Origin of the sequence: Streptomyces sp. NPDC002896, from assembly GCF_040295225.1 — a bacterium.
Classification (GTDB): Bacteria; Actinomycetota; Actinomycetes; order Streptomycetales; family Streptomycetaceae; genus Streptomyces.
Genome location: NZ_JBEOVA010000008.1, coordinates 287015 through 344542, shown reverse-complemented (window position 1 = coordinate 344542; position 57528 = coordinate 287015). Strand labels below are relative to the sequence as shown.

At 70.1% G+C, this 57528-nt stretch carries 54 protein-coding genes (2 of these 54 only partly in view); 14 read left to right on the top strand and 40 right to left on the bottom strand.

Annotated elements, in window-relative coordinates; genetic code table 11:
* On the bottom strand, positions 1–162 hold the start of the coding sequence (locus ABT009_RS17455; RefSeq protein ID WP_351294775.1) for a gamma-aminobutyraldehyde dehydrogenase. The gene continues 1374 nt to the left of window position 1, outside the view; the window shows 162 of its 1536 coding nt (coding positions 1–162); its start codon is at positions 160–162; its stop codon lies off the left edge, out of view.
* A gap of 207 nt (positions 163–369) precedes the next feature.
* Between ABT009_RS17455 and ybiA the strand changes: the two genes are divergently transcribed.
* Positions 370–924: a riboflavin biosynthesis intermediates N-glycosidase gene (gene ybiA, locus ABT009_RS17450; protein ID WP_351294772.1), complete on the top strand. Its 555-nt coding sequence runs from the start codon at positions 370–372 to the stop codon at positions 922–924.
* Positions 925–981: 57 nt separating this feature from the next.
* Here the strand turns inward: ybiA and ABT009_RS17445 are convergent, their stop codons facing one another.
* Positions 982–1485: a DUF4190 domain-containing protein gene (locus ABT009_RS17445; protein WP_351294769.1), complete on the bottom strand. Its 504-nt coding sequence runs from the start codon at positions 1483–1485 to the stop codon at positions 982–984.
* A gap of 63 nt (positions 1486–1548) precedes the next feature.
* Positions 1549–2307 carry a DUF4190 domain-containing protein gene (locus ABT009_RS17440; RefSeq protein WP_351294766.1) on the bottom strand — a complete coding sequence of 253 codons (759 nt, stop codon included), beginning with the start codon at positions 2305–2307 and terminating at the stop codon, positions 1549–1551.
* 151 nt (positions 2308–2458) lie between these two features.
* Here ABT009_RS17440 and ABT009_RS17435 point away from each other — a divergent pair, with 151 nt between their 5' ends.
* Both ABT009_RS17435 and ABT009_RS17430 read left to right on the top strand, forming a co-directional pair.
* Entirely contained in the window at positions 2459–3517 is a 1059-nt protein-coding gene (locus ABT009_RS17435) for an adenosine deaminase (RefSeq protein ID WP_351294763.1), read from the top strand.
* Positions 3518–3606: 89 nt separating this feature from the next.
* Complete coding sequence (locus ABT009_RS17430; protein WP_351295049.1) at positions 3607–4323, top strand: glycerophosphodiester phosphodiesterase; 717 nt, start codon at positions 3607–3609, stop codon at positions 4321–4323.
* Between the two features lie 19 nt (positions 4324–4342).
* On the opposite strand, the gene ABT009_RS17425 is transcribed toward ABT009_RS17430, so the two are convergent.
* A complete protein-coding gene (locus ABT009_RS17425; protein ID WP_351294760.1) occupies positions 4343–6019 on the bottom strand; it encodes a sigma-70 family RNA polymerase sigma factor in 1677 nt (558 codons plus the stop codon).
* A gap of 439 nt (positions 6020–6458) precedes the next feature.
* On the opposite strand from ABT009_RS17425, the gene ABT009_RS17420 reads away from it, so the two are divergent.
* Positions 6459–7646 (top strand): serine hydrolase domain-containing protein, encoded by a 1188-nt coding sequence (locus ABT009_RS17420; protein ID WP_351294757.1) that lies wholly within the window; start codon positions 6459–6461, stop codon positions 7644–7646.
* Here the strand turns inward: ABT009_RS17420 and ABT009_RS17415 are convergent.
* Both ABT009_RS17415 and ABT009_RS17410 read right to left on the bottom strand, forming a co-directional pair.
* The gene (locus ABT009_RS17415; protein ID WP_351294754.1) at positions 7636–8163 is read right to left on the bottom strand and encodes a hypothetical protein; all 528 of its coding nucleotides are present in this window, start codon (positions 8161–8163) and stop codon (positions 7636–7638) included. The two genes, ABT009_RS17420 and ABT009_RS17415, sit on opposite strands and share 11 nt — an antisense overlap.
* A gap of 126 nt (positions 8164–8289) precedes the next feature.
* Entirely contained in the window at positions 8290–9729 is a 1440-nt protein-coding gene (locus ABT009_RS17410; RefSeq protein WP_351294751.1) for a gamma-aminobutyraldehyde dehydrogenase, read from the bottom strand.
* Between the two features lie 163 nt (positions 9730–9892).
* Here ABT009_RS17410 and ABT009_RS17405 point away from each other — a divergent pair, with 163 nt between their 5' ends.
* The 5 genes from ABT009_RS17405 (at position 9893) to ABT009_RS17385 (ending at position 14427) form a co-directional block, all read left to right on the top strand.
* A complete protein-coding gene (locus tag ABT009_RS17405; RefSeq protein ID WP_502989893.1) occupies positions 9893–10477 on the top strand; it encodes an Lrp/AsnC family transcriptional regulator in 585 nt (194 codons plus the stop codon).
* Positions 10462–11841: an aspartate aminotransferase family protein gene (locus tag ABT009_RS17400; RefSeq protein WP_351294748.1), complete on the top strand. Its 1380-nt coding sequence runs from the start codon at positions 10462–10464 to the stop codon at positions 11839–11841. The genes ABT009_RS17405 and ABT009_RS17400 overlap by 16 nt, the downstream gene beginning before the upstream one ends.
* Before the next feature lie 183 nt (positions 11842–12024).
* Positions 12025–12762 carry an ABC transporter ATP-binding protein gene (locus ABT009_RS17395; protein ID WP_351294745.1) on the top strand — a complete coding sequence of 246 codons (738 nt, stop codon included), beginning with the start codon at positions 12025–12027 and terminating at the stop codon, positions 12760–12762.
* On the top strand, positions 12744–13910 hold the full coding sequence (locus ABT009_RS17390) for a hypothetical protein (protein WP_351294743.1): 1167 nt from the start codon (positions 12744–12746) through the stop codon (positions 13908–13910). Before ABT009_RS17395 ends, ABT009_RS17390 begins: the two co-directional genes overlap by 19 nt.
* Positions 13911–14019: 109 nt before the next feature.
* On the top strand, positions 14020–14427 hold the full coding sequence (locus ABT009_RS17385) for a VOC family protein (protein WP_351294740.1): 408 nt from the start codon (positions 14020–14022) through the stop codon (positions 14425–14427).
* Between the two features lie 9 nt (positions 14428–14436).
* Here the strand turns inward: ABT009_RS17385 and ABT009_RS17380 are convergent, their stop codons facing one another.
* From ABT009_RS17380 to rpsB, 9 genes are all read right to left on the bottom strand, one after another.
* Positions 14437–15474, bottom strand: coding sequence for an ABC transporter ATP-binding protein (locus ABT009_RS17380; protein ID WP_351295044.1), 1038 nt, complete (start codon positions 15472–15474; stop codon positions 14437–14439).
* A 35-nt stretch (positions 15475–15509) separates the two neighbouring features.
* The gene (locus tag ABT009_RS17375; RefSeq protein ID WP_351295041.1) at positions 15510–17117 is read right to left on the bottom strand and encodes an ABC transporter permease; all 1608 of its coding nucleotides are present in this window, start codon (positions 17115–17117) and stop codon (positions 15510–15512) included.
* A 125-nt stretch (positions 17118–17242) separates the two neighbouring features.
* Positions 17243–18364, bottom strand: coding sequence for a thiamine ABC transporter substrate-binding protein (locus ABT009_RS17370; RefSeq protein WP_502989892.1), 1122 nt, complete (start codon positions 18362–18364; stop codon positions 17243–17245).
* 264 nt (positions 18365–18628) lie between these two features.
* Positions 18629–19735: a dual-specificity RNA methyltransferase RlmN gene (gene rlmN, locus ABT009_RS17365; RefSeq protein ID WP_351294737.1), complete on the bottom strand. Its 1107-nt coding sequence runs from the start codon at positions 19733–19735 to the stop codon at positions 18629–18631.
* Positions 19736–19854: 119 nt separating this feature from the next.
* Complete coding sequence (locus tag ABT009_RS17360) at positions 19855–21012, bottom strand: phosphatidate cytidylyltransferase (protein ID WP_351294735.1); 1158 nt, start codon at positions 21010–21012, stop codon at positions 19855–19857.
* Positions 21012–21569 carry a ribosome recycling factor gene (gene frr, locus ABT009_RS17355; RefSeq protein ID WP_351294732.1) on the bottom strand — a complete coding sequence of 186 codons (558 nt, stop codon included), beginning with the start codon at positions 21567–21569 and terminating at the stop codon, positions 21012–21014. The genes ABT009_RS17360 and frr overlap by 1 nt, the downstream gene beginning before the upstream one ends.
* A 151-nt stretch (positions 21570–21720) precedes the next feature.
* Positions 21721–22488 carry a UMP kinase gene (pyrH, locus tag ABT009_RS17350; protein ID WP_351294729.1) on the bottom strand — a complete coding sequence of 256 codons (768 nt, stop codon included), beginning with the start codon at positions 22486–22488 and terminating at the stop codon, positions 21721–21723.
* A gap of 177 nt (positions 22489–22665) precedes the next feature.
* Positions 22666–23502: a translation elongation factor Ts gene (tsf, locus tag ABT009_RS17345; protein ID WP_351294726.1), complete on the bottom strand. Its 837-nt coding sequence runs from the start codon at positions 23500–23502 to the stop codon at positions 22666–22668.
* A gap of 175 nt (positions 23503–23677) precedes the next feature.
* Positions 23678–24598, bottom strand: a complete 921-nt coding sequence (gene rpsB, locus ABT009_RS17340; protein ID WP_351294723.1) for a 30S ribosomal protein S2 — start codon at positions 24596–24598, stop codon at positions 23678–23680.
* A 292-nt stretch (positions 24599–24890) separates the two neighbouring features.
* Between rpsB and ABT009_RS17335 the strand changes: the two genes are divergently transcribed.
* Positions 24891–25556, top strand: coding sequence for a M23 family metallopeptidase (locus tag ABT009_RS17335; protein ID WP_351294720.1), 666 nt, complete (start codon positions 24891–24893; stop codon positions 25554–25556).
* 99 nt (positions 25557–25655) lie between these two features.
* Here the strand turns inward: ABT009_RS17335 and ABT009_RS17330 are convergent, their stop codons facing one another.
* The 17 genes from ABT009_RS17330 to ABT009_RS17250 form a co-directional block, all read right to left on the bottom strand.
* Entirely contained in the window at positions 25656–26225 is a 570-nt protein-coding gene (locus ABT009_RS17330) for a TetR/AcrR family transcriptional regulator (RefSeq protein ID WP_351295035.1), read from the bottom strand.
* Positions 26226–26349: 124 nt separating this feature from the next.
* Positions 26350–27186, bottom strand: a complete 837-nt coding sequence (gene whiG, locus ABT009_RS17325) for an RNA polymerase sigma factor WhiG (protein WP_351294717.1) — start codon at positions 27184–27186, stop codon at positions 26350–26352.
* 280 nt (positions 27187–27466) lie between these two features.
* A complete protein-coding gene (gene dprA, locus ABT009_RS17320) occupies positions 27467–28633 on the bottom strand; it encodes a DNA-processing protein DprA (RefSeq protein WP_351294714.1) in 1167 nt (388 codons plus the stop codon).
* Positions 28630–30255: a YifB family Mg chelatase-like AAA ATPase gene (locus ABT009_RS17315; RefSeq protein WP_351294711.1), complete on the bottom strand. Its 1626-nt coding sequence runs from the start codon at positions 30253–30255 to the stop codon at positions 28630–28632. Before ABT009_RS17315 ends, dprA begins: the two co-directional genes overlap by 4 nt.
* Positions 30255–30617, bottom strand: a complete 363-nt coding sequence (locus ABT009_RS17310; protein WP_067274506.1) for a YraN family protein — start codon at positions 30615–30617, stop codon at positions 30255–30257. The genes ABT009_RS17315 and ABT009_RS17310 overlap by 1 nt, the downstream gene beginning before the upstream one ends.
* Positions 30618–30747: 130 nt before the next feature.
* Complete coding sequence (locus tag ABT009_RS17305; protein WP_003965949.1) at positions 30748–31056, bottom strand: DUF2469 domain-containing protein; 309 nt, start codon at positions 31054–31056, stop codon at positions 30748–30750.
* 55 nt (positions 31057–31111) lie between these two features.
* Positions 31112–31630, bottom strand: a complete 519-nt coding sequence (locus tag ABT009_RS17300; protein ID WP_351295032.1) for an NUDIX hydrolase — start codon at positions 31628–31630, stop codon at positions 31112–31114.
* A 70-nt stretch (positions 31631–31700) separates the two neighbouring features.
* Positions 31701–32456 (bottom strand): signal peptidase I, encoded by a 756-nt coding sequence (lepB, locus tag ABT009_RS17295; protein WP_351294708.1) that lies wholly within the window; start codon positions 32454–32456, stop codon positions 31701–31703.
* 81 nt (positions 32457–32537) lie between these two features.
* Positions 32538–33533 (bottom strand): signal peptidase I, encoded by a 996-nt coding sequence (lepB, locus tag ABT009_RS17290; protein WP_351294705.1) that lies wholly within the window; start codon positions 33531–33533, stop codon positions 32538–32540.
* Positions 33424–34500, bottom strand: a complete 1077-nt coding sequence (gene lepB, locus ABT009_RS17285; protein WP_351294702.1) for a signal peptidase I — start codon at positions 34498–34500, stop codon at positions 33424–33426. The genes lepB (ABT009_RS17290) and lepB (ABT009_RS17285) overlap by 110 nt, the downstream gene beginning before the upstream one ends.
* Positions 34493–35236: a signal peptidase I gene (gene lepB / locus ABT009_RS17280; RefSeq protein ID WP_351294699.1), complete on the bottom strand. Its 744-nt coding sequence runs from the start codon at positions 35234–35236 to the stop codon at positions 34493–34495. The genes lepB (ABT009_RS17285) and lepB (ABT009_RS17280) overlap by 8 nt, the downstream gene beginning before the upstream one ends.
* Before the next feature lie 59 nt (positions 35237–35295).
* On the bottom strand, positions 35296–35646 hold the full coding sequence (rplS, locus tag ABT009_RS17275; protein ID WP_069778487.1) for a 50S ribosomal protein L19: 351 nt from the start codon (positions 35644–35646) through the stop codon (positions 35296–35298).
* Positions 35647–35783: 137 nt separating this feature from the next.
* Positions 35784–36617, bottom strand: a complete 834-nt coding sequence (gene trmD, locus ABT009_RS17270; protein ID WP_351294696.1) for a tRNA (guanosine(37)-N1)-methyltransferase TrmD — start codon at positions 36615–36617, stop codon at positions 35784–35786.
* On the bottom strand, positions 36617–37159 hold the full coding sequence (gene rimM / locus ABT009_RS17265; protein WP_351294693.1) for a ribosome maturation factor RimM: 543 nt from the start codon (positions 37157–37159) through the stop codon (positions 36617–36619). The genes trmD and rimM overlap by 1 nt, the downstream gene beginning before the upstream one ends.
* 109 nt (positions 37160–37268) lie before the next feature.
* Positions 37269–37508 (bottom strand): RNA-binding protein, encoded by a 240-nt coding sequence (locus ABT009_RS17260; protein ID WP_029385578.1) that lies wholly within the window; start codon positions 37506–37508, stop codon positions 37269–37271.
* A gap of 2 nt (positions 37509–37510) precedes the next feature.
* Positions 37511–37930, bottom strand: coding sequence for a 30S ribosomal protein S16 (rpsP, locus tag ABT009_RS17255; RefSeq protein WP_351294689.1), 420 nt, complete (start codon positions 37928–37930; stop codon positions 37511–37513).
* Between the two features lie 236 nt (positions 37931–38166).
* Positions 38167–38763 (bottom strand): hypothetical protein, encoded by a 597-nt coding sequence (locus ABT009_RS17250; RefSeq protein ID WP_351294687.1) that lies wholly within the window; start codon positions 38761–38763, stop codon positions 38167–38169.
* A 695-nt stretch (positions 38764–39458) separates the two neighbouring features.
* Between ABT009_RS17250 and ABT009_RS17245 the strand changes: the two genes are divergently transcribed.
* Entirely contained in the window at positions 39459–40319 is an 861-nt protein-coding gene (locus ABT009_RS17245; protein ID WP_351294685.1) for an SAM-dependent methyltransferase, read from the top strand.
* 129 nt (positions 40320–40448) lie between these two features.
* Here ABT009_RS17245 and ffh read toward each other — a convergent pair whose 3' ends face one another.
* The 5 genes from ffh to nsdA form a co-directional block, all read right to left on the bottom strand.
* Positions 40449–42005 carry a signal recognition particle protein gene (gene ffh, locus ABT009_RS17240; RefSeq protein ID WP_351294682.1) on the bottom strand — a complete coding sequence of 519 codons (1557 nt, stop codon included), beginning with the start codon at positions 42003–42005 and terminating at the stop codon, positions 40449–40451.
* Positions 42006–42222: 217 nt separating this feature from the next.
* Positions 42223–44709: a [protein-PII] uridylyltransferase gene (locus tag ABT009_RS17235; protein ID WP_351294679.1), complete on the bottom strand. Its 2487-nt coding sequence runs from the start codon at positions 44707–44709 to the stop codon at positions 42223–42225.
* Between the two features lie 27 nt (positions 44710–44736).
* Positions 44737–45075 carry a P-II family nitrogen regulator gene (locus ABT009_RS17230; protein ID WP_030231663.1) on the bottom strand — a complete coding sequence of 113 codons (339 nt, stop codon included), beginning with the start codon at positions 45073–45075 and terminating at the stop codon, positions 44737–44739.
* The gene (locus ABT009_RS17225; RefSeq protein WP_351294676.1) at positions 45072–46418 is read right to left on the bottom strand and encodes an ammonium transporter; all 1347 of its coding nucleotides are present in this window, start codon (positions 46416–46418) and stop codon (positions 45072–45074) included. The genes ABT009_RS17230 and ABT009_RS17225 overlap by 4 nt, the downstream gene beginning before the upstream one ends.
* 470 nt (positions 46419–46888) lie before the next feature.
* Complete coding sequence (nsdA, locus tag ABT009_RS17220; RefSeq protein ID WP_351294673.1) at positions 46889–48364, bottom strand: transcriptional repressor NsdA; 1476 nt, start codon at positions 48362–48364, stop codon at positions 46889–46891.
* A 440-nt stretch (positions 48365–48804) separates the two neighbouring features.
* On the opposite strand from nsdA, the gene ABT009_RS17215 reads away from it, so the two are divergent.
* Positions 48805–49467 (top strand): bifunctional DNA primase/polymerase, encoded by a 663-nt coding sequence (locus tag ABT009_RS17215; protein WP_351294670.1) that lies wholly within the window; start codon positions 48805–48807, stop codon positions 49465–49467.
* An 88-nt stretch (positions 49468–49555) separates the two neighbouring features.
* On the opposite strand, the gene ftsY is transcribed toward ABT009_RS17215, so the two are convergent.
* The gene (ftsY, locus tag ABT009_RS17210) at positions 49556–50767 is read right to left on the bottom strand and encodes a signal recognition particle-docking protein FtsY (protein WP_351294667.1); all 1212 of its coding nucleotides are present in this window, start codon (positions 50765–50767) and stop codon (positions 49556–49558) included.
* A 158-nt stretch (positions 50768–50925) separates the two neighbouring features.
* Between ftsY and ABT009_RS17205 the strand changes: the two genes are divergently transcribed.
* Both ABT009_RS17205 and ABT009_RS17200 read left to right on the top strand, forming a co-directional pair.
* Positions 50926–52368, top strand: coding sequence for a cytosine permease (locus ABT009_RS17205; RefSeq protein ID WP_351294664.1), 1443 nt, complete (start codon positions 50926–50928; stop codon positions 52366–52368).
* A 90-nt stretch (positions 52369–52458) separates the two neighbouring features.
* On the top strand, positions 52459–53430 hold the full coding sequence (locus ABT009_RS17200) for an LLM class flavin-dependent oxidoreductase (RefSeq protein ID WP_351294661.1): 972 nt from the start codon (positions 52459–52461) through the stop codon (positions 53428–53430).
* 84 nt (positions 53431–53514) lie between these two features.
* On the opposite strand, the gene ABT009_RS17195 is transcribed toward ABT009_RS17200, so the two are convergent.
* Together ABT009_RS17195 and ABT009_RS17190 are read right to left on the bottom strand one after the other, a co-directional pair.
* Positions 53515–54933: a sugar porter family MFS transporter gene (locus ABT009_RS17195; RefSeq protein ID WP_351294658.1), complete on the bottom strand. Its 1419-nt coding sequence runs from the start codon at positions 54931–54933 to the stop codon at positions 53515–53517.
* 257 nt (positions 54934–55190) lie between these two features.
* A protein-coding gene (locus ABT009_RS17190; RefSeq protein WP_351294655.1) for a chromosome segregation SMC family protein crosses the window boundary here: on the bottom strand, positions 55191–57528 show its 3' portion. It continues 1496 nt past the right edge of the window; only the last 2338 of its 3834 coding nucleotides appear in the window; its start codon lies beyond the right edge, outside the window; its stop codon occupies positions 55191–55193.

The following is a 57528-nucleotide window of genomic DNA, read 5'->3' as shown; positions in this document are numbered from 1 at the left end:
GAGTTCGTACGTGTACACCTCGTCGCCCGTGGCCGGGTCGACCACCGCGTGGGTGCGGCCCGCGGTGCCCTTGGTCAGCCGGCCCGCGACGTACTGCGCGCCGTCAGCGAAGCGGTCGTGCGCAGACCAGCGGTCGCGGTTTCCGTGCCCCGGGTTCTGCATGTCGCTCTCCTCCGCCGACCTCCCCTTTTGCGTGAGGGCAGGCGTGGCTCCAGCTCGATTTGAGTGCCGATCCTGACAGAGCCATACTCCCCCAACAAGTGATTCCGTTGTTTCCTTTTGGTTACGCGACGGAATCTGTCGACGCGCAGGCCGAAAGGCGCGGAAAACCGGAGCATTGTGTCAGTGGCGGCTGCGAGACTCGGGGCCATGGTGACGATCAATTCGCGGGAGTCCCTGACCAGGGAGATCCGCACGGGGGCGAGGGTCAAGTACCTGCACTTCTGGGGGCACAGGCCGCGGCCCGACGGGACCGTGGGCGCGAGCTGCCTCAGCCAGTGGTGGCCGGCTCCGTTCACGGTCGGCGGCGTCGAGTACGCGACGGCCGAGCACTGGATGATGGCCGGTAAGGCGCGGCTGTTCGGCGACGCGGAGGCCGAAGAGCGTGTGCTGGCCGCCTCCTCGCCGGCCGCCGCGAAGAAGGCGGGGCGGCTGGTGCGCGGCTTCGACGAGGCGATATGGGCGCGCGAGCGGTTCGCGATCGTGGTGGAGGGCAGCGTCCACAAGTTCTCGGCGCACGCGGATCTGCGGGAGTTCCTGCTCGCCACGCGGGGCCGAGTGCTCGTGGAGGCCAGTCCCATGGACCGGATATGGGGAATCGGCCTGGCCGCGGACGACGAGCGGGCCGGGGATCCGGAGCGCTGGCGCGGGCTGAACCTGCTGGGGTTCGCGTTGATGGAGGCACGCGAGCGGCTCGCCGCGTAACTCCCTGACCGGCCCTGGCGGCCCGGGACACCCGGACCGCCAGGGCGGGAGCGTGCGTCAGGCCATCCCCATGACGCTGGCGAACAGCAGTACGCCGAGCAGGGGCAGCAGCACGGTGGCCACGATGCCGCAGACGAGACCGGCGGTCGCGGCACCCTTGTTCGTGGCCTCGCCGCGGTTGGCCTTGCCCCGGCCGACCGCACCGAAGATGATCGCGAGGATGCCGAGGATGACCCCGAAGATCCACAGGAAGAACGTCAGGCTGCAGACGACGCCGATGATGCCCAGGACTAGACCGGTGGTGCCCATACCGTTGCTCGGCTGCAGCGGCACCACATAGCCCGGTGCTCCGTACGGCACGGCCGGCGGCGCGGCCGGCGGGGTCGCAGGACCCGGGTAGCCGTATCCCGGAGTGGGCGGAGTGGCCGGCGGTGTCGCCGGACCCGGGTAGCCGTACCCGGGAGCCGGCGGAGTGGGCGGCTGCTGCGGCGCCCCGTACGGGTTGTTTCCGTAGTCGCCGGGTGGTCCGTAACCACCGGGCTGTGCATTGGGATCGGACACGAGACGATCTCCCCTCCGTTAATGAGTCGAGCCATCGTATGGCCATGTGCACGACCAAAGGGCTCAGCTGTCGGAGCCCACGATCAGAGAGGTGGAGTAGGGGTCGTTGTCCCCCGTGTCCTCGTACTCCGACAGACTGCTGAATCCCCAGATCATCAGGCCCACGACCACTATTCCCAGCACGATGCCGACAATGCCCGTGATGATCCCCGTGATGGCCATCCCGGAGTTGGTCGCCTCACCGCGCCGCACCAGTTTGCGGCCCAACACGCCGAAGATGATGGCGAGGATGCCGAGGACGATGCTGACCACGCCGTACAGGCAGAACAGACAGACCGAGAGGATGCCGAGGACCATGGCCGCGATGCCCATGCCGTTGCGCGGCTGCACCGGCATACCGGGCCACCCGTATCCGGGGTAGCCGTAGCCGCTGTATCCGTGCCCCGCCGCGCCCGAGGTCTCGGGGTAGGGCGGCAGGCCCCCGTAACCCAGGGCCGGGCCGTCGGGGGCGGGCGGCACCGGGGGCACCGCGTCGCCCGGACCCGGAAGCGGACCCGGGACCGGCCCCGGTCCTGAAACGGGGCCCGGACCCGCGCCGATGCCCCCGTCCAGCGGCGCGAAGGAACCGCCCACCCGCCCGTCGATGAGCGTCTCCTGCTCGTGCACCGGCGCGGCCTGTCCCTGCGCGGCCTGTCCTTGCTGCGGCGGCACCGGCGCCTGCTGCGGCTTGCCCAGCGCGACCTTGGGAGCGGACTCATCTGGCGGTGCCCACGGGTCCCGGGGTGCGGGATCGCCCGGTATGTACTGGTCGTTGTCGGTCATCCGGGCGAGCCCCCCTGGTCGTCTGCGTGCTGGTCATGTTAGGGCCCCCGCCGGCTCGGCGCTGGCGCCGCCTACCCTGATCCCTGACCCACCGATCAGCCGATCACCCGCGCCCCCGCACACCGGCAGGCGCCGTTCCCGGGAGGGACCCTTGACCGACCGCCGCGACAGCGACCGCGTCCGCGATCTGCACACCTTCATCGCCGGACTGCCCAAGGCCGAACTGCACGTGCACCACGTCGGCTCCGCCTCTCCCCGGATCGTCTCGGAACTCGCCGCCCGCCACCCGGACTCCAAGGTGCCGACCGACCCCGAAGCGCTGGCCGACTACTTCACGTTCACGGACTTCGCGCACTTCATCGAGGTGTACCTGTCCGTCGTCGACCTGATCCGCACCCCCGAGGACGTGCGGCTGCTGACGTACGAGGTGGCCCGCGACATGGCCCGGCAGAGCGTGCGCTACGCCGAGCTCACCATCACCCCGTACTCGTCGACCCGCCGCGGCATCGACGAGCGGGCCTTCATGGACGCCATCGAGGACGCCCGCAAGGCGGCCGAGGCCGAGCTCGGTGTCGTACTGCGGTGGTGCTTCGACATCCCGGGCGAGGCGGGGCTCGTGTCGGCCGAGGAGACCGCACGGCTCGCCACCACCGACGGGCTGCGCCCGGAGGGCCTGGTGTCGTTCGGGCTCGGCGGGCCGGAGATCGGCGTGCCGCGGCCCCAGTTCAAGCCGTACTTCGACCGGGCGATCGCCGCGGGTCTGCACTCCGTGCCGCACGCGGGCGAGACCACGGGCCCGGGGACGATATGGGACGCCCTGACCGACCTGCGCGCCGAGCGCATCGGGCACGGCACGAGCGCCACGAAGGACCCGAAGCTGCTCGCCCATCTCGCCGAGCGGCGCATTCCGCTGGAGGTGTGCCCGACCTCCAACATCGCCACGCGGGCCGTACTCACCCTGGACGAGCACCCGATCAAGGAGATGGTGTCGGCCGGGGTCCTGGTCACGATCAACTCCGACGACCCGCCGATGTTCGGCACGGACCTCAACAACGAGTACGCGGTCGCGGCCCGCCTCCTCGGACTCGACGAGCAGGGGCTCGCCGCCCTCGCGAAGAACGCCGTGGAGGCGTCCTTCCTCGACGCCCCCGGCAAGGCCCGTATCTCCGGCGAGATCGACGCCTACACGGCGGAGTGGCTCGCGGGATGAGCCGTCCCCGTAACGGCCTCGGCGACGACGGCAGCACCCTCGCGGGTGCCGCCACCGTCGCGGCGGCCAGGCACGCCGACAATGGGCCCATGCGCGCCGTGACAGCCGTGGCCCACCGGGGAGATCCGTACCGCTTCCGTGAGAACACCCTCCCGTCGCTGCGCTCCGGGCTCGCCCGGGGCGCGGACGCCGTCGAGTTCGACGTCCGCCTGACGCGCGACGGCGTCCCGGTGCTGCTGCACGACAGGACGCTGAAGCGGCTGTGGGGGCACGACCGCCCGGTGTCGGGGCTGTCGGCAGCCGAGGTGCGGGAGATCACCGGCAACGGCGTACCCACCCTGGTGGAGGCGCTCGCGGTGCTGACCGCTCCCACCAGCGGCGAAAGCGGCAACGGCAGCCAGGGCCGGATCATGATCGATCTGCCGGACGCCACCCCGGAGGCGGTACGCACGGTCGTGGGCGTCGTCCGCGACTGCGGGGCCGCCGACCGGGCGTACTACTGCGCGGGCGCGACGGCGATGCTCGCCGTCCGCGCGGCCGACCCGGGCGCCGAGATCGCCCTGACCTGGACGACGCTGGCGCCGCCGCGCCCAGCGCTGCTCGACGTGATCCGGCCGCGGTGGCTCAACTACCGCTTCGGACTGATCAGCCGGGAGCTGGCCACCAGGGTGCACCGCGACGGGTACCTGCTGTCCGTCTGGACCCCGGACACCCGCCGCTCCATGCTCCGGCTCCTCGATCTGGGGGTCGACTCGATCACGACGAACCGCATCGACGCGTTGTGCGCGGTACGCCGGGGCAGTTGAGGCAGCGGGATCGGTCGCCCTACACGAGCGACCGCTGAGGAACCGTCGCCGGATCGTCCGGAGTCGCGCGCGTGACGTACTGCGGCACCGGAGCAGTGTCCTTGCCGTTGTCGCGTACGAGGCCGTAGCGGATCGCCCCCTGGTCGGGCCCGGTCATGATGTCCTCGGTCACGTCGTCCCAGCTCGACGGGAAGACGATCACGCCGTAATCGGCGCCGCGTTCGTTCTGGGTGAGTGTGACGGTGCCGTCGAGGTAGAAGTACTCGTTCTGCCACATCTGCTGGGTGCCGGGCGGCAGTACGGCATAGCCGATGCTCGGGCCGCCCATGCCGGTGGCGTAGCCGTCGGGGCTGCCGGCGAGTGGGTCGTCCATCCGTCGGCCCCCGCCAGACGCCACGTGGAAGAGCTTGCCCCTCAGGCCGGTCCAGGACGGCATGACCACCTGTCCCGGCCGGTACTTCGGCGAGATCTGCCAGCGTACGAGGACATAGCCCTGGCCCTTGAGCTTCACGCTCTCTCCGCGGTGCTGCATCACGGCCTTCGGGCCCCAGCTGCTGGTGATCCCGGACTCGGGCCGGTGCGGGAGGGCCGCGGGCCGAGCGTCCGGGTCCGGGGCCCGGTCGACGGCGTCGACGACCGTGCCATAGAGGTCGACCTGCTTCGTCGGAGGCGGTGAGGGCGAGGGCGATCTGGATGGCGTGGGTGACGGGGCGCGCGACGGGGGACGGGCCGTGCTCGCCGCCGTGGGCACGACGACCTGCGGCGGCGGGTCGTCCGGCTGCTCCTGGACCACAACGAAGGCGCCGCCCACGGCGAGCGTCGCCCCGGCCGTCACCGCCACCGCGGGCTTGGTGAGCACGCCGAGCACCTTGGCCGACCAGGCCACGGGGACGGCGGCCGCGGCGGCGGTCTTGCCGCCGAGTGCGAGGGAGAACGCGAACCCGGCGGGCACCGGCACCAGGGCGAGCCCGACCAGCAGCCGTTCGGCGGGCACAAGTCCCTCGCTCGGGCCTCCGCACCGCCCGCAGCCCCTGATATGCCTGGCGAAACGTTTACGCCAGACGGAGTCGGTGCGCCCGTCCCAGCGCACGGTCAGCTTCCGCAAGTCCGTGCACGGCGACTCCAGGGCGCGCACTATCCCGCGCGCCGCTTCCAGCCGTCCCTTCATGCGCTGGACGCGTACAGCGGCGTGCTGCCTGCTGATACCGACGGCCGCCGCGAGTTCGCGCCTGGTCAGCTCGCCCGCGACCTCCAGCCACCACAGCGAAAGGAGCTGCCGGTCGTCGTCGTCAAGCCAGCGCACCGCCTCCGCGACCTCGCGGCGCTGCCCCTCCAACTGGAGCCGCAACACGGTGAGCTCGGCGAAGTCGGCGGCGGAGTCGGCGCCTTCGGCCAGCTCTCGCGTGCCCGAGTTGCGGCGTGCCCGCTCGCGCACCTGGCGCATGGCGATGGCGACCAGCCAGGAGCGGAAACTGTCCGGGTCGCGCAGCGAACCGAGGCCGTGGACGGCGCGCAGCATGGTCTCCTGCACGACGTCGTCCACATCAGCGTGACCGTTGAGCGCCCGGCCGACGATGTTGTAGACCAGCGGCAGCCACCCGGCGACGAGCTCGTCCAGCGCCTGCCGGTCACCTGCCTGCGCGGCCGTGATCGTGCCGCGCCACTGCCGCCCGTCCACGTACGCCCCCTCCAGCATGCCGTTCACCGTGCGTGCCGAGGCTACTTGGCGTACATGAGCGTCCCGAAGCCGAGTGTCGTGCGATGCCTGGTGTGCTGTGCCATTCCTCATTGCTCCCGTGCGGGTTGTCGCTCCGTATGGTCAGGACCGCGGCGGACCGCTCGTACGCCGCGGTCCTGACCCCGCGCAGGAGACGGGCGCGCGGGACGCGCGATAACACTTTTTCGGCTCCGCATTTCCGTCTCCGCTTCGGCCCCTCTCGCCTTCTGCCGTTCGTCCCCCTAGGGACCTGCCCCGACCAACACACCTCACCTCAAGGGGAGTTCACCCATGAGGAAGACAGGGAAAGGCCCCTCCCCGGCGACGATCCCCACCGCTCCGAAGATCCCGAGGATGAGACCCGTCCACTCGCCCCTGCAGCCCGCACATCGCGGGCAGCCGACATCGGGAGTCGTCCATGAAGCCACTCAGCCGCCGCACGAGCGGGGGAGCCCCCGTCGCCCCCGTCGCCCTCGCCGCCGTCTCCGCGGTCCTCGCGATGGGCCTGGCGGCCGGCCCGCTGGCGGCGCCCGCGCTCGCCGCCTCCCCCACCGCCCCCGCCGCGGCCGCCGCACCCTCCCAGGTCGAACACCCCAGCGCCGACGCGTTGCGTGCGGCCCTCGCCGGCCTTCCCGATGCCGACGCGACCGCCGCGCTGATCCGCGTCGGGGGTACGGACGGCACCTGGCGGGGCAGCGCAGGGGTGGCCGACGTACGGACCGGCCGCAAGGCCCTGGAGAACGGCCGCTTCCGGGCCGGATCCACCACGAAGGTGGTCACGGCGGCCGTGGTGCTGCAGCTCGCCGCCGAGGGCCGGATCGACCTGGACGCGCCCGTCCAGCGATACCTTCCGGGCCTGCTGACCGCGGACTTCAAGCCCATCTCCGTACGGCAGTTGCTCAACTTCACCAGCGGCCTGCAGCCGGGTGCGTCACTGGGCGAGTCCGTCGAGGAGGGATATCCGCACCGCTTCGAGACGCTGACGCCCGAGGAGGTGGTGGCCTCAGCCGTCGCCAAGGGCCCGGCGGCCGATCCGGGAAGCACGCAGGAATACGGGAACATCCACTACACGGTGCTCGGCATGCTCATCGAGAAGGTCACGGGCGACACGTACGAGCACCAGGCGGCCATCCGGATCTTCCGGCCGCTCGGTATGCGGCACACGTCCTTCCCCGCCGGTCCCGACCCCCGTATCCACGGGCCGCACAACCTCGGCTACGAGGAGATGGACGGAAAGCTGGTGGACGTCACCGAGTGGAACATGTCGGACCGCTGGGCGGCGGGCGACATGATCTCCACGACCGCGGATCTGGAGCGGTTCCTCGTCGCCCTGTTCCGCGGACAGGTGGTGCCGCAGCCGCAGTTGGAGGAGATGTTCACCGTTCCGGACGTGCCCGGGGCGACCATGGGCGCTGCACTGGAGCGGTTCGTGATCGACGGCCGGGAGGTATGGGGCAAGAGCGGGGCCCGCCCCGGCTACAACACCGGCATCGCCGCGACCCGCGACCTCTCCACGACGCTGGTCTACTCGGTGAACGGCACCCACGCCAAGGAGGCGGGCCTGGCGATCGCCAAACGCTTCGCGTTCCCCGTGTTCACGCGGTGACGGCCGCGGCGGCTGGAGGCGCCTCGGTGAGCGCCTCCAGCCGCTTGATCTTCTGCCGTACGACGTAGAGCGGGATCACTCCGAAGACCCCGAACGACATGTCGATGACGGTCCACCAGAAGGGGATCCCGCGGATCGGCCCGCAGATCAGCGCGAGCGGGATGATCCCGGCGCAGGCGATCATGCCGAACTCGATGACCCAGATGTTACGGACCGGGTCCCGGTAGGGACCGTAGAAGGCGACCGCGATGACGAGATGTGCGAAGGCCAGCCAGTCCGTGCCGTACAGCACGAACGGGTACTTCTCGTCCGTGGCGTCGAGGCCTTCGCGGACACGCTCGATCCAGTCCATCAGGGCGGGAAGGTGCTCGGGCACGGACAGGGACCTCAACAGCTCCTCGGTCCACCGCAGTTCGTGCACCAGCGGGAAGGCCGTCGCCCCGCTCAGGACGAGGCACACGACGAACGCGATCAGCCACACACGTATCCCCCGCAAGAGGGCTCTTCGCTCGCTCATGTCCGCAGCGTACGCCCGGCTTTACCGCTCCTTTACGCAGGGTCGGGCCCAGCGTCCGGCGCCTGGCGCACCGCGGCCCCGGACGGGTCGATTCCCGTCCGGGGCCGCACTGTTGCCACGGAAACGTCAGCCGTCCAGCGACGTCATCACGTGCTTGATCCGCGTGTAGTCCTCGAACCCGTACGCCGACAGGTCCTTGCCGTAGCCGGACTGCTTGAAGCCGCCGTGCGGCATCTCGGCGACCAGCGGGATGTGCGTGTTGATCCAGACGCAGCCGAAGTCCAGGGCCTTGGACATGCGCATCGCGCGCGCGTGGTCCTTCGTCCAGACCGAGGACGCGAGGGCGTACTCGACGTCGTTCGCGTACTCGACGGCCTGGGACTCCTCCGTGAAGGACTGGACGGTGATGACCGGGCCGAAGACCTCCTTCTGGACGATCTCGTCGTCCTGCTTCAGACCCGAGACAACGGTCGGAGCGTAGAAGTAGCCCTTGTCGCCGACGCGGTGGCCGCCCGCCTCGACCTTGGCGTGCGCGGGGAGCCGGTCGATGAAGCCGGAGACCTGCGCGAGCTGGTTGGGGTTGTTCAGGGGGCCGAAGAGCACGTCCTCGTCGTCCGGCTGGCCGGTCTTCGTCTCGGAGGCCGCCTTGGCCAGCGCGGCCACGAACTCGTCGTGGATCGACTCGTGGACGAGGACGCGGGTCGCGGCCGTACAGTCCTGGCCGGCGTTGAAGAAGCCCGCGACCGAGATGTCCTCGACGGCCTTGGCGATGTCGGTGTCCGCGAAGACCACGACCGGCGCCTTGCCGCCCAGCTCCAGGTGGACGCGCTTGACGTCCTTGGAGGCGGACTCGGCGACCTGGATGCCCGCCCGCACGGAACCGGTGATGGAGGCCATCGCCGGCACCGGGTGCTCGACCATCGCGCGGCCGGTCTCACGGTCGCCGCAGATGACGTTGAAGACGCCCTTGGGCACGACCGAGCCGATGATCTCGGCGATCAGGACCGTGGACGCCGGGGTGGTGTCCGACGGCTTCAGGACGACCGTGTTGCCCGCGGCGAGCGCCGGGGCGAACTTCCACACGGCCATCATCATCGGGTAGTTCCACGGCGCGACCTGCGCGCAGACGCCGACCGGCTCACGGCGGATGATCGACGTCATGCCCTCCATGTACTCGCCGGCCGAGCGGCCCTCGAGCATCCGGGCCGCGCCCGCGAAGAAGCGGATCTGGTCGACCATGGGCGGGATCTCTTCGGTGCGGGTGAGGCCGACCGGCTTGCCGGTGTTCTCGACCTCGGCGGCGATGAGCTCCTCGGCCCGCTCCTCGAACGCGTCCGCGATCTTGAGAAGGGCCTTCTGGCGCTCGGCCGGCGTGGTGTCGCGCCAGGCCGGGAACGCTGCCGCGGCCGCGGCCATGGCGGCGTCGACGTCCGCTTGCCCCGACAGCGGCGCCGTGGCGTACGCCTCGCCCGTCGCGGGATTGACCACCTCGGTGGTCCGTCCGTCGGCCGCGTCCCTGAACTCTCCGTCGATGTAGTTGCGCAGACGACGCAGTTCGGTGGTCACTGCCGGGCCCTCCTGTCAGATGTCCAATGGGTGAGACACCCACCCTAGTCCGTTCTTCGACGTTTTCAACATACCCGGCCCGGGTCAAGTACGGATTCCGTTAGTCACGGGCTCGTAAACAACGGATTTCATTGGTTCGGCCTTGCGGAAGTGACGAGTCCTCGTGCACAGTGAGCTCGTGGCCAGTCGTAGTGCAGACCCCAGTGACCCCAGGACCGCCAAGGAGCTCAGGACCGCCAAGGACTCCGTGAGCTCGAGGAACTCCGGCGGCTCCAGGGACTCCCGGAGCGGAAACGGATCTCCTCAGCTCGACGCCGTCTCCCTCGCCATCATCGAGCAGCTCCAGGAGGACGGCCGCCGGCCGTACGCCGCCATCGGCAAGGCCGTCGGTCTCTCGGAGGCCGCCGTCCGCCAGCGGGTGCAGAAGCTACTCGACCAGGGTGTGATGCAGATCGTCGCCGTGACGGATCCGCTCACCGTGGGCTTCCGCCGGCAGGCAATGGTCGGGATCAACGTCGAGGGCGACCTCGACCCGGTGGCGGACGCACTGACGGCCATGTCGGAAGTCGAGTACGTGGTGATGACGGCGGGCTCGTTCGACCTCCTCGTGGAGATCGTCTGCGAGGACGACGACCACCTCCTGGACGTCATCAACAAACGCATCCGGGCCCTTCCCGGAGTGCGCTCCACCGAGAGCTTCGTCTACCTCAAGCTCAAGAAGCAGACCTATATGTGGGGAACCCGATAGCCGTGAGCAAGGACCTCAGCAAAGCCGCGTACGACCACCTGTGGATGCACTTCACCCGCATGTCCTCGTACGAGAACGCGCCCGTGCCGACCATCGTGCGGGGCGAGGGAACCTACATCTACGACGACAAGGGCAAGCGCTACCTCGACGGCCTGGCCGGCCTGTTCGTGGTCCAGGCGGGCCACGGCCGCACCGAGCTCGCCGAGACCGCCTTCAAGCAGGCGCAGGAGCTGGCCTTCTTCCCCGTCTGGTCGTACGCCCACCCCAAGGCGATCGAGCTCGCCGAGCGCCTCGCGGGCCACGCACCCGGTGACCTCAACAAGGTCTTCTTCACCACCGGCGGCGGCGAGGCGGTCGAGACCGCCTGGAAGCTCGCCAAGCAGTACTTCAAGCTCCAGGGCAAGCCGACCAAGTACAAGGTCATCTCGCGGGCCGTCGCCTACCACGGCACCCCGCAGGGCGCCCTGTCCATCACCGGCCTGCCCGGTCTGAAGGCCCCCTTCGAGCCGCTCGTCCCGGGCGCGCACAAGGTGCCGAACACCAACATCTACCGCGCCCCGATCTTCGGCGACGACCCCGAGGCCTTCGGCCGCTGGGCCGCCGACCAGATCGAGCAGCAGATCCTCTTCGAGGGCCCGGAGACGGTCGCCGCGGTCTTCCTGGAGCCCGTGCAGAACGCCGGCGGCTGCTTCCCGCCGCCGCCCGGCTACTTCCAGCGCGTACGCGAGATCTGCGACCAGTACGACGTGCTGCTCGTGTCGGACGAGGTCATCTGCGCCTTCGGCCGGCTCGGCACGATGTTCGCGTGCGACAAGTTCGGCTACGTCCCGGACATGATCACCTGCGCCAAGGGCATGACGTCCGGCTACTCCCCCATCGGCGCGTGCATCGTCTCCGACCGCCTCGCCGAGCCGTTCTACAAGGGCGACAACACGTTCCTGCACGGCTACACGTTCGGCGGCCATCCGGTCTCCGCCGCCGTGGCACTCACCAACCTCGACATCTTCGAGCGCGAGAACCTCAACCAGCACGTCCTGGACAACGAGGACGCCTTCCGGACGACCCTCGAGAAGCTGCACGACCTGCCGATCGTCGGCGACGTCCGCGGCAACGGCTTCTTCTACGGCATCGAGCTCGTCAAGGACAAGGCCACCAAGGAGACGTTCACGGACGAGGAGTCGGAGCGCATCCTCTACGGCTTCGTGTCCAAGAAGCTCTACGAGTACGGCCTGTACTGCCGCGCCGACGACCGCGGTGACCCGGTCATCCAGCTGTCGCCGCCGCTCACCGCGGACCAGTCGACGTTCGACGAGATCGAGTCGATCGTCCGCCGGGTCCTCACGGAGGCATGGACGAAGATCTGATCCTGGTCCATCCGCGTACGGCTCACGGCCCGGGTGCCCCTTTTCGAGTGAGAAGGGCGCACCCGGGCCGTGTGCTTCCCAGGACCCCAGGCTCCGAATCCCTACGGTGCAGTAACCGATCGGTCCCGCCTTCGTTCCCCCGTGCGGGGGACGCGACAACCGACCTGAACCGAGGTGTTCGCCATGGTGGCCCCGCCGGACAACGACGTGATCTTGGCACGCTCCCTGCACTTCTCCCACAACGGTTCCCCCGCGCTGGCCGGTGTCTCGGTCGGCGTCCGCGAGCGCGAGATCCTCGCCGTCGTAGGGCCCCGCGGCAGCGGAAAGACGACGCTGCTGCGGTGTCTGTCCGGCCAGTCGCTGCCCGAGCAGGGCGAGGTGTGGTTCAACGGCGCGCCCGTGCACACCATGAGCCCGGTCGTACGGGAGCAGCTGCGGCGCGAACGCTTCGGCTGGATCGACCCCGTCCCCCATCTCGTACCGGAGCTGAAGGCCTGGGAGAACGCGGCGCTGCCTCTGATGCTGCGCGGCATCTCGCGCCGTATCTCCCGGGCCGCCGCCCTGGAATGGCTGGAGCGCCTGGACATCGACACGTGCGCCCCGAAACGGCCGCACTCCCTCCTGCAGGCCGAACGGCAGCGCGTCGCGATCGCCCGCGCCCTGATCACCACGCCGACCGTGCTCTTCGCCGACGAGCCCACCGCGCCGCTGCACCGCGCCGACCGCGCCCAGGTCCTGCACACGCTGACGGCCGCCGCCCGTTCGCACGGCATCACGGTCGTCCTGGCCACCCATGACCCGGGGATCGCCGCCGCCGCGGACCGCACGGTGTCGCTGCTCGACGGACGGCGCGTGAACACGGTCAACCTGCCCACTGACGCCGACGCGGAAGGCTCTGCCGCGTGCTCGCTCTCCGTCTAGCCCGCGGCGCCCAACCGCTCGTCCAGCTCCGCAGACTGCTGGTCTCCGTCGCCTCCGCCGGCACCGCTTTCCTGCTGCTGTGCGCGCTGGGGTACGCGATGGGGCATCCGGACGCGCCCGCGGAGTCAGCCGCCCGCCTCGCCTGGTGCCTGGTGCCGCTCGCCGCGACCGTGTACCTTGCCGTCTCCGTGGCCCGCTGCGACCCGGGCACCCGCCCGCGCACCGGGCTCTCGGCGATCGGGCTCGGCCCGGTCCGGCTGATGGTGCTGGCCGTGACGTCCACCGCGCTGGCCTGCACCCTCGGATCACTGCTGGCCCTGCTGTTCTTCCTGCACCTGCGCGGCGATCTGACGGGCCTGCCGTTCGACGGTGCCGCGGCCGGACTCCTCGCCGCCGGGCAGCCCTTGCCGGTGCCCGCGCTGGTCACCCTGCTCGCCCTGGTCCCGCTCACCGCATCGACCGCGGCCGTCTTCGTGCTGCGCCCGGCTGCCCACAAGGCCGCGGAGACACCCGAACCGGCCAAGCCCCGTACGCCGGTGCCCTCGCCGGCCGGGCTGCCCTGGGGGATGGCCCTCCTCGCCATCGGCCTCGCATCGGAGACGTACGCCGGGCGGGGCACCGGTGCGGCCGCTCTGCCGGGGGCCGGAGTCGCTGTCGGCGGCAGTTCCGCAGGAGTGCTCGCCGGCTGGTGCCTCACCGCACTCGGCCTGGCGCTCGCCGGGCCCGGCCTGACCCATCTGTGCGGCCGGATGCTGCAGGCTGCGCGTCCCGGCGCGCTGCGGATGCTCGCGGGTCGGGTGCTGCAGACGGAGGCTCAGCGCATCGGACGGCCGCTCGGCCTGCTGTGCGCGGTGGCCTCGGGGATGTACGCCGCGGGCCGGCTGTACGGCGGGGACCATCTGGAACTCGGCCCGCTCACCCTGCTGGGAACGGTGGTGGTCGCGGGCTGCGCCATCGCTGCGCTGCTGACGGCCGCGGCCGAGTCCCGGCAGTTCCACGCGGACACGACGGCGGCGCTGGTGCAGATGGGTGCGCCCGCCAAGATGCTGCGCGGGGCGGCCGCACTGCGAGCGGCGACGCTGTTCATCGTGTTCGGGCCGCTGACCTTGGTGGTTGCGGAGCTGGCGGCGGTGCCGCTGGTCTCCTGAGCGCGGCCGCTGGATTTTTTTGAACAAGAGAGGCCCGGCACCGATGAGTTCTGTGCCGGGCCTCGGTCTATCCCTCCGTACAGCACCTCACACAACGGGAGAGACCTCCATGTACCAGCAGATGATCTTCGTGAACCTGCCTGTGAACGACGTCGACGCCTCGAAGAAGTTCTTCACGGAGCTCGGCTACACGATCAACCCGCAGTTCACCACGGACGACTGCGCCTGCGTCGTCATCAGCGACACGATCATCGCGATGCTCCTGAGCAGGAAGCGCTACCAGGACTTCACGAAGAAGGAGATCGCCGACTCGACGAAGACGAGTGAGGTGCTGCTGTGTCTGAGCGCCGAGAGCCGCGAGAAGGTCGACGAACTGGTCGACAACGCGCTGGCGGCCGGCGGCACGGTGTCGGGCGAGACGCAGGACTACGGCACCATGTACGGCCGGGCGTTCGACGACCTCGACGGTCACACGTGGGAGGTCATGTGGATGGACCCGTCGCAGGTCCAGGGCTGAGGGCCAGGATCACGGCAGCAGCACGATCTCCTGCACGTCGAACGCGACGCCGACCTCGGCTCCGGGCTCTGGCGCGTCGCGCAGCGCGCACGCCGCCTCCAGCCGCGGCGCGTCCCGCGGCTGCAGATGTACGGCGACATGGGTGCCGCGGAAGGTGCGTGCGGTCACCGTGCACACGAGCCCTTCGCGCGCGGGCACCAGCCGGACCCCCGCGGGGCGTACGAGCAGTCTGCAGTCGCCCTGCGGGGTCCCCTCGGGCACCGGCACCTTGCCCCACGAGGTGTCCGCGGACCCGGTACCGACCGTCGCCTCCACCACGTTGTCGAAGCCGAGGAAGCGCGCGACGAACTCGTCCACCGGGTGCTGCCACACCTCAAGGGGCGTGCCCGACTGGGCGATCCGCCCGTCGCGCATCACCACGACCCGGTCGGCGAGCGCGAAGGCCTCGCCCTGGTCGTGGGTGACGGCCAGCACGGTCGTGCCCAGCTCCGTGAAGAGCTCCCGCAGTTCGACGACGAGGCGTTCGCGCAGCGAGCGGTCGAGCTGGCCGAGCGGCTCGTCCAGCATCAGCAGTCGGGGGCGCGGCGCCAGCGCGCGGGCCAGCGCGACGCGCTGCTGCTCGCCTCCGGACAACGCGGCGACGGTGCGCCGGGCAGCCCCGGGAAGGCCCACCAGCTCCAGCAACTCCTTGACGCGTATGTCCTGTTCGGCCCGCGAAGCCCCGTGCATCCGGGGCCCGAAGGCGACATTGCCGCTGACGTCCCGCTGGGGGAACAGCTGGTGGTCCTGGAACATCAGTCCCACGCCCCGCCGGTGTGCGGCCACCCCCGACTGGTCGCGGCCGTCCAGGAACACCCGGCCCGAGTGCAGCTCCTGCAGCCCCGCGACCACCCGCAGGAGCGTCGACTTGCCGCTGCCGCTCGGCCCGAGCACGCACACGATCTCGTGCTCGGCGACGTCGAGGGCGACGGAGTCGAGCGCGGCGCGGGCGCCGAACCGCACGGTCGCCCCCTCCAGCCGCAGTAGGGCCTGAGCGGCGCCGGACACGGCAGTGGTGTCAGTGGTTTTGGACACCGGCGGCATCAGAACTCCCCCGTGGAATCAGTCCGGACACGTTCGAGGAGCAGCAGCGACACCGCGCACACCACCATCAGGATCGTCGAAAGGGCCATCGCCTGGCCGTAGTTGAGCTCACCCGCGCGCCCCAGGAGCCGGGCCACGGCGACCGGCAGCGTCGGGTTGTCGGGCCGCGCGATGAAGACCGTCGCGCCGAACTCGCCCAGGGACACGGCGAACGCGAAGCCGGCCGCGACGAGCAGCGCCCGCCGCACCATCGGCAGATCGACCTCGCGCCACACCCGCCAGGGCGAGGCCCCGAGCACGGCCGCCGCCTCCCGCAGCCGTTCGTCCACGGCCCGCAGCACGGGCAGCATGGTGCGTACGACGAAGGGGACGCCGACCAGCGCCTGGGCGAGCGGCACCAGGATCCAGGTGGCGCGCAGATCCAGCGGCGGCTCGTCCAGCGCGATGAGGAAGCCGAAGCCGACGGTGACGGCGGAGACGCCGAGCGGCAGCATCAGCAACGCGTCGAAGCCCCGTACGAAACGGCCCGCGCGCCGGGTGAGGGCGGCCGCGGCCAGACCGCCGATCAGCACGGCGATGGCGGTCGCCGCCAGCGCGTACTGCAGCGAGTTCCCGACCGCGTCGATCGGCGGCACAAGGAAGGCACCGCCGTCCGCCGAGGTCAGGGCCCGGAAGTACGTGAAGCCGTAGCCGCCGGGGCCCTTGAACGACCGCTGGACCAGCACTCCGAGTGGCAGCAGGATCAGCACGGCGATGGTGAGGAAAACCCCTCCGAGGAGTGCCCACTGTCCGGCGCCGCGCGGCCTGCGCGCGGTGCCCGCCGCGTCCACCAGCCGCAGAGCGGTCTCCCTGCGCCGCACCGTCCAGGCGTGGATCGCGAGGATCGCGCCCACAGCGGCGAACTGCACGAGCGTCAGTACCGCTGCCGTGGAGAGGTCGAAGATCTGCGACGTCTGCCGGTAGATCTCCACCTCCAGCGTCGAGTAGGCCGGGCCGCCCAGGATCTGGACGATGCCGAAGGAGGTGAAGGTGAAGAGGAAGACCATCAGCGCGGCCGCGGCGACGGCGGGCGCGAGCGCGGGCAGCGTCACCTTCCGCCAAGCCGCGAACCGCGAGGCGCCGAGGACCCGCGCGGCCTCCTCCTGGCGCGGATCCAGTTGGCTCCACAGCCCGCCAACGGTGCGGACGACCACCGCGTAGTTGAAGAACACGTGCGCGAGGAGAATCGCCCAGACCGTCGTGTCCAGGCGTACCCCCCACATCTCGTCGAGCAGCCCGCCTCGCCCCAGCAGCGCCAGGAACGCCGTGCCGGCCACGACGGTGGGCAGCACGAACGGCACCGTGACGACCGCCCGCAGCACCTGCTTGCCGGGGAAGTCGAACCGCGCGAAGACATACGCCGCCGGAAGGGCGATCAGCAGCGTGAGCGCGGTCGACGCGAGGGCCTGCCAGGTGGTGAACCACAGCACGTGCCGGATGTCCGGCTGCCCCACGACCTCCGCGATCCGGCCGAACTGCCAGGCCCCGTCGACCTTGAGGCCGCGCGCCACGATCGCCGCCACCGGGTAGGCGAAGAAGGCCGCGAAGAACACGACGGGCAGGGCCATGAGGCCGAGCCGGGCGAGGCTGCCGCGGGCCGGGCGGAAACCGCCGGCCCGGGCCTGCTCCGGGCCTGGGCCCTCGCGCAGCCCGCCCGGCCCGGCCTTGGGCGGGACCTCGGGCGCCCGGGACCTCACTTCAGTACGAGCGACGTCCACGACTTGACCCACTGGTCACGGTTGTCGGCGATCTTGTCGGGTGCCATCGTCTCCGGATCGTCGACCTTGACGGCGTACTTGACGAAGTCCGCAGGCGCCTCTGCGTCCTCCCGAACGGGGTCCACGAACATGTTGAGCGGCATGTCCTCCTGGAACCTCTTGCTGATCAGGAAGTCCAGCAGGGCCTTGCCGCCCTTCTCGTTGCCCGCGTTGCTGAGCAGCCCCGCGAACTCGATCTGCCGGAAGCACGTGCCGGTAGCGACACCGGTCGGCGCAGTCTTCGGCTGCGGGTCGGAGTAGATCGCCTCCGCGGGCGGCGACGAGGCGTAGGAGACGACCAGCGGCCGGTCGCCCCCCGCCTGCTTGCCGCCGGCCGAGCCGGAGAACTCCTCGTTGTACGCCTGCTCCCAGCCGTCGACGACCTTGACGCCGTTGGCCTTCAGCTTCTTCCAGTAGTCCTGCCAGCCGTCGTCGCCGTAGTGCGCGGCGGTGCCGAGCAGGAACCCGAGACCGGGCGAGGACGTCGAGGCGTTCTCGGTGACCAGCAGGTTCTTGTACGCGGGCTTGGCCAGGTCGTCGAAGGACCCCGGCGGGTCCAGCTTGTGGTCGGCGAAGTACTTCTTGTCGTAGTTGACGCAGATCTCGCCCGAGTCGATCGGCGTGACGCGGTGCTTGTCCCTGTCGAGCTGCACGTCCTCGGCGACGGACGCGAGCCCCTTCGCCTCGTACGGCTGGAACAGCCCGTTGTCGAGCGCGCGGGACAGCAGCGTGTTGTCGACGCCGAAGAACACGTCGCCCTGCGGGTTGTCCTTGGTCAGGATCGCTTTGTTGACGGCCTGCCCGGCGTCGCCGTCCTTCAGCACCTTGACCTTGTACCCGGACTGCTTCTCGAACTCCTTCAGTACGTCCTTGGACGCGGCGAACGAGTCGTGGCTGACGAGCGTCACGGTCTTCGACTCCGCCTTGGCGGAGTCACCGTCGGACCCGCCGCACGCCGAGAGCGTGAGGAGGCCGAGTCCTGTGGCCAGGCCGACGGCCGTGATCTTCTTGCCGGTGCCCTTGGTGGTGCTCACCTTGCTGGTGCTCACTGAGCTCACTGAGTTTTTCCTCCTGGGATGACCAGGAAGAGACGCGGCCCTGCCCTCGTCCCCTCAGGGTTCGCGGGCAGGGCGCAACAGCTTGAGTAAAGACCGAACTTCCTACCCGGAATGACCCGGGCGAGGTTCAGAGGGTCTGCAGTCCACCGGTTGCCCGGCTGCCGCACTCTCAGCGCTGTGGCGCTCCCCTGTCGGAATATGAAGATGTCGATGTGGAGACATCGGCATGGACCGCATGCGGATGTCGGAGCCCAGAGTACCGGTCTAGCGTTCGGACGCAGCCAGCTGTCCGCAGGCTCCGTCGATCTCCTGACCGCGGGTGTCCCGGATGGTGACCGGCACACCGTGCGCCTCGATGGCCGCAACGAACGCCTTCTCGTCCTCGGGCCGCGATGCCGTCCACTTCGACCCGGGCGTCGGGTTCAGCGGGATCAGGTTCACGTGCACGCGCTTGCCCTTGAGCAGCCGACCGAGCAGATCACCGCGCCACGCCTGGTCGTTGATGTCCCGGATCAGCGCGTACTCGATGGAGATACGGCGGCCCGACTTCGCCGCGTACTCCCACGCGGAGTCCAGGACCTCGCGCACCTTCCAGCGCGTGTTGACCGGTACGAGCGTGTCGCGCAGCTCGTCGTCCGGCGCGTGCAGCGACACGGCGAGGCGGCACTTGAAGCCCTCGTCGGCGAAGCGATGGATCGCCGGGACGAGGCCGACCGTCGAAACCGTGATGCCGCGCTGGGAGAGGCCCAGGCCGTCGGGCTCGGGGTCGGTGAGCCGCCGGATGGCCCCGACAACGCGGTTGTAGTTGGCGAGGGGCTCGCCCATGCCCATGAAGACGATGTTGGACAGCCGCGCCGGACCGCCCGGTATCTCACCGTCCCGCAGTGCCCGCATGCCGTCCACGATCTGGTGCACGATCTCGGCCGTCGACAGGTTCCGGTCGAGGCCGGCCTGTCCGGTGGCGCAGAACGGGCAGTTCATACCGCACCCGGCTTGCGACGAGATGCACATGGTCACGCGGTCCGGATAGCGCATCAGCACCGACTCGACGAGCGTGCCGTCGAACAGGCGCCACAGCGTCTTGCGCGTCGTGTCGTCGTCACAGCTGATGTGTCGCACCACCGACATCAGCTCGGGCAGCAGCGCATCCTGCAGCTTGCCGCGCGAACCGGCGGGGATGTCGGTCCACTCCGCCGGGTCGTGCGCGTACCGCGCGAAGTAATGCTGCGACAGCTGCTTGGCGCGGAACGGCTTCTCGCCGATCGCGGCGACGGCCTCCTTGCGCTCGACGGGCGTGAGGTCGGCGAGGTGCCGCGGGGGCTTCTTGGCTCCGCGGGGCGCGACGAAAGTGAGTTCTCCGGGCTTGGGCATGGTTGTTCCAGTGTCGCAGACATACGACGAGGGGCTCGCCACCCTGTGGACAACGAGCCCCCGCACCGCACGAAACGCAGAAAAGCCCCTGGTCAGCCCACTCGTACGCGGTGCGAGGGTCAGCCCGCCCCGACGAAGACGACCAACAACAGCCACACCACGGGCGCCGTCGGCAGCAGCGAGTCCAGCCGGTCCATGATGCCCCCGTGCCCGGGGAGGAGCGTGCCCATGTCCTTGATGCCGAGGTCCCGCTTGATCATCGACTCGCCGAGGTCGCCGAGCGTGGCGCTCGCCGCGACCGCCAGTCCGAGCAGCAGCCCCTGCCACCAGGTGCCGCCGTCGATCAGGAACTCCATGCACAGCGCGCCGGCCGCCATCGCGAACGTCACCGCGCCGACCAGGCCCTCGCGGGTCTTGCCGGGGCTGATGCGCGGCGCGAGCTTGTGCCTGCCGAAGCGCCACCCGATCGCGTACGCCCCGGTGTCGCTGACCACGGTCAGCAGCAGGAACGTCAGCACGCGCCACGGCCCGTCGTCCGCGGTGAGCATCAGCGAGACGAAGGTGGCAAGGAACGGCACGTAGAAGGCGGCGAAGGCGCCCGCCGTGACATCCCGGAGATAGCCGTCGGGCGGCTCGGTCATCCGCCATACGAGGATGGCGAGCGCGGTGAGCGCCATAGCTACCCAGGCGCCCTCGGCGCCCCGGAGGTACCCGGCAACGACCATGGCCGCGCCGCCGACCGCGAGCGGAACCAGCGGCGCCTTGATGCCCTTGCGCTCCTCGAGCCGCTTGGTGAGCTCCCAGAGGCCGACGACGACGGCGATCGCTATGACGCCGACGAAGACGGCCTTGACGATGAACAGCGACGCGAGGATCACCACGCCGAGACCGACACCGACGCCTATGGCCGCACCCAGATCGCGACCCGCGCTCTTCTTCTGCGGTGCGGGGACGGGCTGGGGGGCGCTGGGCATGGGCTCCTGCGGCTTCTGCGACTGCTGCGGCTCGTGCTGCGGCGGGTTCGTCTGCGGTGTCCGCGACGGCACCTCGTCGCGGAACAGGGGGCCGCTCAGCCGCGCGGCCCCCCGGTCGTCATCCTGCTCCCCGCCACTCGCGGGTACGTCGGGCACGATGGGCATGGGCTGAGTTTCCAGCGGCTGGTGGACGCCATACGCATCGTACGCGGGACCCGCCGGAGCGGCCCCCGGGACAGGCCCCTGGTCGGGAGGCCCCCAGTACCCGGCTTGTGGCGGCGCTCCCCAGGAAGAGTCGTTCATCAGACCTCGAGCAGCTCTGATTCCTTGTGCTTGAGCAGCTCGTCCACCTGAGCGACGTACTTCGCGGTGGTGTCGTCGAGCTCCTTCTCCGCACGGCGGCCCTCGTCCTCGCCGACCTCGCCGTCCTTGATCAGCTTGTCGATGGCGTCCTTGGCCTTGCGGCGGACCGAGCGGATCGACACCTTGGCGTCCTCGCCCTTGGTCTTGGCGACCTTGATGAACTCCTTGCGGCGCTCCTGGGTGAGCTCCGGGAAGACCACACGGATGATGCTGCCGTCGTTGCTCGGGTTGACGCCCAGGTCGGAGTCGCGGATGGCCTGCTCGATGTTACGCAGGGCGCTCTTGTCGAACGGGGTCACCACGGCCATCCGCGGCTCGGGCACAGAGAACGAGGCCAGCTGGTTGATCGGCGTCAGCGCGCCGTAGTAGTCGGCCACGATCTTGTTGAACATCGCCGGGTGCGCACGGCCCGTGCGGATCGCGGCGAAGTCCTCCTTGGCGACCACGACGGCCTTCTCCATCTTCTCCTCGGCCTCGAGGAGGGTCTCTTCGATCACCACTTGCTCCTGCGTGTCTTGAGTGGGCCCGGCATCCAGTGGGCGGCCGGCTGCGTCGCGTCTCTTTCCTGCACGGTGTCCCACCGGCAGTTCTTTGTCCATCCCCTCACGGGGTCGTCCCGGGATCAAGGCCCGGGCGCGTCCCGGGGGGTCAGGCCCGGGCGCCCTGGTCGCCCACGAGCGTGCCGATCTTCTCACCCTTGACGGCCCTCGCGATATTGCCCTCCGTGAGGAGTTCGAAGACGAGGATGGGCAGCTTGTTGTCCCGGCACAGGGTGATCGCGGTGGCATCGGCCACCTTCAGGTCGCGGGTGATGACCTCGCCGTAGCCGAGGGCATCGAACTTCACCGCGTCCGGATTGGTCTTGGGGTCCGAGTCGTAGACCCCGTCCACACCGTTCTTACCCATCAGCAGCGCCTCCGCGTCGATCTCGAGGGCACGCTGGGCGGCGGTGGTGTCGGTGGAGAAGTACGGCATGCCCATACCGGCACCGAAGATGACCACGCGGCCCTTCTCCAGGTGGCGCACGGCGCGCAGCGGGATGTACGGCTCCGCGACCTGGCCCATGGTGATGGCCGTCTGCACGCGGGACTGGATGCCTTCCTTCTCCAGGAAGTCCTGCAGAGCGAGGCAGTTCATGACCGTGCCGAGCATGCCCATGTAGTCCGAGCGGGCCCGGTCCATGCCGCGCAGCTGCAGCTCGGCGCCGCGGAAGAAGTTGCCGCCGCCGATGACGACGGCGATCTGGGCGCCGTCGCGGACCACGGCCGCGATCTCCCGGGCGATCTTGTGCACCACGTCGGGGTCGACGCCCAGTCCCCCGCCGCCGGCGAACGCCTCACCGGAAAGCTTCAGCAGAAAACGGCCGGGCACTTTGCCGTCGTCGCTCGTCTCGCCCTTGTCGGCCCTGGTGGTCATGGAGATCTCCTCGTGGTGCACATACCAAGAAGGCCATTGCCGGTGGGGTGTTCGCATCCCATGCTCGGCAATGGCCTCCTCGTCAGCTCTGCCGTCGCCCGTCGCGCACGCGCGCGTGGCGTACGCGGACGACTGCTGTCGACCCTAGCGGGGTCTTCCGTCGATCGCGGTACGGACTCAGATGCCGACCTTGATGCGCGAGAAGCGCTTCAGGGTGACACCGGCCTCGTTCAGGATCTGCTGGACGGACTTCTTGTTGTCGAGCGCGTACGGCTGGCCCAGGAGGGTGGCCTCCTTGAAGAAGCCGTTCACGCGACCCTCGACGATCTTCGGCAGGGCGGCCTCGGGCTTGCCCTCGGCGCGGGTCGTCTCCTCGGCGACGCGGCGCTCGGTCTCGACGACCTCGGCCGGGACGTCCTCGCGGGACAGGTACTTCGGCGCGAAGGCGGCGATGTGCTGCGCGACGCCCTTGGCGAGCTCGGGGTTCTCCTTGTCGAGCTCGACGAGGACACCGATCTGCGGCGGGAGGTCCGGCATCGTGCGGTGCATGTACGCCGTGACGTAGCCGCCCGAGAACTGCGCGAAGCGGTCCAGGACGATCTTCTCGCCCAGGTTGGCGTTGGCCTCGTCGACGAACGCCTGAACGGTCTTGCCGGGCTCGATCTCGGACGCGAGCAGCGCCTCGATGTCGGCCGGGGAGGTCTTGGCGACGTGGGCCGCCAGGGCGTTCGCGACGGACTGGAACTTCTCACCCTTGGCGACGAAGTCCGTCTCGCACTTCAGCTCGACCAGAACACCGGAGGTGTTGTCGTCGGCGATGAGGGAGACCACGGCGCCGTTCTCGGCGGAGCGGCCCTCGCGCTTGGCGACGCCCTTCTGGCCCTTGATGCGCAGGGCCTCGACGGCCTTGTCGACGTTGCCCTCGGCCTCGTCCAGCGCCTTCTTGCAGTCCATCATGCCGGCGCCGGTGAGCTCACGGAGCTTCTTGACGTCGGCGGCGGTGTAGTTCGCCATGAGTCTGTGAATCTTTCTCGAAGTCTGGAAGATCGAAGATCTGCGGGTTCTACGGGTTTCTACGGTGCCGCGGTCTCCCCGCGTGTGCAGATCCGTGACTCGCCGCTGATCTACGGGTGAACGGCGGGAGCGGGCTGTGTATCGCCGCTCCCACCGTCAGCAACCGAACTTAAGTTCAGGCCTGCTCGGCGTCCGCGGCCGGAGCCTCGGCAGCGGCCTCGGCCGGCTTCTCGGCCTCGGCGGCCGGAGCCTCGGCCGCCGGAGCCTCGGCTGCCGGAGCCTCGGCTGCCGGAGCCTCGGCGGCGGGAGCCTCGTCGGCCTTCTTCTCGCCCTCGAGCAGGTCGCGCTCCCACTCGGCGAGCGGCTCGCCCGCGGCCTTCTCGCCCTTGGCCTCGGCGGCGGCACCGGAGCGGGCGATGAGGCCCTCGGCGACGGCGTCGGCGATCACACGGGTGAGCAGGGTGACGGAGCGGATCGCGTCGTCGTTGCCCGGGATCTTGTAGTCGACCTCGTCCGGGTCGCAGTTGGTGTCGAGGATGGCGACGACCGGGATGTTGAGCTTCCGGGCCTCACCGACCGCGATGTGCTCCTTCTTGGTGTCCACGATCCAGACGGCGCTGGGCACCTTCTGCATCTCGCGGATACCGCCGAGGGTCTTCTCCAGCTTGGCCTTCTCGCGCGAGAGCACGAGAAGCTCCTTCTTGGTCAGACCGGACGCGGCAACGTCCTCGAAGTCGATCTGCTCGAGCTCCTTGAGGCGCTGCAGACGCTTGTAGACGGTCGAGAAGTTGGTGAGCATGCCGCCCAGCCAGCGCTGGTTGACGTAGGGCATGCCGACGCGGGTGGCCTGCTCGGCGATGGCCTCCTGCGCCTGCTTCTTCGTGCCGACGAACATGACCGTGCCGCCGTGGGCGACGGTCTCCTTGACGAACTCGTAGGCGCGGTCGATGTACGACAGCGACTGGAGCAGGTCGATGATGTAGATGCCGTTGCGCTCGGTGAAGATGAAGCGCTTCATCTTCGGGTTCCAACGGCGGGTCTGGTGACCGAAGTGGACGCCGCTCTCCAGCAGCTCCCGCATCGTGACGACGGCCATGGCCGTACTCCTTGAGGTTCTCGGTTGTGCCGCGTGTGCCGGACGGCACACGCGCCTGACGCCCGCTGTGCGCCGTGCCGCGAAGGACCGAGGGGCGCTGACACCGGCTTTCCTCTTTTGACGGAGGGGCCCGGTGTCGGGGCGTGCGAAGTCGACCCGGTGACCCGGATCGCCACCAGAAGTGTACGGGACCCTGGAGGCACCGGGTGACGCCGCTGTCCACAACCGGCCGGTAGTCCACAGATCCGGGCCATGATCCCCGGGAACCGCAGGGGTGCGACACGGTTCTCGCATGCGATGGATCAGCAGGTTGTGGATGGCCGTGGCGGTGGCGCTGGCGGCTGCGGTGGCGGGTCTGCCGGCCGCCGCGGGCGGGACCGCGGCGGCGGTGCGAGGGGGTCAGGTGGGTGCGGGGGCTCCCGGAGTCGCGGGGACTCCGCGAGTCGCGTTGGCGCTTGGGCGGGCCGGGCCCTTCGAGCCGGTGCCCGCTGTGGCGGCGCTGTGGCCGGTGGGCGTGCGCCCTGGGGTGGTACGCGGCTGGGAACCCCCGGCGACGGGGTACGGCCCGGGTCACCGGGGCGTGGACCTCGCCGCTGCCACCGGGGCGCCGGTGCGGGCCGTCGCGCCCGGCCGGGTCTCCTTCGCGGGCCGGGTGGCGGGCCGGGGAGTGATCGCCGTGGAGCTGGACGGCACCGGCGACCCACCGCTGCGGACGACCTACGAACCCGTACGGGCGGAGGTCGAGAAGGGCGACGAGGTGGTGGCAGGCCAGATCATCGGCACCGTGGAACCGGGCGGCTCCCACTGCCCGGCGGACACGGTGTGCCTCCACTGGGGGCTGCTGAGGGGCGACATCTATCTGAATCCGCTGTCGCTGCTGCAGCCGTGGCTGCTGCACAGGGGTCCGTCACGACTGCTGCCGGTGGCGGGGATTCCGCTGCCCGCGGGGGCACGGTGAGCAAGCCGCTCTCGAGCACCGGGTGACGGGTGCTGGGCAACCGGCACCCCGCACCCCGCACCCCGCACCCGGCACCCGGCACCCGGCACCCGGGCAAGATCAGCCCTGGACACCGCCGTGCACACCGCGCAGCGCCATCCCCACTGCCGCCTCGGTGATCGCAGCGGGACTCTCCGCCACACCCAGCTCGATGCGGCGCACCGCGGCATCGACGATGCCCTGGAGCAGCATCGCGGCCAGTCGCGGCTCCGCATGCCCCATGTCGCCGAGCGCCTCGACGATCATGGCGACGAGCCCTCCGTGCGCCGCACGGATCTTCTCGCGGGCACCCGCGTCGAGCTCGCTCGCGGAGATGGCGACGACGGCCCGGTGGCGCCGATCGCCGACCAGAGCGAGCTGCCTGCGCACATAGGCCTCGACCTTGCCCTCGGGCGTGCCGGCCTGCTGCATCGCGGACTCGACCTCGGCCGCCCACACGGGGAAGTCGACCTCACAGAGCTCTTCGACGACTGCGGCGCGGGAGCGGAAGTACTCGTAGACGGAGGACCTCGCCAGGCCCGTGCGCTCGGCCAGGGCGGGGAAGGTCAGAGCCTCCGTACCGCCCTCGGACAAAAGGGACCGCGCGGCGTCCAGCAGGGCGCTGCGCTGCATCGACCGGTGCTCGGCCACAGAGGCCGCTCGAATCCTTGGCACGCATCCACTTTACGGACGCCACGGGGGCCGGGGGAGGCAACGGTACGCAGACGCCGCAGACGTGCCCCTGGGGCGATCCGGCGATTCCCACACCGTGCCGTCAGCGCCCGAAGCTGGCCAGTTTCGCTCTCAGCTGGAGGACGGACTTCGTGTGGATCTGGCTCACCCGGCTCTCCGTCACGCCGAGCACATTGCCGATCTCGGCCAGTGTGAGGCCCTCGTAGTAGTAGAGGGTCACCACGGTCTTCTCCCGCTCCGGCAGTGTGTTGATGGCACGCGCGAGGAATCTCCGCAGCTCACGGTCCTCCGCCACCTCCACCGGGTTGTCGGCCGCGGTGTCCTCGAGCGTGTCCATGAGGCTCAGGCGGTCCCCGCCCTCGCCGCCCACGTGCAGCAGCTCCTCCAGGGCCACCACGTTCGCCAGCGACAATTGGCTGAAAACCGCGTGCAGTTCCTCCACCGCGATGCCCATCTCGGCGGCCACCTCGGTCTCCGACGGCGTCCGCCGCAGCTGCGCCTCGAGCGTCGCATAGGCCCGCTCGACGTTGCGCGCCTTCTGCCGGACAGACCGCGGAATCCAGTCCAGCGCCCGCAGCTCGTCGATCATGGCGCCGCGGATGCGCGTGATCGCATACGTCTCGAACTTGATCTCGCGGTCGATGTCGAACTTCTCGATCGCGTCGATCAGCCCGAAGACCCCGGACGAGACGAAGTCCGCCTGCTCCACGTTGGGGGGCAGACCGACGCTCACCCGGCCGGCGACGTACTTCACCAGCGGCGAGTAGTGCAGGATCAGCTGCTCCCGCAACCGCTCGTCACCCGTCGCCTTGTACGACCTCCACAACTCGTCGAGCGACGAGGGGGCGGGAGGCCGCACGCTGCCGCGGGCAGCGGTGGGAACTGCCGCCCGGTCAGACCCGGAGGTGTGCTGGGGCATTCGTCGCCTTGTGCCGTTCTGCCGTGAACTGGGGGCCGGGCTGGGCCGGCCCGATTCTCAAGTGACCGTCTGAATCGGAGTCCTGAGCCGGAATCCTCGTGAGCGTAGCGTGACTGAGGTGTCGCGGTGCGCGAAGGCCAAGAGATCCCCCGCACGCAGGAACGTTCCGCCAGGCGTCCCGCAGAGTCAGGCCCGTTGCTGTGCGTGACCGCCGCGGTACGCCAACTGCGGTAAATCCCAAGGGCATCCAGCGGGAACAGGGCAATCAGGCCACGCTCCGTCACAAAAAACTGTGATTCTGAGAGACCGACACGACCGCCTGGCGTGTCAACTGCCAGCCATCGCCGTGTCGTTCGACGAACCCCAGTGACCTGAGTTCGTACAACCTGGCGACTGCGTCATCCACACTCGTGCCCGCGCCGCGCGCGATGTCTCCCACGGCCGCGGCCTGCCGGGCCGGCAGCGCGGACAGCACCCGTGCCGCGTCGGGATCCAGCAGGTCGCGCGGCAGCACCGGTCCCCGACGTTCCGGAGCCAGCTCACCGATGTCTCCGACGAGCTCGATCACTTCCGCGGCGTCCGTGACAAGGACCGCCTCCCCGCGGAGCAGCTCATGCACCCCGGACGAGAGCCCGCTGGTGGCGGGACCCGGCACCCCCATCGTCGGACGGCCCATGCGCTGCGCACTGCGCGCGGTCACGAGCGCACCGCTGCGGTACGCCGCCTCGACGACGACGGTGCCCCGGGTGAGCGCGGCGATCACCCTGTTTCGGAGGATGAATCTGCTGGGCGTCGGATGGTCGCCGGGCGGCAACTCGCCCACGACGAGTCCCTGTTCCGCGATGCGCCCGATCAACTGGGTGTGGCCCCGTGGATAGGGCCGGTCGACCCCGCACGCCAGCACCGCGACGGTCGCCCCGCCGGCCCCGAGCGCCCCGCGGTGGGCAGCCCCGTCCACTCCGTAGGCGCCGCCGGACACCACGACCCAGCCGCTCTCGGCGAGCCCGGCACTCAGCCTCGCGGCCATGTGCGCGCCGTACTCGGTGCAGGCCCGCGCGCCCACGACCGCGACGGAACGCAGGGCCCATATCCGCAGCGAGGGCCGACCGCGCACCCACAGCCCGATCGGGCCCCTGTCCCCCAGGTCGTCGAGCTGCGCCGGCCACTCCACGTCCCCGGGGCAGACGAACCGTGCGCCCGTGTCCCGCGCCACGGCCAGGTCCCGCTCCGGGCGTGCATGGGCGGCCCGCGACCGCAGCCCCGCCCAGCGCTTCGGGGACACACCGGGCAGCGGCTCCCCGCCTCCGACGATGCGCCGCGCCACGCGCACGGCCCCGAACTCCCGCAGCCACCTGCCCCCGGCCTCGTCCCCCGGCTCGATGATCCGGGTCAGGGTGGCTCTCGCCAGGCGCTCCTCGTCCGTCACGCCGCCGCAGCCCCCGGTCATCGCGACGCGCCGATCGCCATCGGCACCCCTCGCTGAATCCCGGTGCGCAACTGCAGCGCCAGGGCCACGTCGCCGGCGTCGGGACAGTCGTGTCCGGCCAGGTCGGCGACGGTCCAGGCGACCCTGAGGACGCGGTCGAGGCCGCGGGCCGTCAGCAGCCCGCGCTCGAGATCCCGCTCGGCCTCGGCCATCGCCCCGGGCAGGGCCCGCCATTTGCTGCGCAACTCATGCCCCGGCACCTCGCCGTTCGTGCGCCACGGAGTGCCCGCCAGTCTCGCGGCCGAGCGCTCCCGTGCCGCGCGCACCCGCTCTGCGACGGTACGGGTCGACTCGCCCGGTGCACCGCCTGCCGTCAGCTCGGATCGGGTCACGCGCTCGACCTGCACCCTCAGATCGACGCGGTCGAGCAAGGGGCCCGAGAGCCGGGCCTGATAGCGGCGGATGACGGAAGGTGGGCAGTCGCACCCCTCCCCCGCCACCGTGTATCTGCCGCAGGGGCAGGGGTTGGCGGCCAGCACCATGAGGAACCGCGCAGGCAGCCGCACCACGCCAGCACTGCGCGCGATCACCACGTGTCCCGATTCCAGCGGCTGCCGCAGGGCGTCCAGGGCGTGACTGCTGAATTCGGGCGCCTCATCCAGGAACAACACGCCGCGATGAGCGAGCGATACGGCGCCGGGCCGGGCCACTCCCTGGCCGCCGCCGACCAGGGACTGCATGGTCGCCGAGTGGTGCGGCGCGCAGTAGGGCGGGGTGTCCACCATCGGCTTGCCCGGAGGCAGCATCCCGGCGACCGAGTGGACCGCCGTCACCTCCAGGGACTCCTGCCTGGTCAGACACGGCAGGATGGCCGGCATCCGTTCCGCCAGCATCGTCTTGCCGGCTCCCGGGGGCCCTTGCAGGAAGACGTGGTGCCCGCCGGCGGCGGCGACTTCCATCGCCGTACGTGCCGCGGGCTGGCCCACGACATCCGCGAGATCGTGACCGTGCTCCTGGTCGACGGTCCCGATGCCGCTCAGGCCCGTCCCCAGGGCAGCGCCGGGCATGCACAGACCGGACAACAGCGGATCGGGGCGGCCTTCGCCGTCCGGCTCCTCCTCCGGCACCGGCTCGTCCGTCAGCACCGCGATGAGCTGCCGAAGGCTCCGCACGCCCAGCACCGAAACGCCCGGCACCAGCATGGCCTCCGCCGCCGTGCACTCCGGGACCACCACCTGTTCGTAGCCCGCGTCGGCCGCCGCCAGCACGGCCGGCAGGACGCCCCGAACCGGCCGGACCCGCCCGTCCAGACCCAGCTCTCCGATCATGACGATGTCGGACAGCACCCGGGGGTCGATCCGTTCAGCGGCCCCCAGGACGGCGCAGGCGACGGCCAGATCGAAGCCGCTGCCACCCTTGGGCACCGAGGCCGGGCTGAGGCCCACCGTGAGCTTCTTCTGCGGCCACTCGGCGCCCGAGTTGACCACCGCGGCCCTGACCCGGTCCCGGCTCTCGGAGAGGCTCTTGTCGGGCAGGCCCACCAACGTGAACGCGGCCACGCCCGGCTCCAGATCGGCCTGCACCTCGACGACGACGCCCTCGACGCCCACCAGCGCCACCGAACACGTACGCGCGAACCCCATCAGGCAGCCCCCCGCACATGCTCGACCACCGCGGCGCCGCGCCCGGGCAGCACGACCCCCACCAGATCGATGCGCACACCTCCGGGCGGCGCGCCCCCGTGGGCCTGGATCCATCGCTCGGCGAGCCCGCGCAGCCGCTCGGCCTTCACCGGTGTGACGGCAGCCATCGGATGCTCGAAGCACCCCGCTCTGCGGGTCTTCACCTCGCAGACGACCAGGACGTCACCGTCCCTGGCCACGATGTCGATCTCGCCTGTCCTGCCGCAGCGCCAGTTGCGCTCCAGGACCGTCATTCCGGCCTCGGATAACCGCCGTGCTGCCAGGTCCTCGCCGTACCTGCCGAGTGCGCTCCGTGCGTTCATGTCGGCACCACCTCCGGCGCCAACCGTCACGCATCCGCGGCCACCTATTGGATCTTGGTGGACAACCCGGCGATTGTGGAAAACTCCGTCACCCGCCCGAGGGACTCACCTCAGCCGGGCATCAGTCGCCTCAGCCGCCCGGGAGCTCCAGGTCGCTCTTGTTCAGCTCTTCGATGTTCACGTCCTTGAACGTGAGTACCCGCACCTGCTTGACGAACCGGGCAGGCCGGTACATGTCCCAGACCCAGGCGTCCGCCATGGACACCTCGAAGAACACCTCGCCCTGGACCGAGTGCACCTGCATCTCGTAGTCGTTGGTGAGGTAGAAGCGCCGTTCGGTCTCGATCACGTATTTGAACAGACCGACGACATCGCGGTACTCCCGGTAGAGCTTGAGCTCCATCTCGGTCTCGTACTTCTCGAGGTCCTCGGCGCTCATGGCATGTTCCCCTTCAGCCGTGCGTCCCCCTATTGTCCCCCAGCCCCGCGGGCCCCTAGACGATTTCGGTGTCCAGAACCTCGGGCCGGTCGGGAGGACCCTCGTCGAGCAGTCTGCGGAGCAGCCCGGCGAGTTTGGTCGGATACACCGTCTCATGTGCCTCGGTCAGTTCCTGGCACGTCCACCAACGGGCTCCGGCAACACTGCGCCGCTCCAGCTCCGTGAGCCCGGCCGCCGCGGTCGCCGTCTGCGTCGTACGCCCCAGGTAGTACCACTCGTCCTGGTTCCAGCGCTGCCCGGCGAAGGGGAAGGAGCAGATCCGCTGCCACAGCACCGGCCCCAGCTCGACCTCCGTGATGCCAGTCTCCTCCGCGAGCTCGCGCAGCGCGGACTGCTCGCGGGTCTCGTCGCCCTCCACGCCGCCGCCGGGTGTGAACCACCAGTCGTCCGCCGGATCGCCCGGCTCATGACCGTGCAGCAGCAGGATCCGGTCCTGCGGGTCGAGCAGCACGACGCGCGCGACCTTCCGCAGCGACCCCGGCTCCCCGAACCCGCCACCGTCGGTCACGACCAGCTCGCCCGACCCGGCACCCTTCGCCGAGCCCGTCTCGCCCGACCCGCCGACGTCCGATCCGGCCCTCACCTCAGCGGACACGCACAGGCTCCCTCCGCCCGGCACCACTGCGGCCACGACTGCGCCCCAGTCGCGTGGCCAACGGCCCGTACGCGGCCCCGGCAAGGACGAGCACGGCCCCCGCGACCACCGCGGCGAGCACGAGCCGCAGCGGTCCCGGCTGGGAGATGCCGCCGGGCAGCGCCTCGAAGCCCGTGGGCCGGGCGAGCATGCCGTCGAGCGGCCATGCCACGGCGTCGACGCGGGCCGCCACGGCGCTGCGCGGCACGGATCCGTTGCCTACCTCCTGAAGGTGGGCGGTCGAGTCAAGCGACCCGCTGCGCTCGTCGCCCAGCAGGAAGAGCCGCCCCTTCGGCACCGTGATGGCCGGAATTCCGTTCAGTTCCGCCTCGGTGCCCTTGGCGAGATACGGCTCGTCGATCTCCTTGCCGTTGACCGTCAGCTTGCCGTCGGTGCAGCAGGCGATCTTGTCGCCGCCCACCGCCACCACACGCTTGACCATGGGCATGTCGCCCCAGGTCTTCTGGCGGAAGACGACGACGTCACCACGCCGCACCTCGCTGCCGTCGATGCGCTGAGCCAGTACACGGTCACCGACGTTGATCGTCGGGGTCATCGAGTCGGTCGGCACGGTGTACGGCTGGTACACGATCGCACCCCAGGCGAACCCTCCGAGGAAGAGCGCACAGCCGAGGGCCACGGCCAGCCCCGACAGCACGCTGCCGAGCCGGCCGGGGCCCTCGCCTGTGCGACTTGTCCTGCTCATCCCAGTGCTCCCCCACATCGGAGACTCGACCTCGCGGCACGGCGTCCGGACCGCGGAAGATCGGTGATCTGGGACGGCACCCTACCCGGCGGTACCCACGCCAGAAACCCCGGAGTTACCCAAGGCAACCCGCCTGCGCCGCCAGATCACGAGCGGCACGGCACCCGCAAGCCCCAGAGCCCCCGGAACCGCACCGAGAGCGGCGCTGAGGCCCGGCTGGTCGAACGTGTCGGGAACCGGCAGCGTGGCCCAGCGGGTGGGCGGCCAGGCGACCACCACGGCGCGACCCACGACGTTGTCCACGGGGACGGCTCCGCCGCCGGAGTCGTTCTGGTGGTACCGGGAGTCCAGCGAGTTCTGCCGGTGGTCACCCATGACCCAGATTTTGCCCTTGGGTACCGTGATCTTGAACTGGCCGCCCTGGTCGTCCATGCTGCACGGCGTGTTCGTCGCGTAGACGTACGGCTCGTTCAGCACTTTGCCGTTGACCTTCAGCGGGCCCGTGCCCTTGCACTCGACGGTGTCGCCGCCCACGGCGATGACCCGCTTGATGAGGTCCTTCTCCTCGGCGGACGGCATCAGACCGATCCAGCCGAGGAACTTCTGCACCGGGTTCGGCGTGGGGGTCGGCTCGCCCGCCAGCCAGTTGTCCGGGTCGTGGAAGACGACCACCTCGCCGCGCTCCGGCTCCGAGCCGAACCACGGGGTCAGCTTGTCGACCAGCACCCTGTCGCCCCGTTGCAGCGTGTTCTGCATGGAGTCCGAGGGGATCGAGAACGCCTGCACCAGGAAGGTCTTGATCAGCAGCGCGAGCACCAGCGCGATGCCGATGAGAAGCGGGAGCTCCTTCCAGAAGGAACGCGGCTTCTTCGGCTGTCCGCCGTGCCTGCCCGAGCCGCCGGGGCGACCGCCGCCCCCGCCCTCGCCGCCGTTCCCGCCGTCGCCGTCACCACCACCGCCGCCGGTCTCACTCCCGGGGATCACGCCGTCTGCCGCACCCGGACGGCCGGGACGACCTGGCTGATCCTCCGGGCCGTCGTCGTGTCCGGACCGTGCGCCGACCGCCAAATCCCCCACATCCACTCCTCACTCCGTGCCGCAGCCTGCGTCCCATACGACGCAGGCCCACCACTCCCATAACGAGCGGGAGTTCCGCAGGGCTCGGGAGCGGGATCAATCCGTTGAGATCCGCGGAGGCCAGCCTATGCGACGGCCCGAGAGCGGTGGTCGATCCGCTGCTCGCGTCGGGCACGGACGCGTATGTCTCCGGCTCTTCCAGTCTGCGCCAGTGGTTCACCGGCCACGCGATGACGAGCGCCCGGCCGACCACCTCGTCCTCGGAGACGGTTCCGCTGAAGCCCTCGTCGCGGTGGTACCGGGAGTCCGCTGAGTTCGCCCGGTGGTCGCCCATCACCCAGAGCCGCCCCTGGGGGACTTGCACCTCGAACTCCAGCGTCGACGGCTTGTTGCCCGGGTGAATGTACGGCTCGTTCAGCGGCACACCGTTGACGGTGACCCGCCCCTGCTTGTCACAGCACTTCACCGTGTCTCCGCCGACCGCGATGACACGCTTGATCAGGTCTCGCTCGTCGGCGGAGGGCAGCAGCCCGATGAAGGTCAGCCCCTGCTTGACCTGCTTGACCACCACGGGATCGTCCGCCTGCTGGCCCTGCTCCTGCTCGAGCCACTTCCCGGGGTCCTTGAACACGACGACGTCACCGCGCTCCGGCTTCGCGCCGAACCACGGGGTCAGCTTGTCCACGAGAACCCGGTCACCGATCTTGATGGTCTGCTCCATGGAGCCCGACGGGATCACGAAGGCCTGCACGAGGAAGGTCTTCAGGACGAGGGCTATCAGCAGGGCGACACCGACGAGGAGAGGGATCTCCTTCAGCGCGGAGCGCTGCCGACGCCGCTTGACCTTGCGTGCGAGCTTGCGCCGTTCGGCACGGCCGGGCAGTACGGGGCCGCTGGTGGGCCGGGACCCGGTGGGCAGCCTGGTGTCCGCGCGGTGGCCGGCGCGCGGGCGTCCGCGGCTACCCATGCGCACCACCGGCGGCGGGCACGCGCGCGTAGACGTCCGGACGGTGGAGGGAGGTCCAGCGGTCGATCGGCCAGCCGATCCAGTCGGCTCTTCCGATCACGTCGTCGACGGGGATCATGCCGCCGCCGGGCGATCCGAGGTGGTCGCGGGAGTCACTGGAGTCGCTGCGGTGGTCGCCGAGCACGAAGAGTCTTCCCTCGGGCACGACGACATCGAATCCGACCTGCGAGGGGGTGTCTCCCGGGTAGAGGTACGTCTCGTCCACCGACCGGTCGTTCACCTCGATCCTCCCCTGCCTGTCGCAGCAGACCACATGGTCTCCCCCTACGCCCACGACCCGCTTGATGTAGTCGGCGTCGCCGAAGTACCCGGTGCCGTCGAAGACCACTACGTCACCGCGGAGCGGCTCAGCACCGAAACGGTACGCCAACTTGTTGACGAGTACGCGGTCGCCGACCCGGAACGCGGGTTCCATGGAGCTGCTCGGGATCTGGAACGGCTGCATCACAAACCTGCTGAACAACAGCAGAAAGACCAGACAGAGCAGCACGGTGAGAGTGAAGCGTCCGCCGGGCAGCCACTGCGTGACCCTCGACATCGGCGCGGTGCGCGCCGGCGCAGTGGGCCCCAACGCAGAGCGCGACCGTTCCTCCGGCCCCTCGGCATCCGAGATCACCTCGGACTGGGAAGGGCGGGAGGAACGGTCGCGCTCCGTCGGCTGTTCTGCGGTGTCCATCGAGGCCAGATGGTATCCGGCCCCGCTGTGACGCCCGATTACGCCTTGTTCGCGGGAGCTCAGCTCTCGCGCTTCTCCTTGATCTTCGCCGCCTTGCCGCGCAGGTCGCGCAGGTAGTACAGCTTGGCGCGGCGCACGTCACCGCGGGTGACGAGCTCGATCTTCTCGACGATCGGGGTGTGCACCGGGAAGGTGCGCTCGACGCCGACGGAGAACGAGACCTTGCGGACCGTGAAGGTCTCACGGACACCGGAGCCCTGGCGACGGATCACAACGCCCTTGAACTGCTGCACACGGGAGCGGTTGCCCTCGATGACGCGCACGTGGACGTTGACGGTGTCACCCGGGCGGAAGGCCGGGATGTCGCTGCGCAGCGACGCGCTGTCGACGGAGTCGAGCAGGTGAGACATGATCGTCTGCTTTCTTCGTTGATGCCACAGGTCATCAACGGGATGTCGTAATGGGATTGCGAGTGCTGTGGGGCATCGGGGCGGGCGTCGTGTCCCCCTGTGGCAGGGGCGCACGCCGGACGGCGCACAACAGCGTCCTATTCTTCCACGGCCTCTGGCCTGCGCCAAAATCGCCCGCGCGGCGTCCCCTCTGGGTCCGGTTCCCAGCCGAGGATGGAGAGCATTTCGCGGTCCTTCTTGTCGAAGGCCGACGGGTCACAGCGCTCTATCAGGTCGGGCCGGTTGCGCGTCGTGCGCCGTAGCGCCTCGTCCCTGCGCCAGCGGGCGATCTTGCCGTGGTGGCCGCTGAGCAGGACGTCCGGGATGCCGCGGCCGCGCCACTGCGGCGGCTTGGTGTAGACGGGCCCCTCCAGAAGGTTGGCCATGGCGCCGGGCGCGAAGGAGTCGTCGCGGTGAGATTCGGCGTTGCCGAGAACGCCGGGCAGCAGCCGGGCCACGGCCTCCGTGACGACCAGTACGGCCGCTTCGCCGCCGGCCAGCACGTAGTCGCCGATGGACACCTCGTAGACGGGTATCCGGGTCGCGTACTCGTCGATGACGCGGCGGTCGATGCCCTCGTACCGGGCGGGCGTGAAGACCAGCCAGGGCCGCTCGGAGAGCTCTACGGCGAGTTCCTGGGTGAAGGGGCGCCCGCTCGGCGTGGGGACGACCAGGACGGGCGCGTGGGAGCCCGTCTCGTATCCCTCGGCGATGATGTCGTCGAGGGCGTCGCCCCACGACTCGGTCTTCATGACCATGCCGGGGCCGCCGCCGTAGGGGGTGTCGTCGACCGTGTTGTGCCGGTCGTACGTCCACTCCCTGAGATCGTGCACGCGGACGTCGAGCTGCCCACGCGCGCGTGCCTTGCCGACGAGGGAGACGTTCAGCGGTTCCAGGTACTCGGGGAAGATCGTGACGACGTCGAGCCGCATTACGCCTCTTCTCGAGACGAGGCGATCTCCGCCCGGTCGTCGATCAGGCCGGGCGGCGGGTCGATGACCGCGCGCTGTTCCTCGAGGTCGATCTCGGTGACGATCTCCTCGACGAACGGCACGTAGACCTCGCTGCCGTCCGGGCGCTCCACGACGAAGAGGTCCTGCGAGGGCAGGTGCGAGATCTCGGTGATGCGGCCCACCTCCACACCGTCCTTGGTGACCACGTCCAGGTCGATCAGCTGGTGGTCGTAGTACTCGTCCTCACCCTCGGGCGGTTCCTCCGGGTCGACCTCGGCGATCAGGAGCGTGTTGCGCAGCGCCTCGGCGGCGTTACGGTCGGTCACGCCCTCGAAGCGCAGCAGGAGACGGCCGCTGTGGACGCGGCCCGTCTCGATGGTCAGCGGTCCGGTGGCGGCCGGGTCGGTGGCCAGGACGGCGCCGGGCGCGAGCCGCAGTTCCGGCTCGTCGGTACGTACCTCGACGGTGACCTCGCCCTTGATGCCGTGGGCGCGGCCGATCCGTGCGACTACCAGCTGCACTGTGCTTGCTCTCCTGTCGGAACGACTCGAGCCGAAGGCGGCTCGTACGACTACGGGCCGGGGACGGCCCAGTGGCCCTCCCCGGCCCGAGCCGGTGCTGCGTAATGCGTCAGCGGACGTTGTCGACGTCGACCAGGTCGACGCGGACGCCACGGCCGCCGATGGCGCCCACGACGGTGCGCAGGGCACGCGCGGTGCGGCCGTTGCGACCGATCACCTTGCCGAGGTCGTCGGGGTGGACCCGGACCTCGAGCACGCGCCCGCGGCGCAGGTTGCGCGAGGCCACCTGCACATCGTCAGGGTTGTCGACGATGCCCTTCACGAGGTGCTCGAGAGCCTCCTCGAGCATGCTCAGGCCTCGGTCGACTCGGACTCGGCGGCAGCCTCGTCCTTCTTCTCAGCCTTCTTCTTCTGGGTGATCGCCTCACCCTTGGCCTCGTCCTCGCCGCCCAGGGCGTCGAAGGACGGGCGCGTGGCCTTAGGCTCGGCAACGAGCAGCGGGGCCGGGGCGGGCTCGCCCTTGTACTTCTGCCAGTCGCCGGTCTTCTTCAGAATGGCGAGAACGGGCTCGGTCGGCTGCGCGCCGACACCCAGCCAGTACGCCACGCGGTCGGCGTCGACCTCGATGCGCGACGGGTTCTGCACCGGGTGGTACAGACCGATCTCCTCGATGGCCCGGCCGTCACGGCGGGTACGGGAGTCGGCGACGACGATGCGGTAGTGAGGCGAACGGATCTTGCCCAGACGCTTCAGCTTGATCTTGACTGCCACGGGAGTGGATTCTCCTGGTTTGACGTGGTTGGGCACAACGAGATGCCGCGTGGGGTTGCGGTACCCGATGGCCCGATGGACGCGTCAGCCGGAGGAGAGAGGGGTCCTGTGCGACTGTCGAGTACAGCTAGCCATTGTGCCATACGCCAAGGACACGGCCGAACCCGGACCGGCGCCGCCGTCGAGGCAGCCCGCATGGCGCCCCGTCCCGGCGCCGTGCGGGCTCCTGGAGCGGTTCAGCTCGCGACCGCGGCGACCGCTTCGGGGATGCGGAAGGGCTTGCCGCAGCCCCCGCAGACGATCGGCGCCTGGGCGAGGACGGACGGGACGACCCGCACATTGCGCCCGCAGTCGCACACCGCCTTGACGCGGACGCCGCCCCCGGAGGAGCCGTGCCGGGCGGCCGGGCCCCGGAAGCTGCGCGCCGTGTCGCCCGCGGTCGCGGCGGAGTGCGCCTTGAGGGCGCGCTGCAGCCGCTCGATCGTGGGGCGGTAACGCTTCTTCGCCTCGGGGTTGAGCGTGACCAGCGAGAAACCGCTGCTGGGGTGCGGCTCGTCCGGGTGGTCGAGGCCCATCTCCTCGGCGATCGCGAGGAATCTGCGGTTGTGGTATCGGCCGGCGCGGGAGGTGTCGCGGATTCCGCGCGCGGCGGCGATGCCGTGGACTGCCTCATGGAGCAGTCGCTCGAAGGAGAGCTCGTGCCCGCAGGCGGACGACGACTCCCCGATCAGGGATTCGGGCTCGGCAAGATCCGGCAGCTCGGGGTGGTACCGCTGAATGTCGGCCCACGCCTGCGCCAGCTCTGCGGCGAGAACAGGTGGTGTCGTGCTCACGTCGTGACAACGAGCCGGGGCGTCCCAGTGTTCCTATTCCGGGGCATCCCAAATAATTTGCACGTACCCGTCAGTTGCCACTCATGCGTCCGGACGAGGGCGGCTGCGCTGATCTGCGGAGAAGCCTCACAGCTCACACCAAGGTGGTACGTAGTGGCGCGTACGCCCCGGCGCGTAGCCGGTGTCATCGCGCCGGGATACCAGTAGCCGTCCGATACGCAAGTGACGTTTCGGCCGCTGTTGCGCTCTGCCGTGGGGGCTCAGTATGCCCCCCGCCACGATCGCGACGGTACCGGGGGCGTCGTCTACCCCCGGCACCGTCGCGTCCTCGATGACCAGACGCCGTACGGTCACCCGCTGCACGGCGATTCCGGCCTCGCCGATCCCGCACGGGAGCCGTCGCCGGCGAGCACGGCCTTGTCGATCAGCCCCTGGTACACGCGGAGGAAAACGTCCGTCCCGGGCGCGAGAACAGGGGGTTCGGCCATTTCGCGAGTGGTACGACTCGGACGCTCACCAGCAGCAGTCCGACGGCGCACGGGGGCGCACAGCGGTGGCACGCAAGCATTGGCCCGTAACCCCTGGACGCCACGGCGGAAGCGGAGTTTTCTGGCATACGGGGGATGCGGGTGCACTGCACGGGGGGGCGGAGGAGCAAGCCACGGCAGTAACTCTCGGCGGATTGGGGCCACTTAATGACATCTACGCTCGTGCGACAAAATCAGCCCCACTCGGAATCGACGCCCCCTCTGGACCTGTGTGCACGCGCGCGTGACTGGGCGGAGATCCAGGAGCGGATGCTGGTTCCGCTCTACGAAGCGGTGTACGAGCGACTCGAGATCGGCTCGGGGACCCGGCTGCTCGGCCTCGGCTGCGGATCGGGACTCGCCCTGCTGATGGCGGCACGGCGGGGAGCATCCGTCACCGGTGTCGACCGCTCGTCTCCCGAACGGGTGGCTCTCGCCCGGCAGCGGCTGCTGACCGACGCCGCTCCGGGCACGCGGGCGCGCATCGACGCCCGGCTGATCGACGGAAGTCCCGCGGGCGCGGCCCTCCTCGCCGGGGCTGCATACAACCTCGTCACCGCGTTCCAGCCGATCGGCTGCATGGCGGGAGACTCCGAAGGGCTCGGTGAGCTGCTGGCGGCCGCGGCTCCGCTCGCCGAGCGCGGCACCCAGGTCGTGCTCGCGGGATGGGGTCCCCCCGAGCGCTGCGCCACGTCCTCCGTGTTGCGCGTCGCCACCAAGCTCGCGGACCCGCTGCGCAGCACGGGCAGTTGGCGCCCTGCCCGGCGGGACGACCTGGAGGAGGTCGCCCAGCGAGCGGGGCTGAGGCCCGACGGGTCCGGACGGGTGGCCTGCCCCTTCGGATACGCCGACATGGACAGTGCCGTGCGCGGACTGCTGTCCACGGGGCTGTTCGACGCGGCGGCCGCGGCGACGGACCAGGTGCAGGTCGACAAGGAGCTGACGGAAGCGCTGCATCCGCATCAGCGGCCGGACGGCACCGTGTGGATGTCGAACATCTTCCGGTACCTCATCGCGCGTACGGCCTAGCAGGGACGGCACGCCGACGGTCCCGCACCGACAGGTACGGTCTCGCGCCAACGGGTAAGGGGCGTCCGCCATTGCGGACACCCCTTACTTCGTACGGACAGGACCTGCGGCCTCAGCCGATGAACTTCCTCAGCCCATGAACTTCTTGAACTCGTCCGGCAGCTCGAAGTCCTGAGCTCCCTGCTGCCCGGCCGGCAGGCCGAAGGCGCCGCCCTGGGCCGCGGTCTGCTCGCGCCGCTCGGCCGCCTCCTGCTCCTGCTGCTTGCGCTTCATCGGGTTGCCGGAGCGCTGCTTGCCCTTGGCCTTCTTCGGCTGCTTCTTCTGCCGGCCGGGGCCGCCACCCATGCCCGGGATCCCGGGCATGCCCGGCATACCGCCGCCCTGGGCCATGCGCGACATCATCTTGCGGGCCTCGAAGAACCGCTCGACCAGGTTCTTGACCGCGCTGACCTCGACACCGGAACCCTTGGCGATACGGGCGCGCCGCGAGCCGTTGATGATCGTCGGTTCCTGCCGCTCGCCCGGCGTCATCGACTTGATGATCGCGGCGGTGCGGTCCACGTCCCGCTCGTCGAGGTTGTTGATCTGGTCCTTGATCTGCCCCATACCGGGGAGCATCCCGAGCAGCTTACTGATGCTGCCCATCTTCCTGACCTGCTCCATCTGCGCCAGGAAGTCGTCGAGCGTGAAGTCCTTGCCCTTGGCGGACGCCAGCTTGGAGGCCATCTTCTCGGCCTCTTGCTGGCTGAAGGTCTGCTCGGCCTTCTCGATCAGCGTGAGCATGTCGCCCATGCCGAGGATGCGGGACGCCATGCGGTCCGGGTGGAACGCGTCGAAGTCGTCCAGCTTCTCGCCGTTGGAGGCGAACATGATCTGGCGGCCGGTGACGTGCGCGATCGACAGGGCAGCACCACCGCGGGCGTCACCGTCGAGCTTGGAGAGCACCACGCCGTCGAAGCCGACGCCGTCCCGGAAGGCCTCCGCGGTGTTGACCGCGTCCTGACCGATCATCGCGTCGACGACGAACAGGACCTCGTCCGGCGAGACCGCGTCACGGATGTCCGCAGCCTGCTGCATCATCTCCTGGTCGATACCGAGGCGGCCCGCGGTGTCGACGACCACGACGTCGTACTGCTTGGTGCGCGCGTGCTCGATGGAGTCCTTGGCGACCTGGACCGGGTCGCCGACGCCGTTGCCCGGCTCCGGAGCGTAGATGCCGACGCCGGCGCGCTCGGCGACGACGGCGAGCTGGTTGACGGCGTTCGGGCGCTGCAGGTCACAGGCCACGAGCAGCGGCGTGTGCCCCTGCGCCTTCAGCCAGCTGCCGAGCTTTCCGGCGAGCGTCGTCTTACCGGCACCCTGCAGACCAGCGAGCATGATCACGGTCGGCGGCTGCTTGGCGAACCGCAGACGGCGGGTCTCGCCGCCGAGGATGCCGATCAGCTCCTCGTTGACGATCTTGATGACCTGCTGGGCGGGGTTCAGGGCCTGGGAGACCTCGGCGCCGGCGGCACGCTCCTTGACCTGCTTGATGAAGGAGCGGACGACGGGCAGGGCCACGTCCGCCTCGAGCAGCGCGATACGGATTTCGCGCGCCGTGGCGTCGATATCCGCCTCACTGAGGCGCCCCTTGCCGCGGAGGTTCTTGAAAGTCGCTGCGAGGCGATCGGAAAGAGTATCGAACACGGCGGTCGCGGATCCTCGGGTCGGGTGCGGGAGCAGGTCGCCCTCCAGGGTATCCGCCCCGGCAAGCTGGTCACCCTCGCCTGTCGTCAAATATGCGGGTGAGATGCCCGGATGCCCAGCTGAGACGGCCCCGAACGGGGACACGTCCGTGTCACCGGGGCACATCCGTGTCACGGGGGGAACGTCTCTGCACCGGGCCGGGCAGAGGCATGCCCCCTCACCCCCGCAGCGTCTCCTCCAGAGCCCTGGCCACCGTAGAGGCCTCCTCCCCCGGCAGCGGCGCCCCCTCGGGCCCGGTGACGTAGAAGGCGTCCACGGCGTTGGCGCCGAGCGTGCTGACGTGCGCGCTGCGCACCCGTACATGGGCGTTCTCCAGGGCGCGCCCGATGCGGTGCAGCAGCCCGGGTGCGTCCTGGGCCCGCACCTCGATCACGGTCGCAAGGCGCGAACCCGCCGAGGCGACCGTGACGCGGGGCGGCGGCGCCACCGTGCCGCGCCGCCGCGGGTAGGCGGCGTCACGTTCGGCGAGGCGGGCCGGGATGTCGAGGGACCCGTCGAGCGCGCGCACCAGGTCGGCGCGCAGGCGGGCGGCCTGGGGCAGCGAGCCGTACTCGGCGGCCACACGCCAGTCGAGCAGCAGCACCGAGTCGTACGACTCGTCGTTCACCCCGTCGGGCAGGGGCAGGGCACTCAGCTCGGCGGTGCGCACCGTCAGCCGGTGCATGGCCAGCACCCCGGCCACCGAGGGCAGCACTCCGGGCTGGTCGGGCACCGCGATCAGCAGTTCCACGCCCAGGGGCTCCGGGTCGGCGGAGGGCTTCTCGGCGTCGGAGACGTCGGACGTCTCGAGTTGCGGTTCGGTCTGCGCCCGCAGGGCGAGGACGGGGCCGCCGGTGCGGAACGCCTCGATGGCGAGTCGTTCCTGCTCCGCCGTCGGCGCCGCCGGCTCCGGCTCCTCGGGGGCGTCGCCGGCGAGTACCGCCGCGACACGTTTGACGAGGTCGGCCACCAGCGAGCCGCGCCATGACGACCAGGCGGCAGGCCCGGTGGCCAGCGCGTCCGCCTCGGTGAGCGCATGCAGCAGTTCGAGGGTGCTCTGCGAGCCGACCGCCTCGGCGACGGACCGGACGGTCGCCGGGTCTTCCAGGTCACGCCGGGTCGCGGTCTCGATGAGCAGCAGGTGGTGGCGCACCAGCGTGGCGAGTACGGCGACGTCCGCGCGGTCGAAGCCGATCCGCGCGGCCACGTCGCGGGCGATGATCTCGCCGGCCACCGAGTGGTCGCCGGGCCAGCCCTTGCCGATGTCGTGCAGCAGCGCGGCGACCAGCAGCAGGTCGGGGCGCCCGACGCGGCGGGTCAGGGCGGAGGCGCGCACGGCCGTCTCGACCAGGTGCCGGTCGACGGTCCAGGTGTGTACGGGGTTGCGCTGCGGGCGGCAGCGCACCCGCTCCCAGTCGGGCAGCAGCCGGGTGATCAGGCCTTCGGCCTCCAGCGCCTCCCACACCTCGACGGTGGGCCGTCCTGCGCCGAGCAGGGTCACGAGCTGCTCACGCGCCTCGGCGGGCCAGGGTGTGGGCAGTGGCCGTGCGGCGCCCGCCAGCCGTCGTACGGCGTGCAGGGACATCGGCAGACCGGCCTGCGCGGCCGCGGCAGCGGCGCGCAGGGGGAGCACGGGGTCGCGTTCGGGGCGCGCGGTACGGGCGAGCACGACCTCGCCGTCCTGCTCGACTACGCCTTCGGCGAGCGGGGACCTCTCGGGCATCGGCTTGCTGCCGCCGCCCAGCATCGCCCGCAGCCGGGGCCGGGCGCCGCGCGACCGCAGCACACGCCCCACCTCGCGCCATGTGACGTCACTTGCATACGAAACGGTGCGTGCGGCCTCGTACACCTGGCGGAGCAATGTGTCGGCGTCCAGCAGGCCGAGTTCCGCAGCGACCTGGTCCTGCTCCTGGAGGGAGAGGCGGTCGGTGGCGCGTCCGGTGGTCAGGTGCAGGGCGTCGCGTACGTCGAGGAGGCGGCGGCGGGCGTCGGCGAGCCCTTCGCGCGGGGCGTCGGCGAGCCAGGAGGCGGCGACGGCGCGCAGGGCGGTGGCGTCGCGCAGTCCGCCGCGGGCCTCCTTGAGGTCGGGTTCGAGGAGGTACTGCAGCTCGCCCTGCCGGTCGGCGCGCTCGGCGCACAGCTCCTGGAGCTCGGGGAGGCGCTTGGGCGCCTGGTTGCGCCAGTCCGCGAGGACGGCGGTGCGCAGGCCCGCTGTGAGGCCCAGGTCGCCCACGATGTGGCGCGCGTCGAGCAGCCCGAGCTGGACCTTGAGGTCCTCCCCCGCGGTCTTGCGGGCCTCGCTGGGCGTGCGGACGGAGTGGTCGAGGGCGAGGCCCATGTCCCACACGGGGTACCAGATGCGGTCGGCCAGGGAGGCCACTGCACCCGAGTCCGCGTCGCCGTCGTGCAGGAGCAGCAGGTCGAGGTCGCTGCGCGGGGAGAGTTCGCCGCGTCCGTAGCCTCCGACGGCGACGAGGGACGCGCCCTTCACGTCCACGGCCGCCGCGGTGAACAGGCCGCTCAGCCAGTCGTCGGTGAGGTCGGCCAGGGCGGTACGGCGCGGCGGCCCTGACTGTGCCTCCTCCTGGAGGAGGCGCAGCCGGGCCGCCGCATAGCCGCTGGGTCCCGAGTCTTCCGCTTCCGTCTTCACGTCCACACTCGTCACCCAGCGACTCCTGATTCTTTTCTTCGGTCAGAGCGCGTCGGGTCCGCGCTCACCCGTCCTCACGCGTACGGCCGTCTCGACCGGGATGCTCCAGACCTTGCCATCACCGATCTTGCCGGTGCGGGCGGCCTTCACGACGACGTCGATCAGCTGCTCTGCGTCGTCGTCCTCGACCAGCACCTCGATGCGGATCTTCGGCACGAGGTCGACCGTGTACTCGGCGCCGCGGTACACCTCGGTGTGCCCGCGCTGACGACCGTAGCCGCTGGCCTCGGTGACCGTCAGCCCGTGGACGCCGAAGGCCTGGAGGGCTTCCTTGATCTCGTCAAGCCGGTGCGGCTTGACGACTGCCGTGATGAGCTTCATGCGTCCACCTTCTTGGTGTCCGGCGCTTCCTGAACCGGAGCGGGCGCCGCCGTGCGGGAAGCGGCGCCGCCGCCGGCGCCGCTGAAGTCGTACGCGGTCTCGGCGTGCTCGACCTGGTCGATGCCGGCGACCTCTTCGTCCTCGCTGACGCGCATCCCGATCGTCTTGTCGATGAGGAAGGCGAGGATCGCGGAGGCGATGAGCGAGTAGGCGAGGACCGCACCGACACCGGCGCACTGCTTCCACAGCTGGCTCAGGCCGCCGCCGTAGAAGAGACCCGCGGCGTCGGACTGGCCGCCACCGGTGGCGAAGAAGCCGATGAGCAGGGAGCCGACCACACCGCCGACGAGGTGGACACCGACGACGTCGAGCGAGTCGTCGTAGCCGAACTTGTACTTCAGGCCGACGGCCATGGCGCAGAGCAGACCGGCGATGGCACCGATGGCGATGGCACCGAGCGGCGAGCAGGAACCACCGGACGGGGTGATCGCGACGAGACCCGCGACCGCACCGGAGGCGGCACCCAGCGTGGTGAACGCGCCATGGCGGATCTTCTCGTAGAGCAGCCAGGCGAGCATCGCGGCGGCGGTGGCGATCTGCGTGTTGATGAACATCAGCGCGCCGACGCCGTCGTCGTTACCCAGCCACGAGCCGGCATTGAATCCGAACCAGCCGAACCACAGCAGACCGGCGCCGAGCATGACGAGCGGCAGGCTGTGCGGCCGCATCGGGTCCTTCTTGAAGCCGACGCGCTTGCCGATGACCAGGATCACGCCGAGCGCGGCGGCACCGGCGTTGATGTGGACCGCCGTACCACCGGCGAAGTCGATGACGCCGAGGTCGAAGGCCCAGCCGCCGGTCCCCCATACCCAGTGGGCCACGGGGAAGTAGACGATGATGCCCCAGAGCGTGATGAAGAGCGACCATGCCGTGAACTTCACGCGGTCGGCGAGGGCGCCGCTGATCAGGGCCGGCGTGATGATCGCGAACATCAGCTGGAACACGGCGAAGACGTAGATCGGGATGGTGTAACCGTCCCAGAGCTCGGTCAGTCCGATGCCGCTGAGCCCGACGAAGTCACCGGACCAGCCGATGAGGCTGCCGTGGTCGGTACCGAAGGCCATCGAGAAGCCGAAGAGCACCCAGAGGATGGTGATGATCCCCAGGCTGATGAAGCTCATCATCAGCATGTTGAGGGTGCTCTTGACGCGGACCATGCCTCCGTAGAAGAAGGCCAGGCCCGGTGTCATGAGCATCACCAGGGCAGAACAGATAAGCATGAAGCCGGTGTTGGCGGCAGACAGCGTTGGAGCGTCTGCGGCAAGCGTGATGCCTGGAGGCATCGGCGTCTCCTCGTCGTAGTACGGCCCCGTGCGGGCGAAGCCTTTATCGGTGGAGCGGTGGGCCGGTTATGCGCCAGAGGTTTTCGCAGCGCCGTTTCGACGGAAGCCACTCGATGTTTCACAGCAGTGACGAAGAGGATGTGAGTGTTACGGATACATGAACTGCCGGATCTCCGGCCGCGCGATCGTTATCGTGGCGCAACCTTCCAAGAGAAGGGCGCAAAAACTCGCCCCCACGGCAGCAACCGATCGATTGAGCCACCCCACGGTGCCCAGCCAGGTCCGCGAGAGCGGCGCCGGCTTGGGCGCAGAAAACAGCCCGGCCGCGGCGCGGCCGTCCCGGGGACCTGGCGTGGGGGTGCCGAGTCGGGCGGTTCGGGACGGCCGGCCGCGGCCGGGGTCTTCCAGGGGGCCTCGTGGACGATGCGGGTCTTCTGGACGGCCTGGACGGCCTGGACGGGCTCCGCGCTCTAGATGGCCTCCGCGGTCTCGGGCAGATGGACGGCGAGCTGTTCGGTCAGATCGACGACCTCGGTGACGTCCCCGAAGTCGCGCACGGCCGTGTCCACGGTCTTCCGGATCCGGGTGTTCACCCGCTCCGAGCGGACCTTCTTGGCGATCGTCATGGCCTTCTCGGCCAGGACGGCGCTCTGCTCGGGCTCCCTGCGCAGCAGGTGCACGGTGGCCATGCCGACCAGGTTCAGTGCGTACGACCGCTGGTGCTCGGTGTCCTGGCCGAACAGCTCCACGGCCTTGGCCATGTGGGGTTCGGCGAGCGAGGCGTAGGCGGGGCTGCGGCCGGCCACATAGGCGAGGTCCCGGTACGAGTGGGCGTTCTCGGCGTTGAGCTCGGCCTCGGAGAAGAAGCGGATCCAGTCGGGCTCGGGCTCGTCGAACTCGAGGGCGTCGGCGAAGGTGCCCTCGGCCATGCGGACGGCTCGCTTGCACTTGCCGGGTTGGCCCATGTTCGCGTAGGCGCGTGCCTCCATCGCATACAGCATCGCCTGGGTGCGCGGTGACGCACAGTCACGACTTCCGTACTGCGCGAGATGGATGAGCTCCAGGGCGTCGTCCGGCCGGCCGAGATGGATCATCTGGCGACTCATGCTGGAGAGGATGAGCGATCCGAAGGGTTTGTCGCCCGCTTCCTTGGCGGCGTGCAGCGCGAGGACGAAGTACTTCTGCGCGGTGGGCTGGAGGCCGACGTCGTAGCTCATCCAGCCGGCCAGCTCGGCGAGCTCTGCGGCGACCTTGAACAGCCGCTTGGTGGTCGCTGCCGGCTGGGGCTCCTGGAGCAGGTCCGTCACCTCGTGCAGCTGGCCTACGACCGCCTTGCGGCGCAGGCCGCCGCCGCACTGGGCGTCCCACTGGCGGAACATGACGGTGGTGGACTCCAGGAGGTCGAGCTCCGGCCCGGAGAGCCGGTTGCCGCGCCGGGACGCCGACGACCCTTCGGGCTCACCTTGCGGCGTGGCGGGCGCGGGCACCAGCCAGCGCTGGAGGGGCTCGACGAGGGCGGGGCCCGCGGACAGGGCCAGTGAGGTCCCGAGGAAGCCGCGCCGCGCGAGCATCAGGTCGCTGCGCGAGAACTCACTGATCAGCGCCACGGTCCCCGGGCCCGTCCAGGGCAGGTCCACGCCGGACACGGAGGGCGACTGGTGCGCGGCACGCAGACCCAGGTCCTCGACGGCGACCACGCAGCCGAAACGCTCGGAGAAGAGCTCGGAGAGGATGCGCGGGATCGGCTCGCGCGGATTCTCACCGTCCAGCCAGCGGCGCACCCGCGAGGTGTCGGTGGAGATGTGGTTGGCGCCCAGCTGACGGGCGCGGCGGTTCACCTGGCGCGCCAGCTCGCCCTTCGACCAGCCGCTGCGCACGAACCACGAGCTCAGCAGCTCGTTGGGGCGCTTCTCAGCGTTCGCACCGGTTCCACCGTTGCCGCCCACTGAACGCCCCCATCCTTCAAGCCACTCGTCTCCGCGGTTGTGCCGCAAGCCCCCAGGATGCCGTGCGTCGTGGTCGCACGTCCGGTGGTTGTCACTCGCCGTACGAGAACCGACTTGCCTCCGGCATACCCACGAGCGCACACATCCCCAGGACTCGTGTACTCAAAGTAATCCTACGATCACCCCTCCGGCGAGGCCCTTCCAGGAATCGCCACCATTCGCCACCCCTTCGAATGAACTCCGGACCCGCGACAGACGGTTGACTTGACGTCAGGTGAGCGGAATCGGCGGAGCGGTGTATGCCGGGGCGCACGCGGTCCGGCGCACCACCCGCCGCGCAGCCGTACACCGTCATGACCGGAGAGTCGCGGAAGGCGAGTGCAGAGAGTCACCGACGACGGCCTCGTAACCACCCGCCGACCGGACCCGTTGGAGGGGGCATGGGCTTCACAATCGGCAGTAGCCGCGGGATGCGCGAGATCCGGCCCGGCTCACGACGTCGCGGCCGGGCGTCCGAGTGCACCGCGGTGGCGGAGTTCACCGGCCTGTGGGGATGGGACGTCGTCCCCGGCGCGCGAGCGGCCGACGGAGCGTGCTCATGCGGCAGAGCCGACTGCCCGGCTCCCGGTGCCCACCCCCTGGGCTTCGCGTCCGCCGTCCCCGCGGGGGCCACGCTCGATCAGGTCACCGAGACCTGGGCCGCGTATCCCGGCGCCGCGATCATGCTCCCCGTGGGGCGCGCCTTCGACGTGATCGAGGTGAGCGAGGCGGCCGGCCGGCGTGCGCTCGTGCGGCTGGAGCGCATGGGGATTCCGGTGGGCCCGGTGACGGCGACGCCGGACGGCCGGGTGCAGTTCTTCGTCGCCCCCGGTGCCGCTGCGGAGCTCCCGGCGCTTCTCTACCGGATGGGCTGGGACGACGCGACGCTCGATCTGCACGGCCTGGGCCCGGGTGACCACATCACGGCCCCTCCCTCCGACCGGAGCGGCCTCGGCCCGGTCCGCTGGCTGCGCTCCCCCGCCCTCGACTCGGCCGGCGGTCCACCGCAGGCGCGACTGCTGCTGGGGACGCTGGCCTACGTCGCGCATCGCCTTTGCGTCTAGGCACGGACAAAACGCACAGACGAAGGGCTCACCGCGATTCAGTACCGCGGTGAGCCCTTCGTCTGCGTACGTAACTCCGTAACCCCGCTCACTCCCCGATGAGCGCGTCGACGAACGCTTCGGGCTCGAAGGGGGCGAGGTCGTCCGCGCCCTCTCCGAGGCCCACGAGCTTGACCGGCACGCCCAGCTCCCGCTGGACCGCGACGACGATGCCGCCCTTCGCCGTGCCGTCGAGCTTGGTGAGCACGATGCCGGTGATGTCGACGACCTCGGCGAAGACGCGCGCCTGGACCAGGCCGTTCTGGCCGGTGGTGGCGTCCAGGACGAGCAGGATCTCGTCGAGCGGCGCGTGCTTCTCCACGACGCGCTTGACCTTGCCGAGCTCGTCCATCAGACCGGTCTTGGTGTGGAGCCGGCCCGCGGTGTCGATCAGGACGACGTCGGCGCCCTCCTCGATGCCCTCCTTCACCGCGTCGAAGGCGATGGACGCCGGGTCGCCGCCCTCGGGGCCGCGCACGGTACGGGCACCGACGCGCTCTCCCCATGTCTGCAGCTGGTCGGCGGCGGCCGCGCGGAAGGTGTCCGCAGCGCCGAGCACGACGGACTTGCGGTCGGCGACGAGCACGCGCGCGAGCTTGCCGGTGGTCGTGGTCTTGCCGGTGCCGTTGACCCCGACGACCATGACGATGCCCGGCGTGTCCAGGGCGGACTCGGTGTTGACCGTGCGGTCGAAGTCGGTGCCGACGAGCTTCAGCAGCTCGTCGCGCAGCAGGGAGCGCAGCTCATCGGGCGTACGGGTGCCGAGCACCTTGACGCGCTCGCGCAGCCGCTCGACGAGCTCCTGGGTAGGGGCGACGCCGACGTCGGCGGTGAGGAGGGTGTCCTCGATCTCCTCCCAGGTGTCCTCGTCGAGGTGCTCGCGCGAGAGCAGCGTGAGCAGTCCCTTGCCGAGCGCGTTCTGCGAGCGGGAGAGCCTGGCGCGCAGGCGCACCAGCCGTCCCGCGGTCGGTTCCGGGATCTCGATCTCGGGGGCGGCCGGGGCTGGGGGCTCCTCGACCACGACGGGCGCGGACGCCCCCGGCTCGACGAGCGGGAGGTCGACCTCCTCGATCGTGCGGCGGGGTTCGTCGCGCGGTGTCTCGGCCTCTTCGCCGACGTGCGGCTCGGCCGGAGGGGCGGTGATCTCGGGCGCGGTGGGCGGCGGGGGCAGCTGCTTCCTTCTGCGGCTGCCGACCACGAGCCCGCCGAGCGCGCCGATCACGACCACGGCGATGACTACAGCAAGGATGACGATGTCCATAACGCGTCCAGTATCGGCCATGGGCACCCGGGTCGGGCCTTTGGACATTGCTCCAAGGACGTAAGCCGTTTGATGGGGCAACTCGGATTAACGTACGATGACGCCTCCCCCACCCGGCTCTCCTGCCGAGCCGAGCGAGAGGTAACGACACCCCCTTCATGAGCACCACCGCCCACTCCGAAGGCGCGCTCGAAACGCGCGGCATCGAGCCCGTCCCCCACTCCGAGCGGCATGCCAGGACGCGTGAGCTGTTCCCGACCTGGGTGGCCGCCAACATCAGCGTCCTGCTGCTGACCATGGGCGCGGGTCTGGTCGTCACCGGCGGCCTCAACTTCTGGCAGATCCTCGTGGTCGCCGCGGTCTCGCCGGTCCTCAGCTACGGACTGGTCGGCCTGATATCCGTCGCGGGCAAACGCGGCGGATCCCCGGGCATGACCCTGTCACGCGCGGTCTTCGGCCAGCGCGGCAACTTCTTCCCCGGCGCCCTGATCTGGGTCGCACGCTGGGGCTGGGAGACGATCAACGCGGTGACCGGCGCGTATGCGATTCTCACCGTCCTCGACATCTGCTTCGGCATCGAGAGCAACGCTGCGCTGACCGTCGTCACGCTGGTCGCGTTCGTCGCCGGTACGTTCCTGATCAGCGGCCTGGGCCGCAAGGTGCTGCACGTATGCAGCACCTGGTCGACGTATCTGTTCGGGGCATTCAGCGTCCTGGTGCTGGTCTACCTGGTGGCGAACACCGACTGGTCGCAGGTCTTCGCCAAGCCCGCCGGGTCGACGGCGATGATGGTCGCCGGCATCGGAACGCTCGCCGCCGGCGGCCTCAGCTGGGCGCCGTCCGCCCCGGACTTCACGCGCTATCTGCCGCGCACCGCCGGCAGGGCGCTGGTCGGACACGCGGTCGGTGGCGCGGGCATCGTCGTCCTGCCGCTCGTGCTGATGGGTGCGGTCATGGCGGTCAGCGTTCCCGACCTGTCGTCCGCGTCGGACCCGGTGTCGTTCCTGGGCGAGCTGCTGCCGACCTGGATCGTGGTCCCGTATCTGGTGATGGCCCTGATCGGCATGCTGCTGATCAACTCGATGTCGATGTACTCGGCGGGCTTCACCGCGCAGACGCTCGGGGTCAGGGTTCCGCGCGCGTGGGCGGTCAGCGTGAACGCCGTGATCAGCCTGATCCTCGGCTATCTGCTGATGAACGTGGCGACGAGCTTCATGGGGTCGTTCATCTCGTTCCTCACGCTGCTCGCGGTGGCGTTCTCCGCGTGGATCGGCGTCTTCGGCGTCGACATGCTGCGCAGGAGGACGTACGACGGCGAGGCACTCATGGACACCGGGCGCACCAGCGCTTACTGGTACCGGGCCGGCTTCGCCTGGCAGGCGATGGCCGCCTGGGGCGTCGCGCTCGTGGTGGGCCTGCTCTTCACGAAGGTCGACTGGTTCAGCGGCCCGATGTCCGGGTCGTGGATCGGCCGCAACGGCCTGGGGTGGCTGGTCACCATCGTCGTCGCGGCCGCGCTGTACGCCGCGCTCCCGAAGGCGCCCGTCATGGAGGTCACCACGACGCGGGCCACCGAAGAGGCCGAACTCGCCGGCGTCTGACCGCCTCCCGCTTTCACCTGGCCCTGTTCATCTGACGCTCCGTCAGCTAACGTCCCCCATCGCCCGCCCACGGTGAAGGGGGATGTCGTCATGCCCGTCACGGTCGTACGTTTCAATCTCGTCGATCCTGCCGCCACACCGGCGTCGCTGAGCGCCCGCTATCGCGCCGCGCTGGAGATGGCCGCGTACGCCGACGACCGCGGTCTCACCACGGTGCAGACCGAGGAGCACCACGGCGTGGCCAACAACTGGCTGCCGTCGCCCTTCGCCTTCGCGGGGGCCGTCTTCGGCGCGACCCGGCACATCGCCGTCACGGTGTCCGCGGTCATCGGCCCGCTCCACGACCCGCTGCGGCTCGCGGAGGACATCGCCGTACTCGACCTGCTGAGCGGCGGGCGGCTGGTGACCGTGGTGGGGATCGGCTACCGGCCCGAGGAGTACGCGGCCTTCGACGTGGAGTGGAAGCGGCGGGGCCGGCTGCAGGACGAGTTGCTCGAGACGCTGCTCAAGGCGTGGACGGGAGAGCCGTTCGAGTTCCGTGGCCGTACGGTCCAGGTGACCCCGCGCCCGTACAACGAGCCGCACCCGCTGGTGCTGGTCGGCGGCTCGTCGCAGGCCGCCGCACGCAGGGCCGCCCGCCTGGGGCTGCCGTTCTTCCCGAGCGCGCATCTTCCGGAGTTGGAGGCGTACTACCAAGCGCAGTGCGCCGAGTACGGCACCGAGGGGTTCTGCATGATGCCCGCCGCCGAGACCCCGCTGCTGCACATCGCCGAGGACCCGGACCGCGCGTGGGCCCAGTTCGGGGAGCACTTCCTGCACGAGGCGCGCACCTACGCCTCGTGGCAGTCCTCGGACATCAAGTCCGCCGTGCGCTCGGCGGCGACGACGGTCGCCGAACTGCGCGACGAGGGCGTCTACCGCATCGTCACCCCTGACGAGTGCGTGGGCCTGGGCGCGGAGAACTATGTGCTGCATCCGCTCTGCGGCGGCATGCCCGTCGACGAAGGGTGGCGCAGCCTGCACCTGTTCGCCGAGCAGGTGCTTCCGCGCCTGAAGGACTGAGTGTCCGCACATGTGCGGCGCCGCCCCGGCTCGGGCAGAGGCCGAGCCGGAGCGGCGCAGGGTGAGGAGAGGGGCAGCGGGGACTTAGCCCATCTCCTCCAACGCCTTGCCCTTGGTCTCCTTCACGAACTTGAGCACGAAGGGGATCGAGAGCGCGGCGAAGACCGTGTAGATGATGTACGTCGCGGACAGGTTCCAGTCGGCCAGCGACGGGAAGGTCGCGGTGATCGCCCAGTTGGCGATCCACTGGGCGGACGCGGCCACGCCGAGCGCCGCGGCACGGATCTTGTTCGGGAACATCTCGCCGAGCAGGACCCAGACGACCACGCCCCAGGAGAGGGCGAAGAACAGGACGAACACATGGGCCGCGACCAGGGCGACCCAGCCCTGGGTGCTCGGCAGCTTGCCGTCCACGAGGTCGTAGCTGAAGGCCCAGGCCTCGAGCGCGAGGCCGATGACCATACCCACGGAACCGATGATCGCGAGCGGCTTACGGCCGATCCTGTCGACGAAGATCATGGCGATCACGGTGCCGACGATGTTGATGATCGACGTGGTGAACGAATACAGGAACGATTCCGCCGGGTCCACACCGACCGACTGCCACAGGGTCGCCGAGTAGTAGAACGCCACGTTGATGCCGACGAACTGCTGGAAGACGGAGAGCCCGATGCCGATCCAGACGATCGGCTTGAAGAAGAAGCTGCCGCCGAGCAGATCCTTGAAGGTCGGCTTCTCCTCGCGGTGCATGGCGAGCCTGATCTCCTGCACGCGGGCGTCGAGATCGACGTCCTTGCCCTCGACCTCCTCGAGCACCTGACGGGCGCGCAGGTCGTGCCCCGCCTCGATCAGATAGCGCGGCGACTCGGGGATGGCGAAGGAGAGCAGACCGTAGAGGATGGCCGGGATGACCATGACGCCCAGCATGACCTGCCAGGCCTCCAGGCCGATCAGCCGACCGCGCTGGTCGCCGCCCGCGGCGTTCAGGATCGCGTAGTTGACCAGCTGCGAAATGGCGATGCCGACCACGATCGCGGCCTGCTGGAAGGAGCCGAGCCGTCCGCGGTACGCGGCCGGGGCGACCTCGGCGATATAGGCGGGGCCGATGACGGACGCCATACCGATGGCGAAGCCGCCGACGATCCGCCAGAAGGCCAGGTCCCACAGGGCGAAGGGCAGGGCGGAACCGATGGCGCTGATGGTGAAGAGGATGGAGGCGATCTGCATGCACCGAATGCGGCCGATGCGGTCCGCGATCCGTCCCGCGGTCGCGGCACCGATCGCGCAGCCGATCAGCGCGATCGCGATCACCTGGGCGAGGGTGGCCGATCCGATGTCGTAGCGATCCCGGATGGCCTCGACGGCGCCGTTGATCACGGCACTGTCATAGCCGAAGAGGAAGCCGCCCATCGCGGCCGCTGCCGCGATGAAGACGACATGTGCGAGATGCTCCGGATGAGCTTCCCTGGCTCCGGACGACGGTGCCTTTTCTGCGCTGGTCACGTAAGTACTCCTCGAGCCACCGGCAGCGTTGCCGGGGTGGTGCAGGCCCTTCCAGTGGGGCACAACTTTGCGCGGCCCACCACCTGAAGGTAAAAGCAACGCTGCAGAGAGTATTCCTTCAAGTTTTGAAGTCAACAGGGGGGTCGCTGTGAGCAATCACACTTCGCTAAGGCGGTCGTCTTCAAAAGTTGAATGAAGCTGAAACAGAGGGTCTCGTCTCGAGCTGAGACATCGCAGGTCAGCGCTGTCGTCGGCGGTCAGCGAAGCCGCTGGCTGATCACCTTCGAGACGCCGTCGCCCTGCATCGACACGCCGTAGAGCGCGTCCGCGACCTCCATCGTCCGCTTCTGGTGCGTGATCACGATCAGCTGCGAACTCTCCTGCAGCTCCTGCATGATCCGGATCAGCCGCTGCAGGTTCGTGTCGTCGAGGGCGGCCTCGACCTCGTCCATCACATAGAACGGGCTCGGCCGGGCCTTGAAGATCGACACCAGCAGCGCCACCGCGGTCAGCGACCGCTCACCGCCGGACAGCAGCGACAGTCGCTTGACCTTCTTCCCCGGAGGCCGTGCCTCCACATCGACGCCCGTGGTGAGCATGTTGTCGGGATCGGTCAGGATCAACCGGCCCTCACCGCCCGGGAACAGCCGCGAGAACACTCCCTCGAACTCCCTGGCCGTGTCCCGGTACGCCTCGGTGAAGACCTGCTCGACGCGCTCGTCGACCTCCTTCACCACCTGCAGCAGGTCGGCGCGTGTCTTCTTCAGGTCCTCGAGCTGCTCGGAGAGGAACTTGTGGCGCTCCTCCAACGCGGCGAACTCCTCAAGCGCCAGCGGATTGACCTTTCCCAGCTGCTGGTACGCCCGTTCGGCTGACTTGAGCCGCTTCTCCTGCTCGGCGCGGACGAAGGGCCGGGGCTGGTTACGCGGATGCTCGGGGTCGTCGGGCAGTTCCTCGCCCTCGGCGGGGGGCGAGGGCGGCACGAGCTGGTCAGGGCCGTACTCGGCGACAAGACCGGCCGGTTCCACACCGAGCTCCTCCAGTGCCTTGGCCTCCAGCTGCTCGATCCGCAGCCGCTTCTCGGCGCCGAGTACCTCCCCGCGGTGCACTGAATCCGTCAACTTGTCGAGTTCCGACTTGAGATCGCGGCCCGTGTTGCGCGCGGCGGTCAGCTCCTGCTCCCGGTCCGCCTTGGCGCGCTCGGCAGCGCCGCGCTCCTCCTCCGCCCGCGCGAGGGACACCTCGACATGAGCCAGCAGCTGGCGCGCGCCGGAGCCCACGGCCTCGGCCACGGTTGCCTCGTGGCGCAGCCGGGCCCGCCGCTGTTCGGCACGCGCGCGTGCCTCGCGTTCCGCGCGGGCGGCGCGGTCGAGGGATTCGGCCCGTCCGGCAAGCCCCTTGACCCGCTCCTCGTGCGTACGGACCTGGAGGCGGGCCTCCATCTCGGTCTGCCGGGCGTTGGCCCCGTCCGCCACGAGCCGGTCTCGTACGGATGTGTCGGGCTCCTCCTCGACCGGCATCTCCTCGGCGACGGCCAGCCGTTCGGCGAGTTCCTCGGCCTCCGCGACGGCCTTCTCCAGAGCCTCCTGGGCCTTCGCCGCAGCGGCGGCGCTCCGCTCGGCCTCGCCGGCCGCGCCGCGCGCCTGTCCGGCGAGCCGGCCGAGCTGCTGCGCGACGGACGACTTCGCGCGGTCGGCGGCCCGCCGCCGCTCGCCGAGCTCCTCCACGAGCGCCGCGCACTCCGTACGCCGTTGGGTTGCCCCGCGCTGCTCGTCGGCCAGCTCCTCGCAGCGCACGGCGAGCTCCTCCAGCTCGGCCGCGGCCTCGTCGACCTGTGCCTGCACCTCCAGCAGGCTGGGCGCGCCCGCGGAACCGCCGTGCGCGAAGTGAGCACCGAGCACGTCCCCTTCCGCGGTGACGGCGATCAGCTCCGGGCGGGAGTAGACGAGATCCTCGGCGTCGTCGAGCGTGCCGACGACGACCATGTCCCGCACGAGCCGCCGCACGGCGGGCAGCAGTTCACCGGGGGCGCGGATCAGGTCGGCGACGAGGGGCGCACCGTCGGGCCCCGCCACCGGCGTGCCGCCCGCCCGTGTTCCGGCAACGGTCACCGCGGACCCGGGCGCTCCGGCACCGGGCAATGCGGCGTCCAAAGGCCGGCCTGCGCCCGCCGGAACGCCGCCACGCGCGCGTGCACCCGCAGCAGCCTCCGACTCCGGCACCCCGCCCCCGTCCCGGTGAACCCCCGAGCCAGGGACGCCCACACCGCCAGGATCGTCCGCCGCAGCAGGCGCCGAGTCCTCCACGGTCCGCCCGGCGCCAGCCGGAACGCCGCCACGCGCGCGTGCGGCGGCAGAGATCTCCGGCTCCGGCGCCCCGCCCAGCAGCATCGCCGCGCGGCCCGCATCCTGCTTACGCAGCAGGCGGATCGCTTCTGCTGCTGTCGACGGATTGGCGACGGCCACCGCGTCCGCGGCCGCCCCGAGCGCGGCCGCCACCGGCACCTCGAACCCGGGGGCCACCGAGAGCAGTTCCGCGGCAGGGCCCAGCAGTCCCGTCAGGCGATCCTTCGCCCCCAGCAGCGCACCCGTGCCG

Coding starts and splice junctions, on each gene's coding strand:
- ABT009_RS17395 (WP_351294745.1), top strand. CDS start 12,025: ATGGTGGCCCCGCCGGACAACGACGTGATCTTGGCACGCTCCCTGCAC.
- lepB (WP_351294702.1), bottom strand. CDS start 34,500: ATGGGTAGCCGCGGACGCCCGCGCGCCGGCCACCGCGCGGACACCAGG.
- ABT009_RS17440 (WP_351294766.1), bottom strand. CDS start 2,307: ATGACCGACAACGACCAGTACATACCGGGCGATCCCGCACCCCGGGAC.
- ABT009_RS17360 (WP_351294735.1), bottom strand. CDS start 21,012: ATGAACGACTCTTCCTGGGGAGCGCCGCCACAAGCCGGGTACTGGGGG.
- rpsB (WP_351294723.1), bottom strand. CDS start 24,598: ATGGCCGTCGTCACGATGCGGGAGCTGCTGGAGAGCGGCGTCCACTTC.
- trmD (WP_351294696.1), bottom strand. CDS start 36,617: ATGCGGCTCGACGTCGTCACGATCTTCCCCGAGTACCTGGAACCGCTG.
- ABT009_RS17385 (WP_351294740.1), top strand. CDS start 14,020: ATGTACCAGCAGATGATCTTCGTGAACCTGCCTGTGAACGACGTCGAC.
- pyrH (WP_351294729.1), bottom strand. CDS start 22,488: ATGACCACCAGGGCCGACAAGGGCGAGACGAGCGACGACGGCAAAGTG.
- ABT009_RS17305 (WP_003965949.1), bottom strand. CDS start 31,056: ATGAGCGCCGAGGACCTCGAGAAGTACGAGACCGAGATGGAGCTCAAG.
- ftsY (WP_351294667.1), bottom strand. CDS start 50,767: ATGGACATCGTCATCCTTGCTGTAGTCATCGCCGTGGTCGTGATCGGC.
- ABT009_RS17430 (WP_351295049.1), top strand. CDS start 3,607: ATGCGCGCCGTGACAGCCGTGGCCCACCGGGGAGATCCGTACCGCTTC.
- ABT009_RS17200 (WP_351294661.1), top strand. CDS start 52,459: ATGCCCGTCACGGTCGTACGTTTCAATCTCGTCGATCCTGCCGCCACA.
- ABT009_RS17420 (WP_351294757.1), top strand. CDS start 6,459: ATGAAGCCACTCAGCCGCCGCACGAGCGGGGGAGCCCCCGTCGCCCCC.
- ABT009_RS17205 (WP_351294664.1), top strand. CDS start 50,926: ATGAGCACCACCGCCCACTCCGAAGGCGCGCTCGAAACGCGCGGCATC.
- ABT009_RS17415 (WP_351294754.1), bottom strand. CDS start 8,163: ATGAGCGAGCGAAGAGCCCTCTTGCGGGGGATACGTGTGTGGCTGATC.
- ABT009_RS17215 (WP_351294670.1), top strand. CDS start 48,805: ATGGGCTTCACAATCGGCAGTAGCCGCGGGATGCGCGAGATCCGGCCC.
- tsf (WP_351294726.1), bottom strand. CDS start 23,502: ATGGCGAACTACACCGCCGCCGACGTCAAGAAGCTCCGTGAGCTCACC.
- ABT009_RS17315 (WP_351294711.1), bottom strand. CDS start 30,255: ATGGGGTTCGCGCGTACGTGTTCGGTGGCGCTGGTGGGCGTCGAGGGC.
- ABT009_RS17245 (WP_351294685.1), top strand. CDS start 39,459: ATGACATCTACGCTCGTGCGACAAAATCAGCCCCACTCGGAATCGACG.
- dprA (WP_351294714.1), bottom strand. CDS start 28,633: ATGACCGGGGGCTGCGGCGGCGTGACGGACGAGGAGCGCCTGGCGAGA.
- rplS (WP_069778487.1), bottom strand. CDS start 35,646: ATGTCTCACCTGCTCGACTCCGTCGACAGCGCGTCGCTGCGCAGCGAC.
- ABT009_RS17260 (WP_029385578.1), bottom strand. CDS start 37,508: ATGCTCGAGGAGGCTCTCGAGCACCTCGTGAAGGGCATCGTCGACAAC.
- rlmN (WP_351294737.1), bottom strand. CDS start 19,735: ATGCCCAAGCCCGGAGAACTCACTTTCGTCGCGCCCCGCGGAGCCAAG.
- ABT009_RS17225 (WP_351294676.1), bottom strand. CDS start 46,418: ATGCCTCCAGGCATCACGCTTGCCGCAGACGCTCCAACGCTGTCTGCC.
- lepB (WP_351294699.1), bottom strand. CDS start 35,236: ATGGACACCGCAGAACAGCCGACGGAGCGCGACCGTTCCTCCCGCCCT.
- ABT009_RS17230 (WP_030231663.1), bottom strand. CDS start 45,075: ATGAAGCTCATCACGGCAGTCGTCAAGCCGCACCGGCTTGACGAGATC.
- lepB (WP_351294708.1), bottom strand. CDS start 32,456: ATGAGCAGGACAAGTCGCACAGGCGAGGGCCCCGGCCGGCTCGGCAGC.
- whiG (WP_351294717.1), bottom strand. CDS start 27,186: ATGCCCCAGCACACCTCCGGGTCTGACCGGGCGGCAGTTCCCACCGCT.
- ABT009_RS17310 (WP_067274506.1), bottom strand. CDS start 30,617: ATGAACGCACGGAGCGCACTCGGCAGGTACGGCGAGGACCTGGCAGCA.
- ABT009_RS17425 (WP_351294760.1), bottom strand. CDS start 6,019: ATGCTGGAGGGGGCGTACGTGGACGGGCGGCAGTGGCGCGGCACGATC.
- ybiA (WP_351294772.1), top strand. CDS start 370: ATGGTGACGATCAATTCGCGGGAGTCCCTGACCAGGGAGATCCGCACG.
- ABT009_RS17375 (WP_351295041.1), bottom strand. CDS start 17,117: ATGGCCCTGCCCGTCGTGTTCTTCGCGGCCTTCTTCGCCTACCCGGTG.
- ABT009_RS17335 (WP_351294720.1), top strand. CDS start 24,891: ATGCGATGGATCAGCAGGTTGTGGATGGCCGTGGCGGTGGCGCTGGCG.